The sequence below is a fragment of the Chryseobacterium herbae genome (assembly GCF_025154075.1).
In the GTDB taxonomy this organism is placed as follows: domain Bacteria; phylum Bacteroidota; class Bacteroidia; order Flavobacteriales; family Weeksellaceae; genus Chryseobacterium; species Chryseobacterium herbae.
Window position 1 is genome coordinate 1,209,608 of sequence record NZ_JAOAMU010000001.1, and the last position, 57,671, is coordinate 1,267,278.

Sequence of the window (57,671 nt, forward strand, 5' to 3'; positions counted from 1 at the left end):
ATTCACTATTGACAATTCACTATTCACTATTTATGTCAATGGTTAATTTTGCTTCGCAAGTGAATGGTCAATTTTTCACTGTACATTTAAAAATTCACTATTGACAATTCACTATTCACTATTTATGTCAATGGTTAATTTTGCTTCGCAAGTGAATGGTCAATTTTTCGCTGTTATTTAAAAATTCACGATTGACAATTCACAATTGACTCTTCACTATTCCCATTTTTTAAATCTTCTCCATTTCAGCTTTGATCTTCGCATACAATCCTTCGGAAGCAGGAACTAGCGGAAGTCTGAGATAATTTTTGATGATTCCTTTTTCTGTAAGAATCACTTTAATTCCGCAAGGGTTTCCTTCTGCAAAAATCAGTCTTGTGATGTCTACCAGCTTGTTGCTGATCTCGTAAGCTTCTTTCACTTTTCCTTCAAAAGCAAGCTGAACCATGGTAGAAAACTCTTTCGGATATGCCTGTCCTATTACGGAAATTACTCCGTCTCCACCCGCTAAAGTAACAGCAAGTGCATATTCATCATCTCCGGAAACCAGTGAGAATCCTTCAGGCTTCTTTCTTAAAATATCGAAATACTGAAGAATATTAGGTGCCGCTTCTTTGATCATGAATAAATTCGGGAATTCTTTTGCAAGACGGATGGTGGTATCTGCTTCAACATTCTGACCTGTTCTGGACGGAACGTTGTACATAATGATATTTTTACCGGTAGCAGCAAGCGCTTTATAATGCTGATAAAGTCCTTCCTGATTAGGTTTGTTGTAGTACGGAGCTACGGAAAGTACCGCTTCAAATGCAGAAAGATCCGTTTCTTCTATCTCTTTCTTAACTCCCAGAGTATTATTACCACCAATTCCTAACACTAAAGGAAGACGTTTATTATTAACCTTAATGATATGTTCAATCACCTGTTTCTTCTCCTCTTCAGAAAGCGTGGCAGCTTCCCCGGTAGTACCCAAAACAACTAAATAATTGGCTCCGTTTTCGATATTAAATTCAACAAGTTTCGTTAAACTGTCGAAATCAACGGATAAATCTTCATTAAAGGGTGTTACCAACGCAACACCTACTCCTTTTAAAATGCTCATCTGTTAGAATTATTTTTGTCAAATTTAATAATTTACGATAAGAATTTGTAATAAATAATAATGTTTTATTATACATATAATTATATTTGCATATACTAAAAGATAGTATGACATTGCTATGACCGAAGTTACTTATAAAAGTACTATAAGCACAGGCGATTACATATGACCTTTAAAAAAAATAATTTGCAACATATGAAAAATAAATTCTTGTTACTAGGAATTGCTCTGGCTTCCCTTACTGCCTGCAAGACAGCTTCTACGCTGCAGCTGGCAGAAGCAAAGCCCCAGAAAAATATTTCTATTAATAATGAGCTAAAGAATGATGAGGAGTTTGTAAAAGTTATTGAACCCTATAAGTTGAAGCTGGACAAGGAGATGAATCAGAAGATCTCCCACACCAGTGTAGACCTTACCAAGCAGGGCAATAACAGCAATCTGGGCAATCTTTTGGCCGATTATACCTTCGAAGGCGCAGATGTGTGGACGAAAAAGAATCTTCAGAAAAATGTAGATGCAGCCCTGATCAACATCGGGGGAATCCGTACCACCATCGGGAAAGGAGATATTCTTCTGAAAAGCGTTTTTGAAGTGATGCCTTTCGAAAATGAAGTGATCATTGTAAAAATGAAAGGTTCAGACCTTCAGGGACTTTTTGACTATTATGCAAAAACTCAGGTGAACAATCCTGTTTCCCATTTATACATTGAAACCAATAACGGACAGCTGACCCAATCCAAAATCGATGGAAAGCCTGTAGATCCTTCCAGGGAATATTACATCGCTACTTCCGATTATCTGGCGCTGGGTGGTGACAATATGAAATTCTTTTCCAAAGGAGAATCAATTTCTACGGGGATCAGACTGAGGGATCTTTTCATTGAATATTTCAAGAAAAATTCTGAAGTGGTTCCGAATACAGATGTTCGTTTAAATTTTACCGGTAAGAAATAATGGATAGAAAAAGTTTTTTAAAAGTAATAGGCGGTGGATCTTTAGCAGTAGCTTTAGCTCCCAATATGATGATGGCAGAAGAATTGAAACTCAATCCTTTTAAATCTGCGAATAAACTCACCATTCTTCATACCAACGATCAGCACAGCAGAATAGAACCTTTTGATGCCAGCTATACCAAAAATCCCAATCAGGGAGGATTTGCCAGAAGAGCAAGTCTGATCCAGCAGATCAGAAGTCAGGAAAGCAATGTCCTTCTTCTGGATTCCGGAGATATTTTTCAGGGAACTCCCTATTTCAATTTCTTTGGTGGTGAACTGGAATTTAAGCTGATGTCTATGATGAAATATGATGCTTCCACAATGGGGAATCATGATTTCGACAACAGCCTTGACGGCTTCTTAAAAGTGCTTCCGAATGCGAAGTTTCCTTTCATCTGCTCAAACTATGATTTTAAGAATACAGTTCTGGACGGAAAAACTTCGCCGTACAAGATTTTTAATAAGAACGGAATAAAAGTCGGCATTTTCGGAGTGGGTATCCAGCTGGACGGCCTTGTGGGCAAAAAGCAATATGGCGAAACCGTATACTCGGATCCTGTAGAAGTGGCGCAACATTATTCCAACTTCCTGAAAAACGAACAAAAATGTGATCTTGTGATCTGCCTTTCCCATATCGGCTACGATTATCACGATGATCCTAATAAAATAAGCGACAAAATTCTGGCTGCCAAAACAGAAAATATTGATATTATCTTAGGCGGACACACCCATACTTTTTTATCCGAACCCCAAACTTTTACCAACAGACAGGGTAAAAACGTTCTGGTGAATCAGGTAGGATGGGCCGGTCTTCTTCTGGGCAGAATAGATTTTTACTTTGACGCCAATAAAAACGTTAAGCATATTTCCTGGAACAACCAGGCGATAGACAGCAGTATAACCGTATAATATGAAAAAACTCTCTTTAATCTCTCTGGGTATATTAGCATCTCTGCAATTCATGGATGCACAGGTCATTTCATCAAAAAAATGGACGGATCTTTTTTCCTACAACAATGTCCTGGCCATGAAGGAGGACAATGGGAAAATAATTGCAGCCACAGAAAACGGACTGTTCTACTATACCGTCGCCACCGGAGAAGTGACCAAGCTGTCCAAAGCCAATGGTCTCCATGATATCAGTATCACGGCCTTCGACTATAATCCACAGACTAAAGTAGGAGTTATAGGATATGCGAACGGTTCTCTGGACATCATTACGCCGCAGGAGATTAAATACGTTGTTGATATACCTATCGCTACCGGCTATAGCGGGAGCAAAAGTGTCAACCATATTTCTATTACGGGAGATCAGGCTGTTGTTTCTGTTGGCTACGGACTGTCTGTATTCAATCTGAAAAAACTGGAATTCGGAGATTCTGCCTTCTTTATGAACGGTGGTGTTTATGAAGCCAGTAATGAAGCAACTATTTTTGGAAACAAGGTCTATTCTGTGACCAACAGTGGTCTGAAAAGCCACGAAATGAATATCACATTTCCTGTATTCTCTACATGGACTACGGAAATTCCAGGCTCATTTAAGCATATTGATGCCGAGCCTTCCTCAATGATCTTTTCTTCCGCTACATCTGCATTCATTTACAATAATGGCACCGGTACTCCACTTCCTGCTGCTTTCGGAAATATTAAGGATATCGTTTTAACGGCAAGCAATATTGTAGTAACGGACAGCAGAATTTATACTTTTGGCTTAAACGGAGTATCTTTAAATGCAGTAAGTCTTGGAGAAGACTGTAATACAGCCATAACAGTAAACGGAAAAATATACGGAGGAACTATACTTTCCGGAATAAAAGACGAAGGAAGCAGTACGTTTAAACCGTCCGGTCCTTATGCAAACTCTGCGTATAAACTCAATCTGTATGACAACAACCAGATACTGGTATCGTCAGGATCAAGGCTAAACAGATTTAATCAGCCGGCCATTAATCCCAAGAAACCGGGATTCTATTATTTCAACGGATCTGAATGGCTTCGTCCTTCTTTTTTCTCAACAACAACATCTCCCACGAATGTATTGGATGCTGCATTCAACCCTGCTGACAACAGCGAAGTATTTTTCACCAATTATACCACTACTGCCCAGGGAGTTTATAAAATGAAGTACAATGCCGGAACTAAAGATTTTGATTTTGTAAAACGCTACGACCTTGGGTCTCCGGGAGATTTTTCCCACCGTCCTGTAGGTTTTACTACGGATGCGCAAAATAATCTATTTGTCTCTTTCGGATTTAACTACGGAAGCCCTTCTATTGGTATTTATGATAGAGGAACCGATGATTTTATCATTAAAAAATTCGGATTATCAAGTGAAGCTATCCAAAAACCGGTGTATTATGAAAATATGTTGTGGATTCCTATTCCAAGGACGAACAACTTTATTGTATATGACTATAAAACTGCGGGTAACCTCTCTGATGACAGTGATTATATATTAAAAGATTCAAACGGATTTGCAGGAAACTCAAAAGGAACATTATCTGTTGCTTTTAGTAAATCAGGAGATGCCTGGATAGGAACAGACAGTGGTTTAAGAATACTACCCAATGCTGTGGCAGAAATAAAAACCCCGGATCCACAGGTGGAACCTATCATCATCGAACAGGGCGGACTTGGAGAGGAACTTTTCAGAGACTCTCAGATCCTTCAGGTAGAGGTAGATGCAGGAGATTATAAATGGATCTCTGTAGACGGAGGTGGTGTATATTATCTTTCTTCGGACGGCCAGAAGACCATCAAACATTTTACAAAAGAAAATTCCCCGCTTCCTACCAATTCCGTTACCGACATCAAGGTGGATAAAAAAACAGGAAAAGTATATTTTGCAACATTTAACGGTGTTGTAGCGTATCAGGGAGATGTGGCTGATGTGACTTCCAACTTTGGAGATGTAGTGGTTTATCCTAACCCTGTAGTCTATTCCAACTTTAAAGGAAAGGTGACCATAAAAGGTCTTGCAGAAAAAACAAACATCAGAATTGCTGATGCGGCAGGAAATGTCATACACTCGGCAGTGGCCAGAGGAGGTTATTATGAATGGGATCTTAACAACCAGAAAGGTACCCGTGTAGCGTCAGGTATTTATTTCGTCCTGATGACCAATGAAGACGGATCAGATAAAGCTACCGCAAAAATAGGTGTGGTTAATTAATGAATTCACAAAACGGATTTTTATTATCTTTCATAAAATACGGCGAAAATGATGCAGTTCTGCATTGTTTTACAGAAGAAGATGGCTTTCAGACTTATTTCGTAAAAGGGATCTATTCCAAAAGAAATAAAAAGAAGGCCCTGCTTCAGCCTTTGAGCATGCTCAGCTTTACCATCAATCCCACTAGAGGCAATGGAATTCCTTCCGTTTCAAGATTTGAACTGGTGAAAAGCCATGATATGTATATGGATATCAAAGCCAATACCGTCATATTCTTCATCTCAGATTTCCTGAATCAGGTTTTAAGACACGAAAATAAAAACCCGGGACTCTTTTTCAGCATCGATGAATTTATTAATGAACTGAACGGGAAAAACTATCAGTGCCATCTTCTTTTTTTAATTACAATTTTGAAAATTCAGGGAGTTGCCCCACTGATCAACGACGGGCAATATCTGGATCCGGAAACCGGAACGTTTTCTGTGAATTCTTCCCATCACCTGTTTACCGAAGAAATTTCAGCCATCTGGAAAACAGCTATGTGCTCTGAAAACCTCTACACGACAAAGATTCCCAACTCTTTAAGAAAAGATTTCCTGGACAGTCTTCTCGTCTATTATCATTATCATATTACAGATTTTAAAATCCCGGCATCGCTGGAAGTTATTCAGCAAATCTTTGAGTAGTTTGAGATCCTAAAAGTAACTCCCATCTTCCCTCTTCCAGCTCCCAAACTTTTACCCCTTCACTTCTCCCGGCATTTCCGTTTCAGACTCTGCCATTTCTTTTTTGGAAAATCTCGGTTGCAGGATTTTTGCGATCAGTCCTGTCCATCCCGTTTGGTGCGAAGCTCCTACTCCTCTGCCATTATCACCGTGAAAATATTCGTAGAATAAAATATAATCTTTGAAATCCGGATCGGTTTGAAATCTTTCGTATTGGCCATTCACAGGACGTTTTCCGTTTTCATCCTTTAAAAAGATTTTAGACAGTCTTTTGCTCAATGCATCTGCGATTTGGTCCAGATTGGAATAATTTCCACTTCCGGTAGGATATTCCACCATAAAATCCGGGCTGTAATAGAAAAAAAACCGCTGAAGACTTTCAATGATCAGAAAATTGATTGGAAACCAGATCGGCCCGCGCCAGTTGCTGTTTCCTCCGAAAAGACCACTATCACTTTCTGCAGGGGTATATTTTACACAATAATCCGTTCCGTTTAAGTTTAAAGTATAGGGATTATTTTCATATTCTTTGGATAAAGCCCTGACGCCATAATCGCTTAAGAATTCTTCAGGATTCAGCATTCTTTTCAAAAGTCTCTTTAATCTGTGTCCGCGAAGCAATGACAGAAGGTGTTTGGAATCCTGTCCTTTAACTTCCCATCTCGATACGAGCGAAGCCAGTTCCGGTTTATTGTCAAGAACCCATTTCATTCTCTTTTTGAAATTAGGCAACTTTTCGATCATCTCATCATCAATGACCTCAACGGCAAACATCGGAATCAATCCAACGATGGTCCGTAGTCTCAGATACATATGATCACCGTCGCTGGAAGCAATGGCGTCATAGAAAAATTCATCTTCCTGATCCCAAAGACTGAACTCCTCATCGCCCATATTATCCAGTGAATTGGCAATAGAAAGGAAGTGTTCAAAAAACTTCATCGCCATTTCTTCATACACATTATTGTAAAGAGCCAGCTCGAGAGCAATTCTCATCATATTCAGCGCAAACATAGCCATCCAGCTTGTTCCATCCGACTGTTCCAGCTGCTCACCATTCGGAAGCGTTGTATTCCGGTCAAAAACACCGATATTATCGAGTCCTAAAAATCCGCCTTCAAAGATATTATTGCCGTTGCTGTCTTTTTTATTCACCCACCAGGTAAAATTCATAAGCAGCTTCTGAAAAGCACTTTCCAGGAATTCAATATCTGGTTTTCCTTTGATGTATTCATCGATTTTAAACACTCTGAAAACAGCCCAAGCATGAACCGGAGGATTCACATCGCTGAAATTCCATTCATAGGCAGGAAGCTGTCCGTTGGGATGCATATACCATTCAAACAGGAAAAGTTTCAGCTGGTGTTTCGCAAAATCAGGATCGATCAATGAGAAGCTGATGGTATGAAAAGCCAGATCCCATGTCGCATACCAAGGATATTCCCATTTATCGGGCATTGAAATGATATGCTCGTTATTGAGATGTTTCCACTCATAGTTCCGAATCTTCTCTCGCGATTTGGGAGGCGGTACTTCTGCAGGATCGCCTTTCAGCCATTTTTCTACATTGTAATGATAAAACATTTTATTCCAGAGCATTCCTGCGAAAGCTTGCCGCTGAACCAGTTTTTCATCCTCCGTTTTTATTCCGTCCTGAATTTCAGCGTAAAACTCATCGGCTTCTTTTTTTCTTAGTACAAAAATTTCTTCGAAATCAGCAAACGGTTCCTTCAAATCTTTATCCGTCATCCTGAATTCAAAAGTCCTGGATTCTCCGGCTTTCAGGGTTTCATCAATAAAAAAGGAAGCTTTCGTTCCGGTACCTTTTGGATCGATCGCCTGAGAATTTCCTTTAATCACAAAATCATTGATCCCGTCTTTACAGTATTTTGCTTCATTAGCCGACTGATACAGTCTTTCAATATTGGTTTCATTGTTACAAAACAATGCCTTTGAAGACTTTTTTGCATAGATATTTTTAATGCTAAGATCTTTATGATTAATCTCAATACGTTCCGCATCTTCACTGTTCAATTGTGGTTTGTAATCATCATATCCCCAATTCCACGTATTCCTGAACCAAACCGTTGGTAATATTACAATCGGGGCTTCTTTTTCAGATTTATTGATGACCGTCAGTTTTATCAAAATATCATGCTCGCTTTCTTTAGCATATTCAATAAACAGATCGAAGTATTCATTCTGATCAAAGATTCCGGTATCGATCAGTTCATATTCCGGTTCATCCTTGCTTCTTTCTGCATTGGTTTTTAAAAGATCTTCGTATGGAAAAGCATTCTGTGGATATTTGTACAGCATTTTCATATAAGAATGCGTAGGCGTGGAATCCAGATAATAGAAATATTCCTTCACATCTTCCCCGTGATTTCCCTGTCCGTTGGTGAGGCCAAAGAAACGTTCTTTCACCATTTTATCTTTCTTATTCCAAAACCCTATAGAAAAGACCAGCTTCTGAAGATCATCACAGATCCCACAAATGCCTTCCTCACCCCAACGGTAAGTTTTGGCTTCTGCCGTATCATGATTGGTGTAATTCCAGGCATCCCCGTTTCCGCTGTAATCTTCACGGACGAGCCCCCATTCGCGGTTGCTGACGTAGGGTCCCCATTTTTTCCATGCGAGATCTGAAAGTCTTTGTTTTTCGGACATGTATTTGCTTTTTTGTAAAATTTATTGATGAATAGGGAAAAGACGTGAGATATCAGACATCAGATTTCAGATATTTTAGGCGCTGGTACTGGTGGCTTCGGGAGCCTCAGCCACCGGGTATTAGTCGGTTATTCAATGCTTTCAGACTCACAGCTTTCAACCCTAAAACTCTCAAACTCTTAAACTCTTAAACCCTAAACCCCTCATACTCTCAAACCCCTAAACCCGCCTATCCTCCCGTAGAAAAGCTCTCGAAAGTTGTCATTCCGCCATCTACAAAAATGCTTGTTCCGGTGATGTAGTCAGCGAGGTCACTTGCGATGAAAGCGGCTAAATTTCCAATATCCTTTGGCTGTCCTATTCTATTGTATGGGATAAGGTTCAATAATGAATTCAATGCTTCCGGAGTGCTCCAGGCATCTTTATTGATGGGCGTTTGAATAGCACCGGGACAAATCGAATTAACACGGATCTTATTGGCTCCGTATTCCTGAGCAAGAGTCTGCATCAGCATTCTGACGGCACCTTTGCTGGAGGCATAATTGGCATGACCGGCCCACGGAATAATTTCGTGAACAGAACTGATATGAATGATTTTTCCACAGGCAATGGAACGGGAAGTATCTATACCTCTACGCAGAAATTCTTTAATGGCTTCGCGGGCGCAGAGAAACTGTCCGGTAAGATTCACGCCTATGACCGCATTCCATTGATCGATGGTCATTTCGGTAAATTTTGCGTCTTTCTGAATTCCGGCATTATTGATAAGAATATCTACGGTTCCGAATTGGGAAACGGTATCCTGAAACATTTTGATCACCTGATCTTCTTTGGAAACATCGCACTGGTATGTGATTCCTTTCCCTCCGGCATCTGTAATTTCTTTTAAAACAGCTTTCGCCTCATCTGTTGATCTCTCTGAAGAATGATTGACGATTACTATAGCACCGGCATCTGCCAAAGATTTTGCAATTCCTGAACCTATTCCGCTGGATGCTCCCGTAACGACAGCTACCTGATTGCGAAGTGATATTTCCATATTTTATAATTTGATGTTACTCAAAGTTATGGAAACAATTCACCAGGATGGAATTTTTAAATTTAAAATTTTCTTAAAGTTTTTTATACATCAGGTATTGGGGACCGCTTCTTCCCATTCTACTTTTACCATCGTACAGGTATCCGGTTTTCAGATAAACATGATAAGCCGGAATATTTTTCTGATTGACTGCAAGGACAATTTCATTACAGTCCTGAAAATTTTCCTTTACAAACTCATCAACGATCTGCATCGCTCCTTTTCCAATTCCTCTTCCCTGTAAGCCAGGATTTATGGATAAAGACCTTATCAGAACTGATTTTTTATTATCGGTCAGGTCAAGCTTATCTTCTCCAAAGTCCAAAACGAAAAATCCGGAGGGTTGATCATCTTCAAATACCGTAATGGCAAACGCTTCAGAATCATTTCTCTCACTGATTCTTTTCAAAGCCTGTTCTACGGTTGACGTATACTGCTGCTGATTTTCATCCAAGGCATAATTAAGCCCTGAGAAATCTTCCTGTTTAAAAAAAGCTAAGTTGATCATATTCTTAATGATGATAAATATCCTGATACATTACACCTGCTCTGATTTCTACCGGAAGTCTGTTTTCTTCAGGAACAATCGGGCAGTTGTAATCGTAGGCGTTATAGGCACAATAAGGCTGGTAGGATTGGTTGAAATCCAGAACAATCGTGTTTCCTTTCGGAATTTTCAGATCCATATATTTTCCGCCGCCGTATGTGTCTTTCTCGTTCGTAGCATCGCGGAAGGGAAGAAAAAGATGGTCTTTATACTTTTCCTGTTTGATCAGATCGAGACTTTGGTATAAGGTCAATGTATAAGGTTTCCCGTCCAGTTCAAATGTCGCTTTTCCATATTCACGGTAAGACTTGGTTTTACCGGAAGAAGTAGGAAGATCAAAAGGCTGTGGATTTTCTGTTTTAACAAATTTAGCAGTCACTCTGTATTTTAAATCAACCAGAAAGAAGGGATGTTCTTTAAAATTAGTAAAATTGTCTCCGCGTAAAGGCGTTTCCTTGGGATTAAGATATTCAGCATTAAGTTCTTTTTGAAATTTCTTGATCTCCAAAATTTCTTTTGAAGCCTTTTTCTGGGCAAAAATAAACAGTGGGAACAGCAGAAGTATGATTAGGTATTTTTTCATGAATGCTTCAAATTATAAGTAAAACTATGAATTTTTCATGGCATGAAAAGTTAAAATTGTAATAAAAACACACAATCTGTTTTAAATAATACCTGTTCCATTTTCTTTAGCATATTTTTTGACCCAGTGAGCACATGGACAGAAAGAAATTCATTAAAACAAGCATTCTCGCTGGAGCAGGTTTTTATTTCCTCAACACGGATCTGTTTAAGGCGATGCAGCCCAAAACCGGTCTGCAGGAAAAAGAAATCACCGATGCTCCCATCCTGATTATCGGAAGCGGATATGGAGGTGCTGTTTCTGCCCTGCGTCTCTGTGAAGCCGGAAAAAAAGTAGTGATGCTGGAGATGGGTCTGAACTGGGAAAAATCAGGAATTCCATTTTCCAATATGCTGAAGCCCGGAAAAAGTGCAGCGTGGCTGAAAAAGAAAACGATTGCTCCGTTTATGAATATTTTTTCTTTAACCCCATTTACCGGAACGCTGGACAGAATGGATTTTGAGCATATCAATATCTGGGTCGGAAGAGGTGTTGGCGGCGGTTCTCTTGTCAATGGCGGAATGGCCGTGACTCCCAAGGAAAGCTATTTTAGGGAAGTTTTCCCTGATCTGGATGCTGATAAATTCTACAGTACTTATTTCCCATTAGTCCATAAAGAATTAAAAGTCAATGTCATTGGCGAACAGTTTTTAAAAGACTGTCCTTATTACAAATTTACCCGTGTTGGTGAGGCCGAAGCCCATAAAGCAGGCTTTAAAACAATAAGAGTTCCGAATGTCTACGATTTTCAATACATGGAGAAGGAATATAAAAATGAAGTTCCCCGATCGGCTTTCAATACGGAAGTGATTTATGGAAATAATCATGGCAAAAACAGCCTGGATAAAACCTATCTCAAAAAAGCACTGGAAACCGGAAACCTTGAAATTCTGGATCTTCACTGTGTAGAAAATATAAAGCTTAATGAAGATAAAACCTATACTTTAAACGTTCAGCAAACGGATACTTCGGGAGCTGTGGTTGCTGATAAAGTATTCAACTGTAAAAAACTGATTCTTGCCGCAGGAACTATGGGAACTTTGAGACTGCTGTTAAAATCCAATGCAGTCAATCATTTTCCGATTCATGAACAGATTGGAAAAAGCTGGGGCAACAATGGTAATTTTATGACCGGCAGAAACTGGGTAAAACCTTTGTCAGGTGGAACTGGTGCCAAACAGTCGACAATTCCTGTGGGTGGTATTGATAACTGGGAGGACAAGGAACATCCATTTTTCACAGAGATCGCCCCACTTCCGATGGGCATGGATGTGGCTACCGCTTTATATCTGCTGATCAACCGGGTGGATAAAAAAGGAGAAGTTTCTTATAATGTTAATTCCCAAAAACTCAATCTGAACTGGGACCAGAGCAATACTGCGAAAATGAAGGAGAACGCTGATTATTTCATCAAAAAGATGAACCGGGCCAACGGCGGGACCAGAAGTCATTTTCTGTTTAATAATGGTTTCGGAGCAGATGTGTGCTATCATCCGCTGGGAGGCTGTGTATTGGGTAAAGCGACTAATGAATACGGGAAATTAAAGGATCACAACAATCTGTATGTTTTGGATGGCTCTTTAATTCCGGGAACTATTGGGGTCAATCCGTTTGTAACCATTACGGCTATTGCAGAATACTGTATTGAGAATTTAATCAGACAGAATGAATTTGCCTAAGGTTGAGGCATTGATTTCACCTCATCCAGGTATTTCCTGATATCATTTTCCAGCTTCTGAGGATATTCAAAATGAAGGTTTTCGGCTAAAGCTGTCCCGAGTTCATGAAACAGATCAGCGAAAGCGTACAGTGCACGCCAGTTATCTTCTATATCGCTGGCTGAGAAAGTCGCTTCTACTTTTGTCCAAAGATCTGCAGACAGGTGTTTTTTGAAAAGGCGGCCGTGTTTATTGGTCGTTATATTGTTCCAGTCGTGGAAACTGGCAATATACCATTCAATGAGCGGAACCAGATAATCTGTCCTGATCACATCTTCGGACATGAATTTAGCATAAAAAAGATCACCGCGTTTAAGGCATTTGGCTACATAAGTCGTATCCCACCAGAAATCATTCATCAGTTGCCGGAACTTCTGCTCTGTCGGGCGATGGATCATAATGGATTGATAGGTTGGCGGTTTCAAATCTTTAGTCAATTGGTCTTTGTCCACCAAAACTTTATAACCCACATCCCAATCCTCCGGAAGAGTGTCTGCCTGAACTTCTTGTATAAACTCTGATTTTTGATATAGTTTAAAATCAACCTTCACATGATCGGTGTACAGCACCATTTTCATCGCGTGTTTCCCGTCAAAATAAGTCTCATCTTCTTCCACCATGGAAATGGGTTCGCCAAAAAGGAAGACCCATTGTTTATCTATGACATATTCCTGCACATTTTCAAAGACCAACTCTACATCAAGGTCACTGAAATCATCTACAGGCGCATAAGGATTCACCAGCGAACTGGTCAGCAGCACAGCACGGACATCGGGATTCTTTTCTGCCCAAGTGATGATCTGTTCCAGTTTTTCCTCCCGTGCTTTCATCGTTTTCTGTTAAAAAGATTCTGAGATTTTCACCCGATAAACATCAAGAGAATTTCTTTTAATAGATTCTACAAAAAATCCGCCTTCTTCAGGAATGACTTCTTTCAGATCAAAGCTTTTACAGTCTCTAGGCAACCCGGAAAACACTAGTGTAAACCAGAAATCCCGCATAAACGGTACAGCTGTCCAGTTGGGATAAATCGTAATATTTTCAGCATGAATCAGCTTACTTTTATGCTCAGACTGGTTGTCCAAAAGATAGGTGGAATTCCAGATCCTGATCAGGTTTCCTAAAAACGGTGATGCCGGAAAGCAGCAGTGTACAATGACCTGCTTCTCCTCTTCTATTTTAGTTTGAAGGGATTCCAGCAGTTCTTTAGCGATAATGGGTTTTACGAGTATTTCTTCAACCTCCATAGATAATGAGTAATAGGTAACGAGTGGTTAGTTGTGAATTTTGCTTCGCAAGTCAATTGTCAATGGTGAATTTTTCAATTCTGTTTGTAAAATTCACTATTCACATGACAATCGTGAATTTTGGATTTTGGATTCTGAATTTCTAAACATGAAGTTAAGAATTGACCATTCACTTGCGAAGCAAAATTGACCATTCACTTTATAATAATTAAATGGTGAATGGGTCAATTGTGAATTGTGAATTTTTCAATTCTGTCTAAAAGATTCACATTTCACTTGCGAAGCAAAATTCACAATTGACTTTATAATAATTAATGACCTCGATAGTCTGAAATCTGATATCTGCCATCTGAAGTCTAATTCACTATTTAATATTCCAATTCCAGTTTTTCTTTTGTATAATTTCTCACTTTCTCAGTAAGTTCAGCATTGTGAGCTAATTTCTGACCATATGAAGGGACTATTTCCAACAGTTTGTCTTTCCACTCACCCTGTAGTTTTTCAGGGAAGCATTTTTCAAGAACGTTCAGCATGGCATACACCGCAGTGGATGCACCCGGAGAAGCACCCAGCAATGAAGCGATAGTTCCGTTTTTATTCACAACCACCTCAGTTCCGAATTCCAGTTTTCCACCTTCTTTTTCATCTTTTTTGATGATCTGTACTCTCTGTCCGGCTACTTTCAATTCCCAATCTTCTTCGTTAGCGTCTTTGATGAATTCTCTCAGATGCTGCATTCTCTGGGATTTTGTCATGGCTACCTGCTGAATAAGGTATTTCGTCAGAGGAAGATTATGCCACCAGGCACCAAATAATGATTTTAAATTTTTTGTATTAACGCTTTCCGGTAAATCCAAATAACTTCCTTCTTTCAGGAATTTTGTAGAAAATCCGGCAAAAGGTCCGAAAAGTAGGGCTTTTTTACCATCAATAATTCTAAGGTCCAGGTGAGGAACAGACATTGGCGGAGCATCTACAGTCGCCTGAGTATATACTTTAGCGTGATGCTTTTCTACCAGTTCCTGATTATGACTTACCAGCCACTGCCCGGAAACAGGGAAACCTCCGTAACCTTCACTTTCTTTAATATCTGAACTGTCCAAAAGAGGAAGCGCATATCCGCCGGCACCGATGAATACAAAGTCAGCAACAACTTCCTGCTTGTGATTGTGGATTCTGTCTTTCACCTTCATTTCCCACTTTCCGTTTTCTCTCGGATTAACATCTTTTACCTCGTGATATAGGAAAACCTCAACATTGGAATCTTCCAGCAAATGTCTTCCCATTTTTCTGGTTAGCGTTCCAAAATTGACATCGGTCCCCATATCCATTTTGGTAGCTGCCATCACTTCAGACTGATTTCTTTTGCTCATCACCAATGGAAGCCATTCTCTGAGTTGCTCATGATCCATAGAATATTCCATCCCGGAAAACAGAACGGAATCTGCCATTTTCTCATGACGCTTTCTAAGATATTCAGCATCTTTTTCACCGAACACAAGGCTCATATGCGGACATGAATTGATAAAATCTTTAGGATCCTGAACATATCCTTTAGTCACCAGATACGCCCAGAACTGTTTTGACATTTCAAACTGCTCTGCGATACTTTCCGCTTTGGTAATATCAACGGTTCCGTCTGGTTTTTCAGGAGTATAATTCAGTTCACAAAAAGCCGAATGCCCCGTCCCTGCGTTATTCCAGGCTGCTGTACTTTCTTTCGCAAACCTGCCAAGCCTTTCGAATATGGCGATTTCCAGATTGGGATCAAATTCGTGAAGCAGTGTTGCTAAAGTGGCGCTCATGATTCCGCCGCCTATCAGTACAACGTCATATTTTGGTTTCGGTGTTCTGCTTGTAAGCGAGTGTGGCATAATTCTAAAATTTACATCAAATTTCGGGAAAAGTTTTATAAGTATGGATGGGTTTAACGATTTTAACACGTTAATTTTTATTGTTAAAACAGTTTCCGAACAGGCAAAAAATTTCTATGGATACGGTCTATGATTTTCTATCGAAACAAGCAATCAAATCGTTCGTTGATTTCCTGAAATGACCATTTACAGCCAATCCTAAAATTTTACAAAAATTAAGTAAGATCAATTAAAATATATGCTAACTTTAATATCTTAGCTTATAATTTGCCTATACCACCCATATTTTAACCATTCACCTTTATAGGGTTTAATGAATAATCATTTTTGGGGATATTTGCTTAATACTTAATGATATGTTTGAAAAAAAGGTGTACCTCCAAAGACGTGCTGCGTTACAGTCGAAATTAAATTCCGGGATATTGCTCTTTTTGGGTAATGAAGACAGCCCGATGAATTTTAAAGATAATATCTATCATTTCAGACAGGACAGTACCTTTTTGTATTATTTTGGAATCAATGAGCCTTCACTAGCCGCTATCATTGATCTTGACGAAGATGTAACCATTCTCTTCGGAAATGAAATGAGTATTGATGATATTGTATGGATGGGCAGGCAGAAAACATTAGCCGAAAAAAGTGCTGATTCCGGTCTATCAAAAATTCTTCCGTTGGATCAGCTCGGGAACTATCTCAAAAAATATCAGGAGAAAAACCGTTCCGTTCATTTTTTACCGCCTTACCGCCCGGAAAATATAATTAAACTGACGAACTGGTTTAATATCCCTACAGATCAGCTGAAAGAGCGCGCATCATTAAGCTTCATAAAAGCCGTTGTCGCACAGCGTTCAATTAAATCAACTGAGGAAATTGCAGAATTAGACCGTGCAGCAGCAATCTCGGCTGATATCCATTTAATGGTCATGCAACATACAAAACCAGGAATGTACGAACGTGAACTTGCCGCTAAGATACAAAGTGAAGCACTGGCTTCAGGAGGGAATCTGGCTTATCCTGTTATTTTAACGGTTCAGGGGGAAATTCTTCATAATCATTATTATGGCAATCAGCTTAAGGAAGGACAATTGGTTTTAAATGATTCCGGAGTGGAAACCGCTTTAGGATATGCCGGCGACCTTACGCGTACTTTTCCTGTGGGTAAGACATTCAGTGCTGAACAAAAGGATGTGTATGATATTGTACTGAATGCCTATCATCATGCTAAAGACTTATTAGCACCCGGTGTAAGATATCTGGATGTACACCTGGCTTCGTGCAAAATTCTGGCACAGGGATTAAAAGATATCGGTCTGATGAATGGAAATATTGATGATGCCGTACAAGCTGGTGCTCATGCGATGTTTTTTCAATGCGGTACAGGTCATATGATGGGTCTGGATGTTCATGATATGGAAGATTTAGGCGAACAGTACGTAGGTTATACGGATGATCTTATTAAAAATACAACCCAGTTTGGTCTTAAATCTTTAAGATTAGGCAAAGAACTAGAAGCAGGTTATGTACTAACCGTTGAGCCGGGTATTTATATCATTCCTGAACTCATCGACCGTTGGAAAGCATCCAATCAGTTTGCTGAGTATATCAATTACGATAAACTGGAAACATTCAGAAATTTCAGCGGCATCAGAGTGGAAGATGACTTTATGATTACTGACAGTGGAAGCAGAATGTTGGGTAAACATTTGGCCGTAACTACTGAAGAAATCGAATCGATCAGAAGTGAGGCTTACTAAAAAATCTTTTATCGGAGGTATTATTATCATTAGAACTTTCTTCTAAAGGTTTTTTCAAATATTACCAAACTATAGCAGGATTTTAACCCAATTAAATATTCGTTCTGTATTTTTAGGTTAATATTATTAATTTCGCCTAAGTTAATTAGTCAAATTAATATGAAAGTATTGCCATTTACGATCCTTGTACCTCAGGACAAAAGTGTGATATCGGAGTATATCGAACTTCCTTATTTTTACCAGTATCTTCACAGGCACGATGAATGGCAGATTACCTATATAGAAAGCGGTGAAGGAACTTTGATTGCTGGTAATGATATGCACGCTTTCCGTCCCGGAGATGTCTTTGTGATCGGTGCTAAGCTTCCCCATTTATTTAAAAGCAATGCCGAATATTTTGCCGATGACAAAGAAAAGGTGATCAAAGCCTGTTCCGTCTACTTCAACCCCAATGGTATTCTCGCTCCTTTGTTCGGCCTGCCAGAAATGAAGATGGCCTGTGCTTTTTTGAACAAGAATAAGCACGGTTTTAAAGTTCCCTCCGGCGTTGCAGAAGATATAATTCCACAAATATTTACGGTTCATCAGGCAACAGGTGTGGATGTATTATTAAGTTTTGTGAAACTGATTAATACATTACAGGATCTGAATGAAAATATAGAATTGCTCTGTTCCGATCTGTATTCATCCAATTTCAGTGAGAATGAAGGGATGCGGCTGAGTAAAATCATTAATTTCATTACGGACAATTATAGTAATCCTATCTCCCTGGAAGATGTCGCCAACACTGCTTTTATGACGCCACAGGCTTTTTGCAGGTATTTCAAGAAACATACAGGCCATACCTTTATTTCTTTTCTGAATGAAGTAAGGATTAATGCTGCATGTAAAAACCTTATTACCGGAGAAAATGCAGACTGCATTTCAGAAGCGGCCTATAAAGCCGGTTTTAATAGCATTACCAATTTCAACAGGGTATTTAAAAGTATTATTGGTCAGTCTCCAAGAATGTACATCAATACGTACCATAACGTGAGCAAGGTAAACCATATGGATTATTAACAGACAAAAAAACCGCCATTATACTAAATGACGGTTAATTATTTTTAAGTTGTATTAAATTTAATTCAGTTTTGCCGTTAATTTTTTAAACTGCTTTTCCGCATTCTTGCCTTCATAAAGAATGGCGTAAACGGTATCAATGATCGGAAGTTTAAGATGTTTCTGCTTGGCTGTTTTATAGATAGAATCTGCTGCATAATACCCTTCTGCCACCATGTTCATAGACTGGATTGCAGATTTTACGGTATATCCTTTTCCGATAAGGTTTCCTAAGCTTCGGTTTCTGGAGAAAAGAGAATATGCCGTTACCAGAAGATCCCCCAGATAAGCACTTTCGTTCACATCTCTTGGCGCTTCGTATACCGCTTCCAGGAAGATTTCCATTTCACGGATCGCATTAGAAACAAAAACGGCAGTGAAGTTATCCCCATAACCAAGTCCACTTGCTATTCCCGCTCCGATGGCGAAAATATTTTTAAGAATCGCACTGTATTCATTTCCTAAAATATCTTTACTGGAATGTACTTTGATAAAATCTGAACCGAAAATTCCTGCCAGTTTATCAGCTGTCTCATCCTCCACGGCAGCAACGGTAAGGTAAGAAAGTCTTTCCATAGCGACTTCTTCCGCGTGACATGGTCCTGCAATAACAGCCTGGTTTCTGAAGCCGATTTTAAATTCGTCTCTTAAATAATGCGCTACCACATCATTTACTTTAGGAATAATCCCTTTAATTGCAGAAACAAAAATTTTGTCCCCATATTCACAGGTCATTTTATCCATCGTATCCGACAGGTAAATGGAAGGTGTGGCCAATACGATGACATCGCAGGCGCTCACCAACTCGTTGATATCTGTGGTAAGTTTTAGACTTTTAAGATTAAAATTAACGGCTGTAAGATAAGATGGGTTGTGTCCGCGGAGTTCAATAGCTCCTTTTACGAATTCACTTCTTACGCACCAGTGTACCGTTTTACAGTTTTCAACCAGCATTTTTACGATAGCGGTAGCAAAACTTCCGCTTCCTACTACTCCTACAGAAACGTCGTTCTTATTCTTTTTTGGATTAGAAGATTCTGAAATTATTTTCTTTTTAGCCATAATTGGAATGTGAACTGCAAATATATTAAAACAAAGGCGGAACAAGGACTTTGGGACTATGATAAAAACTACTTTCTGAAAAAATTAACACTTCAACACAATTAAATATCTAATTAGACGTTAAATACAAAAAAAACTAACTTTTATTTAAAAATATGCCTCAAATAGTATTTTTAATTAAATTTGCAGGCTTAAAACCGTTTTGTAATTTACTAAGAGAAGAAATATGAAGAAATTTCTAAACAGCAGGAAGAACGTGAATATTCTCCTTGGAGGACTTTTGCTAGTAGTTTTTGCACAGGCTATCTTTATCGCAAGGTTATTTTCTGGAAAGGATGACAAGATGTATGAAGTGAACCTCGTCAAAATAAACACTGAAAAAGACAGTGTAGATTATTTAAAAATGAAAACTGATCTTACCATGGTAGATCAGACTGTAGCTGAGCTGAATTCATTCCTGAAATCCAAAAACATCACAGATCAGAAGCTGATGATCCTCGCCAAAGACAGTATCTCCAATTCTGTATATCTGGCAAAACAGGCCAACCGCTACAGCCAGTACTTAATGAATCTCCAAAAAAAGCTGATGGAAGTTCCCCTGGGAATGCCTACCGATGGATATATCTCCTCTAATTTCGGCATCAGAAAAAATCCAATTCCTTTTAAAACTGTATATGCCTCTGTAAAACCTGGTGCCGCAGAATCCAAGCCCATGGCTGCTGCCGCACCAAAACCGGAAGTAAAAGCTGAACCTGTTGAAAGAATTATTGAATTAACGGACAGCTACGGTAATAAAAGAGAAGTAAAAGTAATGGTCACTCCGAAAGCGGCACCTGCTGCTCCGGCGCCATCTCCAGCAGCTGCTTCAACGAAAGCTGTAGCAGGAAACACCTCAGCGAAAGCGCCGATGGAAAAAAACAATCCACCTGCTGAAGCAGATCAGATGCAGTTCCACAAAGGACTGGACATTGCAGTGGCTTACGGATCAGACGTGAGAGCTGCTGCTGCAGGAACCATTATTTTCTCAGGCCAGAAAGGCGGTTATGGAAACTGTGTCATTGTTTCTCATGGAAATGGACTGGCTACCCTTTACGGTCACCTTTCACAACTGGTTTCAAAAGTAAATGAGAAAGTAAAAGTAGGACAGGTTATCGCCAAATCCGGTAACTCCGGACGTTCTACAGGCCCACACCTTCACTACGAAGTACACAAAAATAACACCCCGGTCAATCCGAAACTGTTTATGAATTTATAAAAAAAATGGCTGTCTGTTGGACGGCCATTTTTTATGTAATAACATCAAAATAAAATCTGTGTATTCTGAGAAATGTGTGGGAGATTCTATGGAGAATTATTTTATAAGACAATTTTTTTAAACCATTAAGATCCTATTAAGCTTTTAAGAATATTAAGTTGAGCTACGCCTTAAGCAGTGCTGATTTAAAAATCTATTTGATTTTTCTTAATGGAACTTAACCTCTTCAATATTCTTAATGGTTCAAATTAAAATCGGTGCCTTTTGTGGTTTAAATAATTGAAGTGCATGGGGGCTTCGGGAGCCTCAGCCCCCAGAAATGCTTGTCACCAATGATCTTGTTGTCGGAAAGTATCCTGTATTATTAATAAAAAAAACTGCTATCATTAGACAGCAGTTTCTATAATTATTTCAGAATTTTAAGCGTTCCTTTCAGATGCGTAAAAGATCCGTTCGGTTCTGCAATATTGGTATAAATAATATTCTTGTTATAATCCTGAATGTGGGTAACATTAGAACCCAGTTTAGGTTCATGCCAGTACACCATAAAGACATTTCTGGATAATTCTGTCGCCGTATACTGTACGGTATCCGTATTTCCCTTTACATTTCCGGAAACTCCTGTGAAGGACATTTCTTTATTGTTTTTGAAATCCAGAACGAATTTAAATGTTCCGAAATCTACTTCCACTTTGTTGCCTATTGCCGGATAAGGTGACTTCAGGTCCCAGTTGATTTCTCCAAAGAAAACTTTCGCTCCCATTTCCAGTTCATCTTTTCCGTGAAGATCAGGATATTGTTTCACCATAAAATCTACAACACCTGAAGATGTTTTGTTTTCAGTGACTGCCTTTTTATAATTTTCCAGATAGTTTTTAACGAAATCCAGAGCCTGTGGAGACAGAGATAATTTTGCAAAATGGGAAGGAACTACCTGTTCAGGCTTTAATGCCTTCATCGCATCAATCTGTCCGATCCACTGATCAATGGCTTTGACATTCTGTGTATCTGCCATCCATATATGGGAATCTACGGAAACAGAAATACCGCCGGCCACTGTTTTTAAAGATGGAATCCATACAAAACTATGTGCAGGATCTTCAGCATTCTGTCTGATCTCAATTTTATTTCCTTCCAGATCAGGAATAGCACTGGAAGCTTCCGGAACAATGATCCCTGAGGGAGCATCTTCTTTCAACTGTGGTTTCCATACCGCCATCTTATCATCTTTTGAAGCAGATATAAGATACGCGGTTTGTGCTGTGGAAATGATTTTTACATTGGGAAATGCTTTTTTGATCACATCAAGTCCAAAATAAAAATCCGGGTCGCTGTGGGAAATAAAAACGGTCTTCAGATTTTTTCCTGTTGCTTTAATTTCCTTCACCAACTGTTCTGCATACTGCTTCTGAAACTGGGCATCGATGAGCATAGCATCTTTATCTCCGTAAATAATGGTCGAAGTAATAGGAAAAATAGCTTTGGAACCTGGATTGTATACTTTGATCTTCAAATTTCCTGCGAACATCATACTTATCAATCCCAGCACTGCTGCCAGTGATAATAATTTCTTTTTTAACATTGTCTCTTTTTTTATGAATTAATAAGCTGCTGTAAAACGCTCGCGGATATGGTTGTTCTGTTCCAGTTCGTCTACCAATACGGCTGCGACATCTTCTACAGAAAGACGGCTTCTTCCGTTTTCGTCAAAAACAGGTGTTTCCAGAGAGGTTCTGTATTTTCCGGTTCTTTCCCCTACATTCGCCTGACTCATTTCGATAGCCGGGCTGAAGAATGTCCAGTCAAGCGTATTATTTTCTTTGATTTTGTTTAAATAATCTCTTGCTGCCGTTGCACCCGGTTTGTAAGCTTCAGGGAAATCGGGCGTATCTACGATTTGTATATTGTCCGGTGTATAAAGACTTCCGGCTCCTCCTACTACGATCAGTCTTTTTACGCCTGACTGTTCAACTGCTTTTTCAATATTTACGGAACCGTTCAGGAAATCGTTATATAGATTTGGGTTCGTCCAGCCTGCGTTGAATGCACTGATTACCGCATCACTTCCTTTCAAAGCTTCCGCAAGTTCTTCCGTATTGTTTACATCGACACTTTTTGCTGTTACATTTTCTTTGGATTCTACTTTAGAAGCGTCTCTTACCAAAGCTTCTACCGCATATCCTCTTGATGTTAATTCGTTTACTACTTTTGTTCCTACAAAACCGGTCGCACCGATTACTGATACTTTTTTCATACTATTTTATTTTAAATTAATTGTAATAACTTTTGTTACATTTACGGGTAAAAAATTTTTATTCAAACTGATCGCTGAATTCCTGCAATGACTTATCTCCTAAAAAGTTAATTACCAACTGATCTGTTTCTTCAAACAGTGTATTTAAATGAACATTGACTTCTTTTCCTACGCTGCATGCCGGATTGGGATTCTGATTCTTTTTCCCCAAAACATCCGTATTTTTCACTGATCTGTAAATCTCCGAAATGCTGATTTGATCTGCATTTCTCGCCAACTGAGTTCCTCCGTCTTTTCCCTGTCTGCTTATAATCAAACCAGCTTCTCTCAATACGCTTAACTCCTTTCTTACAATCACCGGATTTACATTCACGCTGCCCGCAATCCATTCAGAAGTGAGCCACTCCTGAGGACTTTTAGCCAACAAGGTCAAAATATGTATCGCCGTAGCAAATCTTGTATTGTTCATTTTAATTACAGGGCAAAGATAGACAAATTTTTAACTGTAACAAATTTTATTACAGTTAAATTTTTCTTAAAGAATTAATTTGTCCAGATCCAACAGCAGATAATTGATATTCTGATTGATCGTTCTCGTGGCCGATTGCATCTGATTGAGCATCGCTGCCCGGTTGTGAAGATCATCGGCCCTGTAAAAACCTCCGTCGCTGAAAATCACAGACTGATCAGCTTCCGTTGTGCTGTCGTCAAACTGGTAATGAAGCCATCTCTCCTTCATGCTGCTGATAATGGAATGTTTTTCTTTATTGGAAAACTTTTTCTCCGTATACATATACCAGATGAATGGCGGAAAATTCGGAGACTCCAGTTTTTCTCTCCAGATATCTCTCAAAAGATTTCGTTGGTGAATAAACTCTACTTTTTTCCCTTTCGGATTCAGCGTGGCAAGACCGAAACCGGCTCCCACAACACCCCCACTGATATCAATCGCGTTGCTCCATCCTCCATCGGATACAATACCGCCGGCAATGGATGCTGCAGCACCCGTTACAATGGAATAAAGGATCATTTTATTGTTTCTGGAATCATTGAGGTTATCTACATAATTTCCGATCTGCGCTACCCTTTCTCCCTCACAGTCAAATTCTGCGGCTACGGCATCCAATTCTGTCAACGCAATTGTGATTTTACTGTTGATCTTGCTTTTAAGCTGTAAAACTTTGACCTGGGCGGCTATGGAAGAGTCTTTTTTCAAATCAATGATCTTATGAACTTCATCAAGGTTATCGAGGGCATTCAGGATAAGAATACTCTGATCAGAAAACATTTCCTGCAGTTCTTTATTAGCCGCTAAAATAGAATCCGAATTATAGGACGGAACCCTGTTACTGTAGTTATACTGAAAAGGTGCTTTGCAGTAGCTGTCTTTCAGCGTAAGGATGTTCTGCCTGATGACCTGGTTCTTTTTTGAAACACAGGAAGTCAATAAGCTGAATACGGCCAAAAGGTAAAAGAGTTTTTTCATTCAGTTTATATTTTTTCTTTGTGTGGTGTGGTGGTTGGATAATCGCAAAGGACGCAAGTCTTTTAAACAAATTCGAACGCTTTAAGGCGCGAGGATTTTATTTTCTATAAAATTTAATCTGCCTATTTTGTACAATGTTCTTTGATTCGCAAAAATCCTTTAAAAAAATTTACAGCCATCTTCGTTCTTTGAAATTGATCCATACGAATATAGTACAAATAAAAAAATTTACCTGAATTCAGGTAAATTTTTAAGCTATTTTTAAGCAGGATTATTTAATATCCAGCAATTCCACTTCGAAAACCAATGTAGAATTCGGTCCGATTTCTTTGCTGATCTGCTGATCTCCATAGGCTAAGTGCGGAGGAATAATTAATCTCCATTTGCTTCCAACAGACATTAGCTGAAGTGCTTCCGTCCATCCTTTAATCACCTTGTTTAAAGGGAAAGATGCCGGCGTTCCTCTTTTTACAGAGCTGTCGAAAATCTTACCGGAAATCGTAGTTCCGTGGTAATGGCATTTTACTGTGGATTTAGGTCCCGGCTGTGCACCATCGCCTTCGGTAATGATCTCGTATTGTAAACCGCTTGGCAATTGTACAACACTTTCTCTTTTACCGTATTCCACCATGTATTCCTTACCGTCATTAAGGTTCTTCTCTGCCTGTTCTTTTTTCTTTTTAAATAACATATCTGCTACTCCCATTGTTGATATTTTTTACAAAGATAGGGGTTTTTGAGAAGATGGAAGGATGGGAGTTATGGTGGTGGGTGGTAGGATACGAGTTACGGGATACGAGGTTTTAGTTGCGGGTTTAATGTATAATTAAGAAAATAAATTTAAAAGCCTTTTGGTTAAAGGCTAAACCAGGAGTCCTTCCCTCTTCCGGCTCCAGTCTTCCATCTTTTCAGTTAAAATACAGATTAGCAACAACTTCTGCCCCAACCTCCCTGTCTGCTGCAAAATTCAAATAATTTTAACATTAGGTTAACGCGGATTCAGAAACTTGGCGTTATAATTGAATTTAAAAACTAAATGCCAGAACCACTAAAATATAATAAGAAATTTGACGAGCTCACCGAAGAGGAAAAAAAGCTTTTCGAAATCAATAAAAAGACCATTGCTGATTTCGTTGAACAGTCTTCTTCCATAAGTGATGTCGACTATGCCACCAGAAATGCCCATGCAAAAACTTATGCCGCAGCTGATGGTACATTTTTAATTGATAAAAACATTCCTGAAGAACTTCTTCCTTTTTTTGACATTGAAAAATTTGATTTAACCATCAGACTTTCCAATGCCAATCTGAAAATTAAGAACTCAGAAAAAGATATTCCTGCTTACGGATTTGCCGTCAAAATAAAGGACGAGAAAGGCGGACTGATCGCGAATTTCCCTTTGGTTAATTTTCCTCTATTTCCCACCAATTCAGTTTCCCATTTTCTGAAATTGTTTACTGCGGTAAACCGGTTTTACATGAAAAAATGGAGCAGTTTCTTTTCACTGGCCACTCAGATGCTCAAAGTAATTCCTTCCGTTTGTACGTTGTCGTTTGCTAGAAATATTTTAAAACTGCTGGGAAAAAGAAATGATTTTATTCTGTCTTTTGATTATCATTCTGTAGGCGCGTACCGTTTTGGTGACCACATGATCAAAATAAAGCTGGTTCCAAAATCTGTAGATAAAAATTTTGGTAAGAAATTAAAAATGAAGGAAGCCCTGAAAAATTATTTCCAGGATCATGATTATACCACCGATGTTCTTATTCAGTTTTGTTATAACCTGAAAGACCAGCCGATCAACAGATTGAATGTAGAATGGAAAAATTCTCCCTTTATTAAAATCGGGGAAGTAAAAATAAACAAAGGTCAGCTTCTGGATCCTCCTAACTGCACCACTGAGCTCCTTTCATTCAATCCATTTGAAAGCAAGATCTTTTTCCAGCCTGTAGGAAAAATTCAGAAACTGCGTGATGAAGCGTATAAAGTCTCTGTGCAGACCAGGAGGAAAATTAATAAGCTGCTGCACAAACATCAATGATGATTGATGTGAATGGTGAAGGGTCAATTGTGAATGGTGAATTTCTAAAAACACAGTTAAGAATTGACAATTCACTTGCGAAGCAAAATTGACCATTGACGTGATCATCATGAATTCTGGTGTTTTTTTTTGAAATAAAAAAAGGCTTTACAGATTGTAAAGCCTTTTACTATAATAAGGTTTTGTTGTTTTTATTTTTCTGATTTCTCTTTTTCCTCATCTTCCTTTTCAGGGAACATAATGGATATAAGAACAGAAAGCACCAATACTCCTCCTACGATTCCCAACGAAACCGGAGACGGAATATGAATCCATGGTGCGATCAGCATTTTTACCCCGATAAATGACAGGATAATCGCCAGTCCATAAGGAAGCTTGCTGAACATATGGATAAAGTTCGCCAATAGGAAATATAAAGATCTTAATCCTAAGATCGCGAAAATATTCGATGTATACAGGATGAACGGGTCATTGGAGATCGCAAAAATCGCCGGAATAGAGTCTACCGCGAAAAGAACGTCGGTAAATTCAATAACCCCAACCACTACTAGAAGCGGTGTTGCCATTTTGATTCCGTTTTGGATCGTGAAGAATTTATCACCATCATAATTATCGGAAACTTTCCAGAAGCTTTTGATCAGTCTTGCACCGGCAGTGTTGCTGTAATCTTCGTCGTCATCGTCGCCTCCGTCACCCCAGGATTTGATCCCGGCATAGACAAGGAACAGACCGAATAGGGCCATTACCACGTTGATCTGTACTGCTTTTCCGAAAACATTCATTTCAGGAAGATACGTCAGGTTAATCAATCCAACTCCAGCAAAGATAAATATCGCTCTGAATACCAATGCTCCAATAATTCCCCAGAAGAGCACTTTGTGGTGAAGATATTTCGGAACTTTAAAGAACCCGAAAACAAGGATAAATACGAATAAGTTATCCACAGAGAGGGCCTTTTCAATCCAGTAGGCAGCCTGATACTGCGTAAATTTCTCTACGGCTATAGCATGACTTCCTGCAGTTCCGTCTGTATTGAAAACCCAATACACTACTCCGGAGAATATCATGGATAGTGAAATCCATACGATAGACCAGATGGTAGCTTCTTTGGATGATACTTCATGGCTTTTTTTGTTGAATACTCCTAAATCCAGGAGCAGCATGATAACTACCGTTATCGCAAATCCCCACACCAAGCCCGGGTGCAATTCTAAAATACTTTGATGTTCCACTTCAGTTTATGTTATTATATGATAAAAGCAATAGATGTACAGTATGCACAAATATTGCTAATTTTTAATGTTTTTTATTTGATATCAATAGGGTCAATAATTTTGAGCTCAAGCCTGTAAAACTATTCATTTTTTTTGAATGAACCAAAGCTCATTCTTACTGATGATCTACTGATTATAAATAATTGGCCTGAACCGTCTGGATCGTCTGTTCCAGCTTTCTGTCTGAAGTAGGATCTCCGATCGCGTTGAATTTCCATTCTCCGTTTCTTTTGTAGAAAACGCCCATTACCATGGCAACGTGTCCTTTGAAAGAAGCATCATTAGCGATATCATATTTAGCGAAAACCTCTCTTACATTGGTAGGCGTTCCTTCATAGATACGGATAGAAGCGAAAGGAATTGTTCCGAAATCCTGTCCCTGGTAGCTGTTCAGTACCAATGCCACATATTCTACATTCGGTTCCAGCTGGCTGAAATCTACCGTGATCACTTCATTATCCAATCCGTCATCTCCATTTACGTCTCCGGTAAGGTCATCACCGCTATGTTTTACAGAACCGTTTCTTGATTTCAGGTTTCCGAAATAAATCACTTCCGTAAGCGTTTTGGTTGAATCAAATAAGATACAGCTTCCATCTAAGTCTACTGCTTCTTTTTTAGTTCCGAAAAGTCCTTTTTTCTCAATTGCTCCCCAGTTGATTCCCACACAGGCTTGGGTAAGCTCGGCACCGTTTTCCTTTTTCAGGTTGATTCTTTGACCTTTTTGTAAGTTAATAGCCATCTTTTTATGTTTAATATTGTTATGTATTCTAAGGCGAAATGATTGGTTTTTCTTTCGCTTTAATTATTATTCAAATTTAAATTAAGCATTGCGCGCAGGATATTCGTTTCTTCGTCGAAATCAAATATTTTGCTCATAATATCTATATTTTCCAGGTTTTTGAGATAGTCTTTCAGCACATTTCCCACTTCTGCAGGAATCGTTCTTTTCCTTTCAGTAATGGTGTTTTCCAGCAGATCATTTTTACTTTTCAGCTGATTGATAATTGAACTCTGATTCGACTGGTTCTCGGAAACATCCAGTTTTTCAAGATCCCCGTCAAACAGGTAGAGTTTTTTATCATCGATGCCGAAAATAAAATAATCATCGGACTGAAATATCTTGAAGAGCTCATACTCATAAGTCCCGATCAGATAACCGCAGACAAAACGTACTTTAAAACTCTGGATATTCAGTCTTCCCAAAAGCTTCCTTTCTATCGTATAATCTTTGTACTGATAGGCCGGAAAAGGCTGGGGCTTGAGCTGTTCTTCATCTGCATTGTTCCTGTAGAATTCCTGTCCGTATTTTTTATGGAAATACAGGACATTGTTCCAGTCTGCCGTAAAAATATCTTCGGTAAGGTCTTTATAAAGCATTTTCAGATGCTGGGAAAATATACCGCTGTACATCTTCCGGTCGGTCTGAAAACTGTCTACCCTTCTTTCCTCGAACCCTTCAATATATTTATTATTAACGTCTATTTCATTAATTACAGCCAGCATATCATTTTCCTTCTGCCGCTTTATTTTGGTGAGAAGTTCTATGAGGCTGTCGGTATACTGCAGGTGGAAAAGTTCCAGCTTATTGTAGTCCAGCGCTGTATTTTCCTGAAACAAATTGTGGATGATATCCGTTTTAATGTAAATAGATATGATATCAATATGTTCAAAAAAATTAGCAAGAAGTTTAAGCTTTGTTAATCTTCTTTTGCTCTGAGACATTATGGTTGCTGCATCATCCCCCACCTTGGTATCCTGTTAATTAACCTCTGACGTTTGCTTTTAATTCATGCTCCAGTGTCTGAAGATCCTGATCCAGTTTTCTTCTTCCTTCGGCACCCTGTTTTTGGATCTGTTTCACTTCATTCAATGTATTAATAAGCATTGAAGTCGTTTCTCTCAATGTTTCTACAGATACGATCGTCTGCTCGTTGGCTCTCGCTACATTCACTGAATTCTGACCCAGACGTTCTGCATTTTTCTTCAGAATCGCTTCCGTAGTAGAAGATACCTTCTGCTGGATCTCGATATTCTGCTGCTGTCTGTACATCGCTACTGCCAGTGAAAGCTGGTTTTTCCAAACCGGAAGTGTTGTGGTAAGGATCGTCTGTGCTTTTTCAGCGATAGAAACGTTGTTATTCTGTACCAGTCTGATCTGTGGAAGGGATTGCATCATGATGATACGCACCACTTTAAGATCAGCCATTCTTCGGTCTAATCTCGCGATAAAATCTCTCTTATCCGCGATCTGGTAATCCTGGTAGGTCTGCGGATCCGCTTCCATTTGCGCTAATTCTGCAGCAGCTCTTTCCATTCTTACATTTCCTGCGATCACCAATTCTTCAATAGCCTTAATGGAATTCACATTGCTCTCAAAAATAGTCTGAAGAACAGCGTTATCTTTGGTAGAAGTGATGATTCCTGCATTTACTTTATGAGCAATTTGCTCGATATTGTTGATGATCTTATCATATTTCGTGAACAGATTTTCCACCTGCGTGATCACCTTTTTCATGAACGGGATCTTGCTCAGAAAGCTTTTCACTTTATTCTGCTGAAGCTCATCAACATCTACGTAGTTTAATTCTACCAATAGGTCATTGATAAGTACGCCCACTTCCCCTGAGTTGGATCTTCTTACATTTCCTAAGAAGCTATCACTCTGATTGGATAAAGTTTTCTGAAGCTCAGCTCCGTAATTCACGATGGAACCAGGATTGGTCTCATCAATAGAATTGGCAAGAACTTCATATTTCTTACGCTCTTCTATCTGCAACTGAGTCAGATTTACATTCCCTTCTCTGTCCACAAGAACTGCCGGTGCTATATTTTGTACAGGCTGGCTCGGTGGAGTCGGAGCAGGTTCGAATGTTTTAAGAGGTTCAATGGATCCCATTGGATCTATAGGTTGATTTTCCTGATTGTCCATAATTACTTTTGATAAATTGATACGAATTTGTCAAGGCCGTCTCTCTGTCCTGCCCCAACAGCTTCAAATTTCCATTCTCCGTTCTTGTTGTAGATTCTTCCGAATTCTACAGCCGTTTCAATAGAGAAATCTTCATCTAATTCATATTTCAGAATTTCTTCGTTCGTCTCTGAGTTGAAAATTCTGATGAAAGAATTTCTCACCTGTCCGAAGTTCTGCTTTCTTGCATCAGCATCGTGGATGGTTACCACTACTGTAATTTCCTGAATAGCTGCATCTATTTTTGTAAGATCGATCTTGATCTGCTCATCATCTCCTGAACCTTCACCGGTAAGGTTGTCTCCTGTGTGGATCACAGATTTGTCTGGAGATTCTAAATTATTATAGAAAATAAAGTGACTGTCTGAAACCAGTTTTTTGTCCTCGCCCAACAAAAATAATGAAGCGTCAAGGTCAAAACCTGTTCCTGTAGAAGTATTATTGATATCCCATCCTAAACCTACTGTGAATTTAGGTGCGTTAATGTTTTCTCTCTGTCCTTTTTGTAAGTTAATAGCCATAATATAGTTCCGTTTGTGTTAAAGTATTGATGTTATTTTCGTATTCTTTTATTAAATGATAATTGTTGCTGATCGCCAGCTCCAGAAGCAGGTCCATCTGCTCCTTTTTTACTTTAGACGTAAGATAGTCAAAATTACTTGAATCCAGGCCTAAAATATATTTCACGATCCTTGTGTTAAATTCAAAACTCGGCTTTATCATTACTTCTGCCACGTGTTTGATATTTTTCACAGCATAATAATTAAAGTGGTTTTCAATTTTCGGATCGATGTCAAAATTCATCAGTTCCGCATAATAGAGGAACATAAAATCTGCCTCTACCTGATATTCGTTCAAAATCCTGTTCACCGTAAACTCATGGCTTCCCGTGATTTTTATATCGTCTATAAAAATACAAAGTTTTCCGCGTAAAAAATCCTTATCGATATAATAAGTATCATTCGCGATCAGATTTTTACGGTCTTCAAAATTAAGATTCCCATAATCCGTGATATATGTGTGATTACGGTTGATTTTTGAGATAATACTGGATCTCATTCCTTTCTGAAACAGGTACAGATCCAGATGCTTTTTAAAGAAAAAACATAAAAAATTGGAAGCCGTAGGAATGGCCATATACGGACTTGGAAGAACCACGATCTCTTTTTCTGTATTTAAAAGTTCCGCATGTTCTGCAATAAATCCGTCGAATAATTCTTTAGCAAACTTTTCAGCATACGACTTATCGCCATATTTGAAATAGCTGTATTCTGCGGGTGAAAAAGTGAACTCATCCGCCGAATGAATGTGGTGTAAGCTGTATCTTTTATTCATATCAATTTAGTGTTTAAGTAAATGGGCACTGAAGCCGAAATCTTTCGCTCCCTTATAATCTGCCACGGGATTGTCTCCAATATGCAGGATACGGTGCATCGGGAGATCCCGGTCTTTAAGATTGTTTTTCACTTCCTGAAAAATAAGAGGATTCGGTTTTGAAATATTGATTTCATCCGAATAAATATGGAAGTCTATATACTGATCCAACTCTTCCTGAATCAGAAATTTCCTCATCGTTCTCCCTTTGATAAATCCTGTATTGCTCAGAATATTTACCGTCTTCCCCTGATTTTTGATCTGATCAAAAAATTCTTTAATATTTTCGAAAATAACAACTGGTTTATATTCTAAAAACAGTTCTTCACTTTTCAGATAAAACCCATCCAGTTTTTCCTTATCCAATTGTTTTACATCTACATCCAGCGAACCCAGAATCAGTAAATACATTTCAAAAGTATCAATATTCCCTCCTGTAACCTCATTGATCGTATTGCAGAGATCATCGTAATATTTTACAGTTTTCGCAACCTCAGCAATCGTTTTGTCAATATTAAAAAACGAGGAGAACAGCTCAACTCTTTTTGTTTTAAATTCAGGGTGAGATTTGATTAGGGTGAGCCACAGATCAAAAGAAAAATGACAGTGGTTGTGAATGTCGATATCCGTTTTCAATAGTTTTAAGTTAAAAGTTTTATTTAGCTTTCTTGAAAAAGATTTAAAATTGTTTAATCATCAACAAGTGTTTAATTAGGTATTCTTCCCAAAGATAAAATTTTTCTCATAAAAGCATTACGTACTTCTCTGTTTTAAGAAATTTTTATGAATTTTCACCTACTTTTCTATTGATGACAGTCGGGCTTAACAATTTGTTTAAATTCATAGACCAAAAAATTTTCCTAAAAAATTTTGGACAATTAAAAAATTTATCTAATTTCGCAACCGATTAAAAATCAACAATGTCAACAACAATGATAAATATAATAACTTTAAGTAACCCTGTGAGAGCTGTGTACTCTGGCAGCACTCAATATTTATCTGAATAGTCCTTAGATCTTTTATTACTAAAAATATATTGAAGACCTATCTGTTCAGATGGGTCTTTTTTGCTGCCTTATTTTCAGACCTCAAAACGAGGAGAATACCTATCCGTATTCTCAAAATCAACAATTTAAATTCAGCAAAATGAAATATAACACAAGAAATATAGGAATTATAGCACACGTAGATGCAGGAAAAACCACTTTAACAGAAAGGCTTCTCTATTACACAGGTCTCATTCATAAGATCGGAAATGTAGACGATGGAAATACCACCATGGATAAAGACATTCAGGAGAAAAACAGAGGAATCACCATTTCATCTGCGGCAGTTTCCACCCAATGGGAAAAAGGAGAAACAGTTTATAACATCAATATCATCGATACACCCGGACACATCGATTTCGCAGTAGAAGTCGAACGTTCGTTAAGAGTTCTGGATAGCGTTGTTGCTGTTTTCTGTGCCTCATCAGGGGTTCAGCCACAGACCGAGAATGTTTGGTTCCAGGCTGAGAAACATGGAATTTCCAAGATCTGTTTCATCAATAAAATGGACAGGATCGGAGCCGATTTCTTCGCCGTTCTTAAGGAAATTGAAACGAAACTTAATACAGTTCCTATGGCACTTCAAATTCCTATCGGAGCCGAAGTCCAATTTGAAGGAGTGATTGATTTAATCAGACAGAAAGCTTTATACTGGACCGATGAAAACGGGGAAACCATTATTGAGAAGGAAATTCCTGAGGATCACAAAGCGGATGCCGATGAGTACAGAATGAAATTAATGGAAACCCTCGCGGAATATGATGAAACATTCTTTGAGATGTTCATGGATCCGGACAATAAGATCACAGAACAAATGATCATGGATGCTTTACAAAAAGTTTGCATATCAGGAGCTGCGGTTCCGGTTCTCTGTGGTTCTGCCTTTAAAAACAAAGGAGTACAGCCTCTTTTGGATGCGGTCGTCACTTATTTTCCGGCACCGGATCAGCTTCCAGCCGTCCAGGGGAAAGATCCCGATACGGAAGAAGCTGTAGAACTGGTAAGAAACGAAACGGAAACTTTTTCAGGACTTGTTTTTAAAGTCGTGATCGATAAACATATGGGAAGACTTGCCATGCTCCGTCTGTATTCCGGTTCGATAAAATCCGGCGATACGGTTCTGAATGTAAGAACAGGAGAAAGTTTCAGGATATCGAGAATTCTGAAGATGCAGTCTGATAAAACCTTATCGATAGAGGAAGGAAAAGCAGGTGATATTGTGGCTTTAACAGGAATTAAGGATGCTAAAACCGGAGATTCTTTATCAGCGGTTGAAAAACCTGTCCTTCTGGAAGCCATTACCATTCCTGCTCCTGTAATCAGGGTTTCGATAGAGCCTAAAACGAACAGTGATGAGAAATCTTTCGGTTTGGTTCTGGCTAAAATTCAGGAAGAAGATCCTTCTTTAGTGGTTGAAAGAGACCAGCAAACCGGAGAAACTTTGTTGAGTGGCTTGGGTGAGCTTCATCTTGAGGTCACTCTTGAAAAGATTCGTTTGAATCACGGGATAGAAGTCAATCAGGGGAAACCTAAAGTGTCTTACCGTGAGGTTTTAACGGAAACCAGAACCCACAGGGAAAAGCTTTCGAAGCAGAATGGTGGAAGCGGGCAGTTTGCCGATATCACTTTTGAAATCGGGCCAAGGGAAAATAATGAACCCGGACTGGAATTCATTAATCTGATCAAAGGAGGTGTGATTCCCGGTGAATTCATTCCTTCTGTAGAAAAAGGTTTCAGAGAAGCCATGGAAAACGGACCACTGAAAGGTTATCCTTTGGAAAGTATGAAGATCAGACTTCTGGACGGTTCTTTCCATGATCAGGATTCTGGTGCATTTGATTTTGAAAATGCCGCGAGAGACGGATTCAGAGCGGCTGCTTTATCATGCAGTCCTAAGCTTCTGGAACCGGTCATGCAGGTGGAAATCCAGAGTATTGAAGAATACACAGGCGCTGTAACGGCTGATATCAACCGGAGAAGAGGTATTATTTCGTCCATCGATGAAAGATCAGGAAGAAAGATTTTCACGGCTGAAGTTCCGTTGGCTTCAACGTTCGGATATATTTCCGATCTGAGAACGCTGACGAGCGGAAGAGCTTCGATCAGTATGAAACTGTCGCACTATGCTTTGGTGCCTGATTTCATTGCAAATACATTAATAACCTAAAAAAACGAGGGCTGTAAAGTGATTTTACAGTCCTTGTTTGGTTATTGTCGGTGAATAGTGAATGGTCAATTGTGAATTTTACATTCCACAGATTTTCCATCTCTACCTCTTCATGAGATCATTTTTAATTTCACGCTGATTGAGCAGATCATACAGATTTCCTTTTGCGACCTCTTCCAGCTCCCAGCTCCCCTCTTCCTTTCCCTAATAATTGACTGTTATTTTTCATTTACAACAAATATTACATATGACGCAGACTTTTAAATTTTTAAATGATTAAATCTTTCAATCTTTCAATCCTCTACCTCTCCGGCATCACCTTATACGTAGGATCCTCCTGAATATTCACCTCAATAACAGCTTCTGCATTTTTCAGCATGGCACGGCAATCTTCACTGAGGTGGCGCAGATAGAGTTTTTTATTTTGCTGGCTGTAGCGTTTGGACAATTTATCCAAAGCATCAATGGCACTCATATCTACGATGCGGCTTTCCCTGAAATCTACGACTACTTCATCCGGATCATCCATCAAATCAAATTTATCTATGAATGCTGTTACCGAACCGAAAAACAAGGGACCATATATTTCATAATGTTTTACTCCTTTTTCATCAATGGATTTTCTTGCACGAATTCTTTTCGCATTATCCCACGCAAAGACCAGAGCGGCGATCACCACTCCTACGAGAACGGCCAATGCCAGATTATGAAGGATTACTGTTATTAAAGCCACTGTAACTCCAACCACGATGTCAGATTTCGGCATTTTGTTGACGATCCGGATGGACACCCACTGAAATGTTCCTATAGCAACCATCATCATCACCCCAACCAGTGCAGCCATCGGTATTCTTTCAATAAACGGGGCTCCGAATAAAATAATGAGCAAGATCATTACTGATCCGATAATTCCGGAAAGTCTGGCTCTTGAACCTGCATTGAGATTGACTAATGTTTGTGCTACCATAGCACAGCCTCCCATTCCTCCGAAAAAACCATTCGTGATATTTGCAATACCCTGAGCTACTGATTCTTTATTGGCATTTCCTTTTGAATTGGTAATTTCGTCTACCATGGACAGGGTCAGAAGGGATTCGATAAGCCCGACTCCTGCCATCACCATGGCATACGGAAATATGATCTGCAATGTTTCAAAAGTAAAAGGAATATGAGGAATATGAAAACTGGGAAGACTTCCGCTGATGTGTGCGATATCCGCTACGGTTTTAGTAGGAATATTAAAACCAAAAACCACCGCAAAAACTACGATAATGGCAACTAATGATGCAGGAACTGCTTTTGTGATCTTTGGAAAAAAGTATACGATAGCAATTGTCAAAGCTGTCAATCCCGTCATAATATACAAAGGCATTCCCTGAAGCCAGCCGGAAGTTCCGGTACTGTCTGTCATTTTAAACTGCTCGACCTGAGCCATAAAAATAATGATCGCGAGACCATTTAAAAAACCGTACATCACGGGCTGCGGAATGAGCCTGACAAATTTCCCAAGTTTGAAAATCCCTACCAGCATCTGAAAGATTCCGGCAAGGGCAACGGCGGCGAAAAGGTATTCTATGCCGTGAGATTTTATTAAAGCAATCAGTACAACAATGGTAGCGCCTGCACCTCCTGAAACCATTCCGGGACGACCACCCAAAACGGCGGTCACAATCCCCATCATAAAGGCTGCATAAAGCCCGGTAAGCGGAGAAATTCCGGCCAGAATTGCAAACGAGAGCGATTCCGGAATCATGGTCATGGCTACTGTAAAGCCGGCCAACAGTTCATTTTTATAATTTATTTTTTTCGAAAAATCGAATAAGCTTATGGTATTTTTCATTGAACTGCAAAGGTATATACTTGAAGGATGGAATACAATGAGTATTTTTTTGTTTTTTCAAATCATTAAAGGATTATAAAAATAATTCACACATACGTGTATTTAATTTGTTAATTTTAATTAAATTTCGCCTTTAAGTAGATTTTTTATGCGTTTTTAAGAATTAGGTTCTATTTTTTATTTAAATTTGAAAACGAACAAACAGATTATTTACTTATTAATTAAAAATTTACAGGCACAATAATCTATTTACACTAAGGTCAATAGTTAAAAATATTACGAATAAAACTGCATGAAAGAGCGTTAATGGGTTATATATATTCTTACAAAAAAGAAGTCTGAAACATGAAAGAGGTCTTCCCTGCACCAATTGAATAAGGATATTACAGAAGAAAATGGAAGATAAAAAGTATTCTTAAGACACATAACCTGAAAACTAATTTATCGGCAGACTGCCGGCTGTACGCATATCAAGTATAGTACAGAGCTTAAAATTCCCCTTTTTGCCGCTGAGATTTTCTTAGCGTAATTTTATTTTTCAGACAGTCCATTCATTCACCGTAAGTGTGAAATATATGATCTGTTGATTTTAATTCGTGAATTAACAAGAAATAGTACTCAAAACATGTTATATAAAGAAATTCATATAGGAAAGTTTATCAAGGAGATGGTTGATGAAAATGAGGTACCCATGGAGAGGATCTGTAATTTTCTCAATAAGGATGATGAGTTTATTGAAAACGTTTACAAAAGCAAATCCATTGATGCGGAACTGCTTTTAAGATGGAGCAAACTGCTGGAATATGATTTTTTCAGGCTGTACAGTTCACATCTTATCCTCTATGCACCGCCATCTGCCGTGAAGAAAAACCAGGACCAGAAGAAATCTGATAAAATCCCTTATTTCAGGAAAAATATTTATACCCAAGAGATTAAAGATTTTATCATGAAAAGGATTTTGTCCGGGGAAATGACGTATAGCGAAGTGATCAAAGAATACTCTATTCCGAAAAGTACGCTTCACCGATGGCTTCAGAAAAATAATGATAATACTAACGGATAAACAGAACTCACTATGCGTCCCAATTACAAGAAGATCTACTACGATATGCTGAGGCTGGAACATCCGGAAAAGCTGAAAGACCCGAAAATCAAGGAGCTCCTCGGAAAACTCAACACGACTGAAGATATACTGAATTTCAATGACAAGATTTTTGCACAGTCGAAAGAGAGCCAGATCAACAATCAAAAGCTTAAAACCTATGATAAAAAAACAATGTTCAAGCTTTTGCAGTATCAAAACAAACATGGTTTTTCTACCAGTTATATGTCCAGGACCTATAAGATCAGCAGAACAACGATCATGAACTGGAAAAAAACTTTCGAAGAAGAAATAGAACAAGTAATCAATGCCGGCGAATAATTCACCGGCATTTTGATTGTAAAAGGTAATGGACCAGGAAAACCGGGGCTGTCGTTTGCCGGATTCGAACCGGATAACCTTGCCGGATTGACCGACTTCGCTATTCCTCCCCAAGAGATGGTACGATGTATTTTTCCTGTACGACACTTTAATTTTTTAAAACAAGGCAACAGCTGAGCGTGTATAGTCGTGCTCTAACCAACTGAGCTACTCTTCCTATTGACAGATTGTGTTTTTTTGTGGAAGAGACGGGACTCGAACCCGTGACCCCGTCGTGATGAGCGAAGTAACACTGTTCTACGGCACTTGTTTATTTTTTTAAACTAAAACAGAGGCAAAAGGCGAAAAGACAGACATGCACCTTTTTCCTTACTGTTATTCGGGGATATTGCATTTTTCTTAGATTTTGAGGTCTAATTTCCTACTCGAAGTAAGCCTTTTCTACGGCACTCTTTTATTGAAGTCAAGGTTATAATGAAAGAATCTTTTCTGCGTTTTGCTCTACCTGCTGAGCTACAATCCCGTTTACAACAGGGAAGGCAGGGATCGAACCTGCGACCTAAACGTTTAACAATCGAAGTATGATTCTAAAACGACACCTGACTTTTTCTATTTTACTTTAATGACTCGTTTTACATTGAGCCTGTTTTATCTAAATGATACCTTTTATTTTTAAATCAAGGTAATACTGAAAGGATCTTCCGTGCATGCGCTCTACCTGCTGAGCTACCTCTCCTTTTCGAGGGAAAGGGCAGGAATCGAACCTGCGACCCAATGTTTCTAAATCCCGAAGTATGATCCTAAAACGACACTTGATTATTTGTAAGCAAGGCATTTGGCCAAACAGAAACTTACGACAGAGTGATACCCTTACACCATCTGTTTCCAGAACAGGAGTCGAACCTGTATTGCTGCCTCCCAACGAAGCAATTCTGTTTTACGGCACCTGCTTTATATTTTTCCAACGGGTCTTTCTGTATTTTTTCCAGTTTCTCTGGTAATTTTCCTGATGGGAATTCACCGTTTCAATACCGTGCGGAAAGCAATACGAACAGCCCATTTCATTTCCATACTTTAATCTTGAGATCTGTATTCCGGAAATTTTCTTTGGAAAATCTATGAGTCCGTATTCATTGATCCCGAAAGAGTGTTTTAATGTCTTGAATTTTTTCATGTCTATTGAGAATTAACCTCAATACACCGTTCCTTTAAGACATGGTTTATACATTTTCATGGTTACTATTTTTTATATGGTAAAATCTACCTAAATAATGAAATGAAAAGTTCAAAAAGCTTAACAAGTCCCAAAACCGGCAGTACGATTACCATTCCTATTAATAAGCAGATTCCCACTTTACTTAGGAAGCTTTGTTTACTTTTTGGCTCTGCTAGTCCCTGTTTATATTTCTGTTTATATTCAGGAATATGATTGGTCTTTTTCAAACTATCTATTTCGAGATCTTTTAAAACATTCAGGGCATATTCATTAAGAATATTTTTATTGCCTCTGAAAACAATGTCTTTTAAAATAGCGTTTCCAGAATAGCTTAAAGAACTTTTATAAATTTCCACAGCATTTTCCATTTCTTTATCTTGCGGTTCAGATAAAATCCAAAACTTTCCTGCTTCATCTAAAAATCCTGCTTCATAATAAATCCGTCCCAGTTTTTTTCTTAAAGAAAGGTCATCAGGATATTGATTAATCGCATTTCTGAGCCTGTCACATGCTTTTTTCTTTCTTCCTTCTTCAAGATCCTTCTCAATTTTGTAAAAGATATTTTCCATAGTGATAATTAAAAAACCAAGCAATAAGTCATAAACATTTTTGAATGTATTCAAATTCGAAGTTTGACGATGAAACGTTTATTGTACGGCATTGGTCTGTTTTTACCGGACATCTGGCGAAAAGACTCTGTTCAATGAAAAGTCGAAGAAGTTCTTTTCTTACGGCACCGGATGAATAACAATGCAAAGTTATTTTAGAAGTGCGCATTCTTTTTACGCAGTTTATTTTTATTTGTATTTTTTTAAATATCGATATAGAGTTTCTGTCCTTTTTCCATGGCCTCTTCTGCAAATTTTTTCAAAACAGGATAATAATAGTTTTCAAAATCATCATACAGATATTCTTTCCTATTACAATTTTTTATAGATTCTAAAGTCAGCAGAAAATCGTCTGCATCGATCTCAGTACATTGAGCACTGATATCCTGCCAGCCGGTGCATTCATTGTTTTGTCTCACAAATTCGGGCAGTCTGTTGTATTCTTCCGGCGCAATCCCTTCATAAAACCAATAATTTAAATATCCTCTGAAAGTTCCGCCTCCAAAAAGTACCGCTTCCTGCTTGCCTTCCGATTTTGTCAGAAGCATATATTCTTCACCACAATCGGGCGCTCCGCAGCAAGGACACAAGCATAGATGTGTTAAATCTTCTTTTATAAAAGGGTTTCCTTGATATTGATAGGTTTCGGGCATAGGTTTATGGTTTTTGTCATTGCGAGGAACGACGAAATAATTTTAAAATTAAGATATTTGTTCGTTTTGCCTTGAAGCAAAAGAACCAAAAATTCAAGACTTGCAAACTCCGGCTAAAAATAATCTCTACTCTCTAAAAATTGTAAAACTCGTGCGAATTATATAGTGTTATCTTCGTTCAGAATGGGTCTCGCACTCAGACAGTAGAATTTTCTTAACGTTCGCATAGTTTATTTTTTTAACGCCTCCCTTTCCTAGGTCGCTTTGTTTACGCCAGCCAATATTTCTGAGATTACATCAAAATTTTTAATCTCCATCTTTTCCAAAATTTTTGAAATTCTATTTTTAAAATTGATTTGTTGTTTTTCTGCTTTCTCCAATTCAGTTTTCAATTCCAATTCATCAACTTCGATATGCGCTTGTATATTTTTTGCATCTTTAAGATTTACATCAGAATAATCAGACAACTGAATCTTTCCGTTCACTTTTTTATAAAAAATCCATGGATGACCGATCCACAGCTCATTCCATTCTTCGGTTTTATCTTCAAGAATTTTTTTCCACTCTTTGATATTCCCAATATCTCCACAGCATGTAGGCAAAACCCATGCTTTATTATCTTCCATCAAAGCTATTCCTCCATCAAAAGCTGTAAGCATATCTTCTTCAAGCTCTGTTGGTTTAATTCCTTTAAAATCCGTTCCTAAAATAATTTCTAAATTACCGTCATCAATCATTTCAATATCAATAAGATAAGAATCTTCATCTATCGGACTAAAATTAAAATTCAGACTAGACACAGACTTTACCCATTCCTTATACCAAATTTCAGAATCTGGAAAATCAGAACTATCTGGTAATTCAGAATCTTCTTTTGAATATTTTAATGGGTAGATTTCAATTACATTAATAAGTTTCATACTCTGGAGAATTCAAGTTTGAGTTTTATTTATATTTATTCGCTCATTTTGTAATGAAGATGGATCATCATTCATCAATCATCATTCATAATTCATCATTTATAAAAGCAGTGCCTTTTACAGCACCACTTTTTTAATTAATTGCACGGCAGACGTTCTATCTTCCACTGCATTCAATACATCGAAAATCTTATCTGACCAACCCGCAATTAGATATACATCATTTTTTCTGACATCCAATGGCTGGTTTCCATAACCTGCTAAATCAAAAATATATAATTTCGCGTCCGGAGCTATCTTCTTATAACGATTCCAGGAATCTTCAAAAGAATGTTTGGTATTTTTGCTGTTCCACAACTGTGTGTCGGTAAACAACATCACCTTATCTGTTTTTTCTCGACTTCTAATAAGATCCTCGATCACCAGATAACCGTTGGTAGAATAACCTACTTCACCCTCACGTTTGTAAAACTCATTGACGTTTCTCAAAATACCGCTTTTAGGCATAGGAACTCTCAGCCATCTGTCACCGAAAATACCCGTGATCACATTTTTGCATTGTGACTGTAAAATCATAGACATCAATAATCCGATATCATAAAGCAATACTTTACTTTTAGGAGAAACCGACTTCTGCATAGAACCTGAAACATCCGCCGCGATTACCACCGAAGTGTCAAAACCAAAACCTTTGATATTTTTCGCACTCAACATTACCGCATCTTCCAATGCTTCTAAAACAGATGAAAGATAAGGTGATTTCATAATTTTCAATTCTCTGTAGGCCGCCAAAAATCTGAACGGAAGCTGCTTTGAATTGATGACAGCCTTTTCATTGGATAGATAGCTGCAAACTTTAGCCATCACATCAGAAGAAACTTCTGATTCCAAAATATTTCTCATGTTTCTCAGCGTAGCCATATAACCCAGTTTATTGCTAAGGATCAATTCTTCCCACTTATTTTTAAAAGCCAGTTTTTTTTCCGCCTCATCTGCAAATTTCGTCTGACCCAACACTGAAAGTTCAACTTCCCATGTGTAAGGAGTTTCCAAAGTATCACCCACAATTTTATTAAAAACAGCCTGCTGATTTTCATCTTTTGCTTTCGGGTGAACCAGGAACAATGCATCTCTAAGTGTTACTTCTGCTTTTCTGTTGTATTTTGCAAACTGGTATTCATCAAATTTATTGAAAGACTTCGCAAGACCTTTCTGGATCTGTTTTGAAAGTCTGTTCAGTTTTTTCATTTCCGTTCTCTCATTGGTCGTCTGGTAATACGCCAGAAGTTCAGTGATCTCATCCGCTCTCTGGATTACACCATCAACCGTTCTGCTTATTAAGTCTGTACCGGAGGTTTGTTTTGCCAATTCAGCAGTCAATACCAATGGAATGGAACGTAAGTACATATCTTTCCTTGCATACACGGCTAACTTCGCTACGAATTCCGGATCGTTTTTTTTGATCAGAGACTGAATTCTCACCAATCTGTCGCTCCCTTTTTCATAAGAAGTTCTGGATAATCCTGTTGTAACAACAGCACTGTATAATTCTTCAGCAGGTGTCATGGTAAATGCCTTGGCACCTTCGTAGTTCATTACGGTATTTTTCTCTTTGTTTAAAAAATTAAATTTCATGAGTTACTGTTTTTGGTTAAACATTTTTGGAGGATCGCCTTTTCCTCTCTGATTTCTGATGCAAAGTAAAAACAGTATTGCGCATTCTTTTTGCGTAGTTAATTTTTAATCATATTTTTTATTTTTTTAGAAAATTAGGGGATATTTAATCGTTGGTTGATATTTTATCAGTATTGAAAGGCTGTGGTTCGTGTTTCTTTATTAACCACAGATTTCGCAGATGAACACAGATGATTGTGTTTATTTGTGGAAAGGATTTGTGACATTTGTGTTTAAATTTAGATTTTGGCTAAAGCCAGATGAATAACATTCTTTCACAAGCGGGCTAAAGCCCGCTTCTATTGATGTATAGATCATTTTTTATTAACCGTAGATTTCGCAGATGTACACAGATGATTGTGTTATTTGTGAAAAGGATTTGTGACATTTGGGTTTAAATTTGGAATTTGGCTAAAGCCAGATGAATATGCCTATTTTTTAAGCGGGCTAAAGCCCGCTCCTATTGATGTTTAACGACAAAATCTGTTATCTGTTATCTGTTATCTGTTATCTGTTATCCTTTAAATAAAATTTTTCTATCACTTAATTCAAATAAAGGAATCAGTTGCTTTCTATTTTTGAAAATGCATTGTCTAGCTTTGTGTACATTAAAATTCAGGCTATGATAAAAGGATTATATGAAACCCATGTTCAGGTAAGCAGTTTGGAAAATTCCATCCGGTTTTATACTGAGGTATTGGGATTGAAACTGGCTCATATGGATAAAACGCGTCCCATTGCATTTTTATGGGTCGGTGAAGGCAAAGAATTTATGCTGGGATTATGGGAACAGAAAGAAAATCTGCAGCCAAGACATTTTGCGTTCTCCACCAGCCAAGAAGATATTTTAAATTATTCCGTAGACTTTTTGAAAAATAAAGATCTGAAGCCTTACAACTTTCTGAAAGACGGCATCGATGAACCTATGGTTTTTGCATGGATGCCCGCGCTGGCCATTTATTTCAATGATCCGGACGGCAATCAACTTGAGTTTATTTCTATCCTTGAAGGTGAAGGAAAGCCCGAGCTGGGTGTCATTTCTTACGAAGAATGGATGAAACATCAATAAATAAAAAGGACAGTCTTCATTTCACAAGCTGTCCTTTTTTTCTTAAGTATGTACTAATTTCTTTACGGCAAGAACATGTTTGCATGGTCCTCTTTCGCCTTGGTATTTACTGAACCATTCACAGGTACAGCGTTCTTTACCATTATCGATAATAACCGTATGATGTACTCCGGTTCCTTCTACTCTGGCTTCGGTTCTTGCTACACTTTTATTTAAAATTTCCACCTTCCCTTCTGCAATGAGCTTTTCTGCATTTTTCATCCTTGGATTCAACCCGATGATCCGGTTGAGTTTAAATGGCAATCTGCGGTAGAAAAATCCGTTATCATCAAGGTCGTAGCCTAAAAGTCCCATGGCAGCCAATCTTCCCGTCAGGTTATCCGTTGTTTTCAGACTTATGTTTTCCTCCAAAGCAAACGCGGAAGGATTAAAAGACTGGTTCGCATAAGCATATTTATCCAGTGCATCGATCCATTCATCGGAAATATCATCGATCAGGCTGTCCAAAACGGCTCCTTCTCCCGAAAATCCTCTCCAGCTCTCTCTTGACAATGAAAAACTAAACCTGATGTTCCCCATATACAACTGCCAAGTGGTAGACTGCATATCTGCATGCGGAAATACCTTCATTTGATCGATATAAGGCAGGAGCGGTTCCAGTAAACGTAATCTATTCAGTCCGCCGATACATACAGCATCTGCTGATTTCACAGGAGAAAACATAGGTTTATTTCCTCTGATGATCAGGTAATAATCTGATTTTACCGGACCTTTCGGTATTCCTCTGAACAACTGCTGGGTTTGGATTTTATTGAAAGTATGAAGCTTTTCCGACTCGGAAAGATAGATTTGAACCGTACTGAGTCCTTTGATCCATTTTACAGGCAGCGGAACTTTTCTTTCCACTACTTTTTCTTCTTCTTTGTACAATCCTACTTCTTTTTCCCCTACCGAAAGCATTATTTTTTCATTCGGGCGAATGCTTCCCAGCGCAGTGATCATGGGTTGATTAAAATCCACATTGGTAGTTCCGTTTTCCAGAAACTCACCGTGGAGTCCGTCCGGCAAGACATCTACCCTGGCGTAAACACCAGCACAGTGTGAAAATCCTTCAAACCTTAACCTCTCGTTTCCGGCAGTAACGATGGGATCTTTAAGCAGCGCCATCTGAAACGGCGACAGATTAAAGCTGGATTTCACAATATTGGAAAGTGTGATGAGGCATCTCGCCAGTATAAACGGCTGACTAACATCTCCCCAGAAAAAGCAGGGAGCATCCGTATTCTTCTGAATTTCGCTGTACTTGGACAGAAATAATTCTTCAGATGCATCTTTTTTTATCAAAGACGATGGTCTCTGATAATTGTAAACAAGCGTATCTTCCATATCTATTTTTTTAGAAGAAGATTGCAGATTTTTTTCAGACTGGAATTCTCTTTCCAGCTATTCAGTTTTTCTTTTAAGTTTTTATCGGCTTCAGATTGGTTTAAAGCCAGAACCTCGTGGTAAATATCCAATATTTTTTTAAGATTGGTAACAGGTGTTTCCATCTGCAGCAAAATATGGGTAAGAAGCTGTTCCAGCGCCAGATTGTGGTCTTTGCTGACATTGAGCATCTGATGCTGTACCAGATCTGTAAATCTCTTCACAGGTGCCCATTCCAGTTTCTCGTGCAGACCGGTCACACGGCCCAGCTGTACATTATCCAGTACTTTATGGGAAACATGTTCCAGCCAGATCTCAGCAGCAGTTCCACGAATGACTTTGTCTCCGTCCAGGAAAATGGTTCCCAAAAACAGATATCCCATCGCATCCAGAGGCTTTTTCATCTGATGAAGGGCCTGTGCTGTATTCAGAACAAGACCTCTTTCGTAAACCTCTGCTATTCCGGAATAAAACAGGCAGTCTTTGATGATCTTCGCAAAAACATTTCCAAGGGTATTCGGGAAACTCCACATGAATGAAGGGGTTTCAGAGAAATGTTTCTGTTCTGCAATAAAATATTCCAGAAAAAGCGGATGTTCTCTTTTTTTCAGGTGATATTTAGGAACGTTGATATTAAGTTCAACCGGATAATAGGAGTTCTTTTTACTGTCAATAGTTTTCCATTCATATGAACCGGTAAGAAATTCTTTTGGAATATCATCATAACCGAAATCTTTGAATTCTTTAAAAACGGTTCCGGGAGAACGGGTAATTCCAGCAGTCATCCACCATGACGGATGTTCAAATTTTCCTTTCGGTGCTGCATTTGGATTAAAAAAGAAAAGAAGCAAGTCTTTATATTCTCCTTTCAGTTTTTCTTCAACCCGTTTTAATCTGTCTGATGTTCTTTCAAGGGAACAACGTTGTAATGCCAACTGTACATCCAGATCATCAGGCTTTTTATTTTCGTTCTGATAGATTTCAAATCTTTCTACCAATGCGTCCGGGCTTACCCAACATGGCTCATGGGTTACCGTAGATAACAACGGAGTTTTATCTCCTGATTTTATCTTATTGAAAACCTGTACCGCAATATGTTTGAAGGGCTTCATAGCCAGACCTCCGGCATAGATATCCTGAATTGGTCCTAACTTTTTATGGTAGGTGGAATATACCTCTCTTGTAGCTTCGTCCTCCTGCGTCCTTTTGTATATTTTTTCTAGATTCTTAAGCTGAACCGGAAATTTTTCCAATAAAGAAAGTCCGTAATTAATGATTAGATTACACAGCAGTACATTAAAATGATGTACTTCCCATTTAGCAATGGTTTTACACGCTTTCTGAAACACGGGTTCAAAAAGTTTTACGGAGGCGTCGTCTGCGTCATCTGCAAACTTGACAAGTCCACCGAGCGCTAAATCATAATAATACGTCCCCGGCTTTTCTATCGCCTGCGGAAGGAAAAACATCAGGTCTTCAAAACTTGCAGGCTCCTTAGCCAGGCTTTCTTCGCTGATTAGCTCCAGCTTTTCCTGCTGTACAGCATCCAGTTCTAACTGTTTATTGTCAATGTATTGAGCAAGTCCTGGTCTTACATTAGCCAAAACATTATCAGCATAATGCGATAACGCTTCCTTGATATCTTCGGAAACGGGGATGTATTTCTGGATGATCTTTGCGGCTTTGGTCTGTATGCTTTCATCTTTGCTTACAAACGCAGCACTCAAAGCCATTCCAAGGTTTTCAGTATCGGTTTTCTTTTTCTGAAAGATATTTTCTGTCACAACAAGACTGGCTGCCACAACGGTTTTGACCTCTGAACTTAACAGGTTCGGAAGGAAATGAGAAAACTCACTGGTTTTAAATTCCGGCTCTGTAACTATTTTTTTCAGATGAGCCAGCATGGTATTCACCGCCTTCGACTGTACAGAGGCTAATCCGGCCATCAGTTCGTCCTGAAGCATGATTAGTTCTTCGTTTGAAGGTTTCAGGATATTGAATGCATCCATGAACCATCCGGTCACGTTTTTATTAAAATTTCTATTGGCTGCCAAAAGGCATTCTTTGAGAAATCTTTTTCTTTCAATTTTATTTTCGGCAATCAGCTTTTGAACTAAAGGAAGCCATTCTCTTGTAAAAGGAAGTGATTTCGATGGAAATTCGCATAAATACCAAAAGTGGGTATTCAGCGTCTCCGGAGATTTATCCAGGTCATAAGGCTGAAGGCTTAAATGGTATCCCAGTAGCTCAGGTCTGGGTTTTACATAGCCTTTTTCTGCCCATTCCAGAATATCCTGATAATTAAATGCTGTAAATTCAGCTTCTATAGAATCATTGATAAATTCTGAAAACCACGGTGGGCATCCCCATTCCAGTATTTTACGGGTCTGTTCTTTGTCTCTGAAAAGGCTCCAGTAGTTTTTCCCGTAATGCTTCTGATCCATGCAGACAAATGATGCGATATCAATGATAGAATGCTGATCTGCAGAACCGGCAGTGTGGTAGGAGTTTTTCGTCATTACAATCTTACTGATCTCCCGGTCCAGCTTTTTTATCGTGGGTACCAGGGTTTTTCTTTCTTCTGTGCTTAGCTGCTTCAGAAACGGAATAATCTCATGTGCTTTTTCCTCATTAAGGATCTCATAAAGTCTTTCTTTCATTTGTTTTTAATTTGATGATAATTTTTTTCAGGTTATTTTCGTTTTTCCATTCTTTCAGCTTGACAGCCACCACATCATCAACTTCGGACTGATTAAGGTGCAGCAGTTCGTAGTACATCTCTAAAATCTTTTTGAGATTAAAAACGGGATGATCTATCGCTATAAGAATGGGTATCAATAGTTTTTCAAGAGCGCGGTTATGACTGGGATTCAATCCTATAAGGCCGGAAAGTCCATCCGTAAGTCTTTTCACCGTAGCCAGTCCGTGACTGATCTTTTCGCCGATCATTATTCCTAATATTCCGGGGTCAAAATCCTCTGAAACTATCTTGTGAATTATCGCTTCAAAAGCCGTACCAGAGAAGGTTTTATCCTTACTGAACATGGCCGCGGACAGGAATAAATAATGCGCCTTCTGGCATGGAAGATCCAGCTTCATCCATGCATCTAAAAATTCGGTATTGGTCCGGCTGTCATATTGATAAACGGCATTGGACAATGTTTCGTTGTATTTTTTAGCAAAAACAGACCCCGAAAAGCACGGAGCTGTGTATAAAATCCTGATCAGATCCTGATCATAAATACCGTGATAAGAGTTAAATAAATGATCCAGCAGAGGGGCATCACCAGGAATTTCTTTATTTTCAATCGTTACCGTAAGCTCCGGAATTTCTTCTGTTACGTAGCCTTTATATATTTTTCTGATGCCTAATTTTCTATCAAAACTGCCCTCCAGATGAGATTCCTCATAAAGGTTTTTATAATATTCCGGATTAAAAACAGGATCCAGCAATTGTACATATTCTTCGGTAAGCTGTTTTTGAGCGTACTTTTGGGCTTCTCCGAAATTCTCTTTTCGTACCCGAAGCACCGCTCTCTGTAGATCGAAAGGAACCGGAAATTCTTTCTGATCCTGGTATATTTTTAATTTATCGATTAGTAGACGGATATCAATCCAGCAAGGTGTATGATCCGCGATTGAGAGTAACGGAAGGATTTTCTCTTGTTTTAAAAGATCAAATATTCCCAATAGGAACTGATGATAGGCTTTAAAGATCAAAGGTGTGCGTTTTCCAATCCAGTTTTCAAGGGCTGGAAATTCTTTTTTTGCTTCATTGAGTACCGGAGCTCCTTTTTTCAGTTTTAAAAGTCCATAGGCAATAAAAAATGTAGCATACAAATGGTGCATCCCTACACTTCCTTTTACTTTAAGAGCTGCTTTGAAAGCCGGTTCCAGCTGTGTAAAGTGTTCTTCACTGATCTCTGTATTGAACCTCAGCAGAGCATCCAGGAAAAGATCAAAATCATTGGGTTCGTTTTTACTGAAAACCTGTGGTGCAAAGAATATAAAATCACTGATGTTTTCAATAGGAGAAATCGGTTGAGATACATGCCAAGAATCTAGTTCTTCAGTTTCTACAAGTTCAGTAGCTTCATTATTATTGCTGATAAGGAATTTTTCAAGCGCTATTTTTGTGTCCGAAAGCAAAGATTCTGTGTAAGCCTGTAATTCATTCTTAAACTTTTCAGAATTGGAATCGCCATATTTCAAAATAATCTTTACGGCCTTAGTCTGTATAGAAGCGTCTTTGCTCATAAAAACAGGCAGTACAAAAAGACAGATTTCTTCCCTGTATTTTTTATTATTCTTCGCTATTTTCTCAACAGTCTGAAGCCATGTATTCAAAATATTTTTGATCTGAAGACCAGGTAACGTCGATGAAGCATTAAGAAAATCGTTTTCCTTGAAATCAGAATCTGTAATGACAGAATTTAAAATTTTAAGTACCGGAACAAAAAGCGACTGTTGTGGAGCATGGAAAACTGAAAAGAGACTGTCCTGGAGTGCTAAAACCTCCTTTGAGGAAGGTTCTAAGTAAGAAAAAAGTTCCAGAAACCACATATTATGATCTTTGGAAAAATTGAGACTCACTGCATCCAGACAGGATTGTAAAACTTTTAAACGGTCAATTTTATTTTTATGGATCAGATCTTTAAAGAAAACTTTCCAGTTTTTTTCGTTTTTATAATGGTAAGTGATATTGGAGTTATACTGAAAAAGGAGCCAGATATGAGCATCCAGTGTTTCAGGATAGGTAAAAAGAATTTCGTCAGCGGTATGGTTTGAAACCAGTGATTCCGAAAGAAGATGGGCAGCGATTTCATCATTCAGGGTAAGATAACCTGTGTGTTGCCATTCCATGACTTTCAGATAGTCTATATTCCTGAGAAACTGATAGCTGTTTCCGAGCCATTCCGGAGTATAAGATTCGAATAATTCATCAGCGAGATGTATTGGTACAGCGTAATAACCGGGTGACAGTTTTGCGTATTCGTCCCGGTGAGTGCTGCAGGCCAGAGCGGCAAGCATAGAAACGTGATTGTGCCCCCAGTCTTTATTTAAAAATTTCTTTAAAACAACTGCAGTTTCTTTCTTTTCTTTTGGGGTCAGCTTTATGAGAAAAGGAACAATTTCCTTGATTCTATAATTTAAATAAATCGACTTCAATTCATCTTCAATAAGCATAATTCCAATCTTGGGGACTAAAATAACAAAAAATGCCTGACAGACATTGAAATATCCCAGTAAAGTGATTTTTTTAACAAAAAATTATGCTTTCAGCAGCAGTTCTGCAAGCATTTCTGAATAAAAGTTAAATGGAATTCTTCTTTCATCCTTGAAAAAACCATAGATATCGGTTTTCTCGTTGGACGTTGTTTTTCTGAAGGTTATGTGATCGCCGTGACCGTCGTGAAACTGGCAATTGATTTCTTTATCTTCGAGGTCAATTGAAAAATGGGCAGTGATTCCATATCCAAAAAAGTCGGATTCCACGGTATGCTTTTCTTTCTTTATATTATGAAAAAAAATGTTAAAAAATCCGTCTGGAAATATTCTCAGATAATCATTTAAGGATTGATTAGCACCCAGGAAATAATAAGTGTCAAATTTATTGACGGCAATGGTAACTCCTGAATCACCTCTCAAAACTGTCATCTCGCTTTCTGACGCGATTTCATCCCCAAATTTCAATTTTCTACTTGTAAAATTCATAAACGGGAACGCCGGATTTTCAGGAACCAGGCTGTCCAGATTTCTATAATAATTCATAAAAAACGGATTTCTTCCCGAATTGTTAGCCATAAATTTTTCCTTGGAATTCGTATGTGGAATATCGTAACGGCTGTCCATATAACTTTCCACATCTCCTTCCTTGTTGAAATTTACTCTGACAAAATTTTGTCCCAATAAAGGAGAAACCTGCATATAGATCACTTTGAAAGCTTCTATCAACTTTTTCGAAAGACGGTCACAGGTGATTCTGGAAACGACTCTGTAATAGTTGTCATACACCACTGTTCCTGATAACTCAGCTGCTTTCATGGTCCAGTCATTCCGGATGATAAAATCGTAAACCATATAATTATTGATCCTCCTTTTGTTGTAGTATATTTCCTCATCATAGTTTGGCGACTTTTCCAGATCGGAACTGTCTTGTATGTGATCATGATAGGAAGCAGTGATAGCAAAATATTTTCTTTTTCTAAGATCTTCTTTTGAATGAGCTTTGTAGGTTTTCCTTTTAACGAGGTTGCCATTTTGATAGATTTCCTCGGAATATTCATAAAGTGATTGGGTATCTTTTTTCGAAATTACCTCATCCAGATGATTTTTGTAAATGGTTTCATGTATTTTTACGGGGTCTGAAATTTCAGGAATTTCGGGTAAAGCGGACAGGAAATATTTTCCATATTCAGAATTAAAAAAACCATTTTCATACATTTCTTCAACTGTATACGATTCACCATCCCAATCGTCATATACGATTCTACAGTCCGGATCCAGCTGCCCGTCTTCCTTATATCTGAAATCTTCTAAGTTTGAATATCCTGAATCATAATAATAAGCATCTTTTTCAAACGCTACGGTTTTTCCGGTAGTGACGTCAATGTATTGTGCAAAGATTTTTTTTTCCAGTACATCAGTGACCCATATTTTCTTTTCGCACAGTATATTTTTTCTGTATAAATCAGATTCCCATTGGGTAAAACCATTTCTTTTTTCCTTTACATACTGCACTTCAACTTCAATAGAAAAGTCTCCCTCTTTTGGTTCAAAACTCGTATCGTCATAGATGAAATAGGTCTTTTTGATCCTTTGAAGATTCTCAAAATGTTCAATATGGGTAAGCTTCTGATCTCTGTATACTTTTTTGTCAAAATTCCGTTTAAAGAAAGCTTCTCTAAGCGTCATTTCCTGATCTTCATAGTCCGTTGAAAAATAACGGACGGTTTCAATTTCTAAGCTTTCATCTGAAAAAGGGAATGGGTAAAACTGCAGATAAAGATTCCATGAAGGATCTACACTGTTCATTTCGGATGCCTCCATAAGGGACTGGAGAATTTCTTGCTTTTTCAGGTAAGGTCTTCCGTCTTCGAAATATTTAAATTCCCTTGAATCTCCATTATTCAGATAGAAAAATTTCTTCAGAAATACATTACCGTTTGCATCGTATATACTATAAGAAGCCACCACTCTATCCTGCTGGTCATACACAGAAAAATTTTCAATATCAAGTTCAAAACTTTTATACCTTCTCTCATGGACGAATTGACCTTCTCTATGGTTTTTAGTCCTTATAATTTTCACTCCGCCGGCCAATACATGCTCCATCAGGATGTCTTCATCAGGCGTTTCTTCATCTGTAAGATACACCTTAACGGAATGGATAGTCTGAAAATAAAACTGTTCGGTCTTTTTCAGCACATCATTAATATAGGTATGCTTCAAATATGCTTTTTGTTCATGAAGATGACTTTCTTCAAGTATTGTTTTATCTCTCTTTGTATATACTATCCGTGTTTTCATAATCTTTTCTAAATAATAAAATCCTTATCCTAAGCCAATGCTAAAAATATGGATTTATCTCTTTTCCTTAGGTGTCTTTATATCTTTTCTCTTCTTTTCATGATTTGGAAATAAAAAGGGCAGACTGTTTTTACACTAGCCTACCCCATATAGTAACAGTTATTAGTTTTTATTTTGTGAAAATTTCTTTCAGCTGGGAAACGATGTTGCTGTTTCCTGAAACGGTAATATCACCAATCTTTTCTGCGATTTTTTCCATATACTCCATTTCTTTCAGCTTCCATAAAACTTCATTTTCTTCCATCAGTTTTGCGGTGTTCAGCAAACTTCTTGTGGAAGCCGTTTCTTCACGGCGCATGATGCTGTTGGCCTGAGCTTTTTTCTCAGCGATCAAAACCTGGTTCATAATTTCCTTCATTTCACCGGTTAAGATCACGTCACGGATACCCGCATCAAAAGCTCTGATACCTAAATCTCCGGCTTTTTCACCCAGATTTTCAAGAATTTCTTTACCTACCGAATCTTTTTTCAGCAACAGTTCATCCAATGTTAAAGCGCCTACAAACTCACGCAATGCCAGCTGCATCAGAATATACAATTGCTTATCATATTCTTTATTTTCCATTAATGCTTTTTCGATACTCTGTACCTGAAAACTCACATAAAAATTGATTCTTAGCATCGCTTTATCCTTAGTCAAAAGCTCCTGACCTGCAATTTCCATTTGCTGCATTCGCATATCAACCGTGTTGACATCGATGGAAATTTCATTATTCCAAAAACTGTAGGTTCCCGCTTCCAGAGTGTTCACCAATTTACCACCAATGATCAATAGTCCTTTATATTGATTCGGTACAATAAATTTTCTTACGTAATGTCTCAGCCTTGAATTTTCCAGGATGGTATTCGGGATATCCTCTGTGATTTCAACTTTCGTTAAATCCACTTTCTGGAAAGCCCTTTCTGTAATATCTGTCCAGAATGCATATTGTCCTACGTTCAGAACATCCTTTAAAGTACCGTTTTCATACATCAAAAGGATTTCACCATCTTTTACCTCTACGATTTCCAAAAGGTTTTTCAGGGTTTCATTTTTTAATAAAGCAGCTACATTTTCATGCGTTCCAAACTGGGATTTTATCTCATAATTGGGATCGATTAGCTTAACTTCAACTGAAATTTCATTGTTCCAGAAGGAGTAAGTACCGCTTTCCAACACCTGAGTCAGTTTTCCGTCAATTAACAATAATCCTTTATAGTGATGAGGCACAACAAACTTTCTTACAAAGCTTTTCACCTTTATATTTTCCAGAATTGGTTTAGAAATTTCTTCCGGGATCTCAATCTTTGTTAAGTCTATTTTTTGAAATTCTCTGTTGACCATTCCTTTCCAGAATGCATACTGTCCAACAGTCAAAACATCTTTAAGAGTTCCGTTTTCATGCACTAAAATGATTTCTCCGTCTTTTACTTCTACCGTTTCCAAAAGGCTTTTCAGCGTTTCATTTTTCAACAGAATCGGTAAATCTTCACCAGCTTCAAACCGGGATTTCATTTCATAGATTGTGACCGATTTATTTCCGAAGACATAATGATTACCTTCTTTGAGAACTTCAATTAAGTTTCGGTTTTTGAAGACCAAACCCATTTGGTATGCTTTAATGTGTACATTTTTTATCATTTTATTATATTTTTAAGGGTTATTATTTCAATTAAAAAGAGAAAACCGAGTTTCTTTCTTCCAAAAAATGGCGGAAGCAAAGGAGTTTCAAAAAGCTCCAATCGTTTCAAAATACTGTTCTTAAACTTCTTTTTCCAATCCGTAAGATCTTGGGCGTGTCCCTGGCCACCGCTGAAAGCAACAACCTGGGTCGCTACGTTCACTGCTATCTTTTTTGCGTACAAAAAAGGATATCCGTTACCATCGCTCACGCGGAAAACCGTCCTCATTAGAAAATTCCGTTCAATTGGGGTATTCATCAACTGAATTTCACTTTCAGAAAAAATCTTTCTTACTGGCTTTTTCAAAAATGTTGATTCAACAACTGAAAAAACTCAGATTTTCTCTAAAGGAATGTTTTTAAAGAAAAACATTGAAAACTTTGTAAAAAATAGATTTTCAGTCTATTTTCAACTACATGGGAAATGTAGTGCTCTAACCAACTGAGCTATCTCAAACTTGTTGAGAGAAGGAGTCGAACCTTCGCAAAAAAAACTATTTACTCTAACCTCCTGAGTTATATTTCCCCTTAAGGAAACAGAAGGATTCGAACCTCCGTACAATAGCTAATGGTAGAAGTTTTTTGGTCAACTCCTCAAACCTTCGGGCCAAGTTGAACAGAACGAAAACAATGTTTTTCAACAAATTCTTCTGCAATGGTGTTATACAGAAACACACAACCTGACTTGCCTGATATGGTAACTGAAACCTGTTTTTCAAAATTTCAGTGTTGTTTCATTTTGATAATGCAAAGTAAGAATATAATTACGCAATGTTTTTGCGCAGTTTATTTTATACCCGTTTTTATTTATATTCTTTCGTACATCTATTCTAGAAATTACATAAAATTGAAAATAAAAGTTCCTGTTAAAAACATTAACTCATTAAATTTTATATATTTGCATTAAATAAATAGTTGATAACTCAAATATAAATCAATGATAAGTACCGAATTATTATTTTTAATAAACATTAATAAGCTGCAGTCGGTGATAGCAAGGAAATTTGATTCTTTGAGTGTACATGGGCTGGGAATGAATGATTTTGTGATTCTTTATATTCTTTATCATTCTTCTGAGAGTAAAATGCGAAGAATAGATCTTGCCGAAAAAACAGGCCTTACTGCTTCCGGAATTACAAGGTTGCTTAATCCTTTAGAAAAAATCGGACTCGTATCCAGGGAAGCTAATGAAAGGGATGCAAGGGTAAGTTATGTTGTCATAACAGAGATTGGAAAAAAGGTCTTTGGAGAAGCTCTTAAAACCGCTGAAAACATCAGTCAGGAAATCCTTTCACCCAAGAAAAGCAAAGCGCTTCAGGCTGCCTCCGAATTTATTCATCAACTTGGAGGCAATATTCAATAATAAATTACTGAAACTTGTGTCTGAATTCTTCAATTTTGAACAGAATAAAGGCTATATGAAAATCACGGGACATCGTACTGCAGCGATTGAAGATTCAAGACTGCTGCCTCTTGAAGGAGTCATATTTAATTATTTAAGATCATGAAAAAGACAGCAAGCATTAATAATATAAACCTGTGCTATGAGATTTTCGGAACGAATGATGACCAGAACATTATTCTCATTTCAGGATTGGGAAGCCAAATGATCCGGTGGGATGATGCCTTCTGCAACCTGCTCGTTGAAAAAGGATTCCGTGTAATCCGCTTTGACAACAGAGATTCAGGATCTTCAGTTTTTAATCCCGAAAAGAAGTTGAATTTTGATAATGATGTTCAGCAAACATTTGCGAACCTCAAAAAAGAAGATATTCCCTATTCTCTGAGGAATATGGCTGAGGATGTGATTGGGCTTCTGGATTACCTGCATATTGAAAAAGCTCATATTGCAGGCCGTTCTATGGGTGGTATCATTGCTCAACTGTTGGGATCTTATTTTCCGGAAAGAGTCTTGACACTGACTATCATCATGTCGACTACTTTACGTCCTTCCCTACCTTCTTCAGATCCTGAAGTAATGGCTATGATGCTCCGTCCAAAAATGAATCCTGTGATGGATAAAGAAGGTTACATTAAAGAAAAATTGTTTTTTGCCG

48 protein-coding genes (1 of these 48 cut by a window edge) are annotated in these 57,671 nt (G+C 38.2%); 15 read left to right on the forward strand and 33 right to left on the reverse strand.

Annotated elements, in window-relative coordinates; translation table 11 throughout:
* Positions 1-229: 229 nt before the first annotated feature.
* Positions 230-1,102 carry a 4-hydroxy-tetrahydrodipicolinate synthase gene (dapA, locus tag N0B48_RS05220; protein ID WP_259837241.1) on the reverse strand — a complete coding sequence of 291 codons (873 nt, stop codon included), beginning with the start codon at positions 1,100-1,102 and terminating at the stop codon, positions 230-232.
* Between the two features lie 195 nt (positions 1,103-1,297).
* On the opposite strand from dapA, the gene N0B48_RS05225 reads away from it, so the two are divergent.
* The 4 genes from N0B48_RS05225 to recO are packed head-to-tail and all read left to right on the forward strand — an operon-like array spanning position 1,298 to position 5,955.
* Positions 1,298-2,056: a 5'-nucleotidase C-terminal domain-containing protein gene (locus N0B48_RS05225; protein WP_259837243.1), complete on the forward strand. Its 759-nt coding sequence runs from the start codon at positions 1,298-1,300 to the stop codon at positions 2,054-2,056.
* Complete coding sequence (locus tag N0B48_RS05230) at positions 2,056-3,006, forward strand: bifunctional metallophosphatase/5'-nucleotidase (protein WP_259837245.1); 951 nt, start codon at positions 2,056-2,058, stop codon at positions 3,004-3,006. The genes N0B48_RS05225 and N0B48_RS05230 overlap by 1 nt, the downstream gene beginning before the upstream one ends.
* Position 3,007: 1 nt before the next feature.
* The gene (gene porZ / locus N0B48_RS05235; RefSeq protein WP_259837246.1) at positions 3,008-5,269 is read left to right on the forward strand and encodes a type IX secretion system anionic LPS delivery protein PorZ; all 2,262 of its coding nucleotides are present in this window, start codon (positions 3,008-3,010) and stop codon (positions 5,267-5,269) included.
* Positions 5,269-5,955, forward strand: coding sequence for a DNA repair protein RecO (gene recO, locus N0B48_RS05240; RefSeq protein WP_259837248.1), 687 nt, complete (start codon positions 5,269-5,271; stop codon positions 5,953-5,955). Before porZ ends, recO begins: the two co-directional genes overlap by 1 nt.
* Before the next feature lie 51 nt (positions 5,956-6,006).
* Here the strand turns inward: recO and N0B48_RS05245 are convergent, their stop codons facing one another.
* From N0B48_RS05245 to N0B48_RS05260, 4 genes are all read right to left on the reverse strand, one after another.
* Positions 6,007-8,664 (reverse strand): MGH1-like glycoside hydrolase domain-containing protein, encoded by a 2,658-nt coding sequence (locus N0B48_RS05245; RefSeq protein WP_259837250.1) that lies wholly within the window; start codon positions 8,662-8,664, stop codon positions 6,007-6,009.
* A gap of 229 nt (positions 8,665-8,893) precedes the next feature.
* Positions 8,894-9,703: a glucose 1-dehydrogenase gene (locus N0B48_RS05250; RefSeq protein WP_259837252.1), complete on the reverse strand. Its 810-nt coding sequence runs from the start codon at positions 9,701-9,703 to the stop codon at positions 8,894-8,896.
* 73 nt (positions 9,704-9,776) lie between these two features.
* The gene (locus N0B48_RS05255) at positions 9,777-10,250 is read right to left on the reverse strand and encodes a GNAT family N-acetyltransferase (protein ID WP_259837253.1); all 474 of its coding nucleotides are present in this window, start codon (positions 10,248-10,250) and stop codon (positions 9,777-9,779) included.
* Between the two features lie 4 nt (positions 10,251-10,254).
* Positions 10,255-10,872, reverse strand: a complete 618-nt coding sequence (locus N0B48_RS05260) for a DUF1684 domain-containing protein (protein WP_259837254.1) — start codon at positions 10,870-10,872, stop codon at positions 10,255-10,257.
* A 134-nt stretch (positions 10,873-11,006) separates the two neighbouring features.
* On the opposite strand from N0B48_RS05260, the gene N0B48_RS05265 reads away from it, so the two are divergent.
* The gene (locus N0B48_RS05265) at positions 11,007-12,590 is read left to right on the forward strand and encodes a GMC family oxidoreductase N-terminal domain-containing protein (RefSeq protein ID WP_259837256.1); all 1,584 of its coding nucleotides are present in this window, start codon (positions 11,007-11,009) and stop codon (positions 12,588-12,590) included.
* On the opposite strand, the gene N0B48_RS05270 is transcribed toward N0B48_RS05265, so the two are convergent.
* The 3 genes from N0B48_RS05270 to mqo all read right to left on the reverse strand — a co-directional run bounded on the left by N0B48_RS05270 (position 12,587) and on the right by mqo (position 15,750).
* Positions 12,587-13,459 carry an AadS family aminoglycoside 6-adenylyltransferase gene (locus N0B48_RS05270; protein ID WP_259837258.1) on the reverse strand — a complete coding sequence of 291 codons (873 nt, stop codon included), beginning with the start codon at positions 13,457-13,459 and terminating at the stop codon, positions 12,587-12,589. The two genes, N0B48_RS05265 and N0B48_RS05270, sit on opposite strands and share 4 nt — an antisense overlap.
* A 9-nt stretch (positions 13,460-13,468) precedes the next feature.
* On the reverse strand, positions 13,469-13,876 hold the full coding sequence (locus tag N0B48_RS05275) for a hypothetical protein (RefSeq protein ID WP_259837260.1): 408 nt from the start codon (positions 13,874-13,876) through the stop codon (positions 13,469-13,471).
* A 368-nt stretch (positions 13,877-14,244) separates the two neighbouring features.
* The gene (gene mqo, locus N0B48_RS05280) at positions 14,245-15,750 is read right to left on the reverse strand and encodes a malate dehydrogenase (quinone) (protein WP_259837262.1); all 1,506 of its coding nucleotides are present in this window, start codon (positions 15,748-15,750) and stop codon (positions 14,245-14,247) included.
* A gap of 356 nt (positions 15,751-16,106) precedes the next feature.
* On the opposite strand from mqo, the gene N0B48_RS05285 reads away from it, so the two are divergent.
* Positions 16,107-17,504 carry an aminopeptidase P family protein gene (locus tag N0B48_RS05285; protein ID WP_259837263.1) on the forward strand — a complete coding sequence of 466 codons (1,398 nt, stop codon included), beginning with the start codon at positions 16,107-16,109 and terminating at the stop codon, positions 17,502-17,504.
* A gap of 159 nt (positions 17,505-17,663) precedes the next feature.
* Complete coding sequence (locus N0B48_RS05290) at positions 17,664-18,566, forward strand: AraC family transcriptional regulator (RefSeq protein ID WP_259837264.1); 903 nt, start codon at positions 17,664-17,666, stop codon at positions 18,564-18,566.
* Positions 18,567-18,626: 60 nt separating this feature from the next.
* Here N0B48_RS05290 and N0B48_RS05295 read toward each other — a convergent pair whose 3' ends face one another.
* Positions 18,627-19,667 (reverse strand): NAD(P)H-dependent glycerol-3-phosphate dehydrogenase, encoded by a 1,041-nt coding sequence (locus tag N0B48_RS05295; RefSeq protein WP_259837265.1) that lies wholly within the window; start codon positions 19,665-19,667, stop codon positions 18,627-18,629.
* Between the two features lie 226 nt (positions 19,668-19,893).
* On the opposite strand from N0B48_RS05295, the gene N0B48_RS05300 reads away from it, so the two are divergent.
* Entirely contained in the window at positions 19,894-20,922 is a 1,029-nt protein-coding gene (locus N0B48_RS05300) for a M23 family metallopeptidase (RefSeq protein WP_259837266.1), read from the forward strand.
* A gap of 406 nt (positions 20,923-21,328) precedes the next feature.
* Here the strand turns inward: N0B48_RS05300 and N0B48_RS05305 are convergent, their stop codons facing one another.
* The 5 genes from N0B48_RS05305 to bamJ all read right to left on the reverse strand — a co-directional run bounded on the left by N0B48_RS05305 (position 21,329) and on the right by bamJ (position 25,368).
* Positions 21,329-22,504, reverse strand: coding sequence for an MBL fold metallo-hydrolase (locus N0B48_RS05305; RefSeq protein WP_259837267.1), 1,176 nt, complete (start codon positions 22,502-22,504; stop codon positions 21,329-21,331).
* 18 nt (positions 22,505-22,522) lie between these two features.
* Complete coding sequence (locus tag N0B48_RS05310) at positions 22,523-23,176, reverse strand: NAD(P)-dependent oxidoreductase (RefSeq protein ID WP_259837269.1); 654 nt, start codon at positions 23,174-23,176, stop codon at positions 22,523-22,525.
* A 58-nt stretch (positions 23,177-23,234) separates the two neighbouring features.
* On the reverse strand, positions 23,235-23,645 hold the full coding sequence (locus N0B48_RS05315; protein ID WP_259837272.1) for an Rrf2 family transcriptional regulator: 411 nt from the start codon (positions 23,643-23,645) through the stop codon (positions 23,235-23,237).
* 66 nt (positions 23,646-23,711) lie between these two features.
* Entirely contained in the window at positions 23,712-24,662 is a 951-nt protein-coding gene (locus tag N0B48_RS05320) for a hypothetical protein (RefSeq protein ID WP_259837274.1), read from the reverse strand.
* Positions 24,663-24,933: 271 nt separating this feature from the next.
* Positions 24,934-25,368, reverse strand: a complete 435-nt coding sequence (gene bamJ, locus N0B48_RS05325) for a BamJ family beta-barrel-assembly machinery protein (protein ID WP_259837275.1) — start codon at positions 25,366-25,368, stop codon at positions 24,934-24,936.
* A gap of 330 nt (positions 25,369-25,698) precedes the next feature.
* Between bamJ and N0B48_RS05330 the strand changes: the two genes are divergently transcribed.
* Positions 25,699-26,703 carry a catalase family protein gene (locus N0B48_RS05330; RefSeq protein WP_259837276.1) on the forward strand — a complete coding sequence of 335 codons (1,005 nt, stop codon included), beginning with the start codon at positions 25,699-25,701 and terminating at the stop codon, positions 26,701-26,703.
* Positions 26,704-26,894: 191 nt separating this feature from the next.
* Here the strand turns inward: N0B48_RS05330 and N0B48_RS05335 are convergent, their stop codons facing one another.
* The 7 genes from N0B48_RS05335 to N0B48_RS05365 all read right to left on the reverse strand — a co-directional run bounded on the left by N0B48_RS05335 (position 26,895) and on the right by N0B48_RS05365 (position 32,958).
* Positions 26,895-27,935 (reverse strand): TerC/Alx family metal homeostasis membrane protein, encoded by a 1,041-nt coding sequence (locus N0B48_RS05335; protein WP_259837277.1) that lies wholly within the window; start codon positions 27,933-27,935, stop codon positions 26,895-26,897.
* 175 nt (positions 27,936-28,110) lie between these two features.
* Complete coding sequence (locus N0B48_RS05340; protein ID WP_259837278.1) at positions 28,111-28,719, reverse strand: TerD family protein; 609 nt, start codon at positions 28,717-28,719, stop codon at positions 28,111-28,113.
* A gap of 59 nt (positions 28,720-28,778) precedes the next feature.
* Positions 28,779-29,702 (reverse strand): hypothetical protein, encoded by a 924-nt coding sequence (locus N0B48_RS05345; protein WP_259837279.1) that lies wholly within the window; start codon positions 29,700-29,702, stop codon positions 28,779-28,781.
* A gap of 40 nt (positions 29,703-29,742) precedes the next feature.
* Positions 29,743-30,909 carry a toxic anion resistance protein gene (locus N0B48_RS05350; protein WP_259837282.1) on the reverse strand — a complete coding sequence of 389 codons (1,167 nt, stop codon included), beginning with the start codon at positions 30,907-30,909 and terminating at the stop codon, positions 29,743-29,745.
* Positions 30,910-30,911: 2 nt separating this feature from the next.
* Positions 30,912-31,469, reverse strand: a complete 558-nt coding sequence (locus N0B48_RS05355) for a TerD family protein (RefSeq protein WP_169236566.1) — start codon at positions 31,467-31,469, stop codon at positions 30,912-30,914.
* Positions 31,459-32,283, reverse strand: a complete 825-nt coding sequence (locus N0B48_RS05360; RefSeq protein ID WP_259837284.1) for a phosphoribosyltransferase family protein — start codon at positions 32,281-32,283, stop codon at positions 31,459-31,461. The genes N0B48_RS05355 and N0B48_RS05360 overlap by 11 nt, the downstream gene beginning before the upstream one ends.
* A 6-nt stretch (positions 32,284-32,289) precedes the next feature.
* Positions 32,290-32,958, reverse strand: a complete 669-nt coding sequence (locus N0B48_RS05365) for an HAD family hydrolase (protein ID WP_259837286.1) — start codon at positions 32,956-32,958, stop codon at positions 32,290-32,292.
* 510 nt (positions 32,959-33,468) lie between these two features.
* On the opposite strand from N0B48_RS05365, the gene fusA reads away from it, so the two are divergent.
* Positions 33,469-35,535 (forward strand): elongation factor G, encoded by a 2,067-nt coding sequence (fusA, locus tag N0B48_RS05370; RefSeq protein WP_259837288.1) that lies wholly within the window; start codon positions 33,469-33,471, stop codon positions 35,533-35,535.
* A gap of 301 nt (positions 35,536-35,836) precedes the next feature.
* Here fusA and N0B48_RS05375 read toward each other — a convergent pair whose 3' ends face one another.
* Entirely contained in the window at positions 35,837-37,375 is a 1,539-nt protein-coding gene (locus N0B48_RS05375) for a SulP family inorganic anion transporter (protein WP_259837290.1), read from the reverse strand.
* A 625-nt stretch (positions 37,376-38,000) separates the two neighbouring features.
* Between N0B48_RS05375 and N0B48_RS05380 the strand changes: the two genes are divergently transcribed.
* Both N0B48_RS05380 and N0B48_RS05385 read left to right on the forward strand, forming a co-directional pair.
* Entirely contained in the window at positions 38,001-38,438 is a 438-nt protein-coding gene (locus N0B48_RS05380; RefSeq protein WP_259837292.1) for a transposase, read from the forward strand.
* 12 nt (positions 38,439-38,450) lie between these two features.
* A complete protein-coding gene (locus N0B48_RS05385) occupies positions 38,451-38,798 on the forward strand; it encodes a helix-turn-helix domain-containing protein (protein WP_259837293.1) in 348 nt (115 codons plus the stop codon).
* A 937-nt stretch (positions 38,799-39,735) separates the two neighbouring features.
* Here the strand turns inward: N0B48_RS05385 and N0B48_RS05390 are convergent.
* From N0B48_RS05390 to N0B48_RS05410, 5 genes are all read right to left on the reverse strand, one after another.
* Positions 39,736-39,972, reverse strand: coding sequence for a phosphate ABC transporter substrate-binding protein (locus tag N0B48_RS05390; protein ID WP_259837295.1), 237 nt, complete (start codon positions 39,970-39,972; stop codon positions 39,736-39,738).
* An 86-nt stretch (positions 39,973-40,058) separates the two neighbouring features.
* Positions 40,059-40,637 carry a DUF6584 family protein gene (locus N0B48_RS05395; protein WP_259837297.1) on the reverse strand — a complete coding sequence of 193 codons (579 nt, stop codon included), beginning with the start codon at positions 40,635-40,637 and terminating at the stop codon, positions 40,059-40,061.
* A 188-nt stretch (positions 40,638-40,825) separates the two neighbouring features.
* Positions 40,826-41,275 (reverse strand): hypothetical protein, encoded by a 450-nt coding sequence (locus N0B48_RS05400; RefSeq protein ID WP_259837299.1) that lies wholly within the window; start codon positions 41,273-41,275, stop codon positions 40,826-40,828.
* 254 nt (positions 41,276-41,529) lie between these two features.
* The gene (locus N0B48_RS05405; protein WP_259837300.1) at positions 41,530-42,195 is read right to left on the reverse strand and encodes a hypothetical protein; all 666 of its coding nucleotides are present in this window, start codon (positions 42,193-42,195) and stop codon (positions 41,530-41,532) included.
* A 117-nt stretch (positions 42,196-42,312) separates the two neighbouring features.
* Positions 42,313-43,830, reverse strand: coding sequence for a TROVE domain-containing protein (locus tag N0B48_RS05410; protein ID WP_259837302.1), 1,518 nt, complete (start codon positions 43,828-43,830; stop codon positions 42,313-42,315).
* Positions 43,831-44,491: 661 nt separating this feature from the next.
* Between N0B48_RS05410 and N0B48_RS05415 the strand changes: the two genes are divergently transcribed.
* Positions 44,492-44,938 carry a VOC family protein gene (locus tag N0B48_RS05415; RefSeq protein WP_259837304.1) on the forward strand — a complete coding sequence of 149 codons (447 nt, stop codon included), beginning with the start codon at positions 44,492-44,494 and terminating at the stop codon, positions 44,936-44,938.
* Positions 44,939-44,980: 42 nt separating this feature from the next.
* Here the strand turns inward: N0B48_RS05415 and N0B48_RS05420 are convergent, their stop codons facing one another.
* The 6 genes from N0B48_RS05420 to N0B48_RS05445 all read right to left on the reverse strand — a co-directional run bounded on the left by N0B48_RS05420 (position 44,981) and on the right by N0B48_RS05445 (position 55,873).
* Positions 44,981-46,324: an SWIM zinc finger family protein gene (locus N0B48_RS05420; RefSeq protein WP_259837306.1), complete on the reverse strand. Its 1,344-nt coding sequence runs from the start codon at positions 46,322-46,324 to the stop codon at positions 44,981-44,983.
* Between the two features lie 2 nt (positions 46,325-46,326).
* On the reverse strand, positions 46,327-49,023 hold the full coding sequence (locus N0B48_RS05425) for a DUF6493 family protein (RefSeq protein ID WP_259837308.1): 2,697 nt from the start codon (positions 49,021-49,023) through the stop codon (positions 46,327-46,329).
* The gene (locus N0B48_RS05430; RefSeq protein WP_259837309.1) at positions 49,004-51,550 is read right to left on the reverse strand and encodes a DUF6493 family protein; all 2,547 of its coding nucleotides are present in this window, start codon (positions 51,548-51,550) and stop codon (positions 49,004-49,006) included. Before N0B48_RS05430 ends, N0B48_RS05425 begins: the two co-directional genes overlap by 20 nt.
* Positions 51,551-51,634: 84 nt before the next feature.
* Positions 51,635-53,893 carry a hypothetical protein gene (locus tag N0B48_RS05435; protein WP_259837310.1) on the reverse strand — a complete coding sequence of 753 codons (2,259 nt, stop codon included), beginning with the start codon at positions 53,891-53,893 and terminating at the stop codon, positions 51,635-51,637.
* A 169-nt stretch (positions 53,894-54,062) separates the two neighbouring features.
* Positions 54,063-55,574 carry a slipin family protein gene (locus tag N0B48_RS05440; RefSeq protein WP_259837311.1) on the reverse strand — a complete coding sequence of 504 codons (1,512 nt, stop codon included), beginning with the start codon at positions 55,572-55,574 and terminating at the stop codon, positions 54,063-54,065.
* Positions 55,571-55,873 carry a hypothetical protein gene (locus tag N0B48_RS05445; RefSeq protein WP_259837312.1) on the reverse strand — a complete coding sequence of 101 codons (303 nt, stop codon included), beginning with the start codon at positions 55,871-55,873 and terminating at the stop codon, positions 55,571-55,573. The genes N0B48_RS05440 and N0B48_RS05445 overlap by 4 nt, the downstream gene beginning before the upstream one ends.
* A 678-nt stretch (positions 55,874-56,551) precedes the next feature.
* Here N0B48_RS05445 and N0B48_RS05450 point away from each other — a divergent pair.
* On the forward strand, positions 56,552-56,977 hold the full coding sequence (locus N0B48_RS05450; protein ID WP_259837313.1) for a MarR family winged helix-turn-helix transcriptional regulator: 426 nt from the start codon (positions 56,552-56,554) through the stop codon (positions 56,975-56,977).
* 141 nt (positions 56,978-57,118) lie between these two features.
* Positions 57,119-57,671, forward strand: the 5' portion of a protein-coding gene (locus N0B48_RS05455; protein WP_259837314.1) for an alpha/beta fold hydrolase. Its footprint extends 344 nt past the window's final position; the window shows 553 of its 897 coding nt (coding positions 1-553); the start codon lies at positions 57,119-57,121; its stop codon lies off the right edge, out of view.

Excerpts from the sequence above, each read along its gene's own strand:
- dapA (WP_259837241.1), bottom strand. The coding sequence starts at position 1,102 with ATGAGCATTTTAAAAGGAGTAGGTGTTGCGTTGGTAACACCCTTTAAT.
- N0B48_RS05225 (WP_259837243.1), top strand. The coding sequence starts at position 1,298 with ATGAAAAATAAATTCTTGTTACTAGGAATTGCTCTGGCTTCCCTTACT.
- N0B48_RS05230 (WP_259837245.1), top strand. The coding sequence starts at position 2,056 with ATGGATAGAAAAAGTTTTTTAAAAGTAATAGGCGGTGGATCTTTAGCA.
- porZ (WP_259837246.1), top strand. The coding sequence starts at position 3,008 with ATGAAAAAACTCTCTTTAATCTCTCTGGGTATATTAGCATCTCTGCAA.
- recO (WP_259837248.1), top strand. The coding sequence starts at position 5,269 with ATGAATTCACAAAACGGATTTTTATTATCTTTCATAAAATACGGCGAA.
- N0B48_RS05245 (WP_259837250.1), bottom strand. The coding sequence starts at position 8,664 with ATGTCCGAAAAACAAAGACTTTCAGATCTCGCATGGAAAAAATGGGGA.
- N0B48_RS05250 (WP_259837252.1), bottom strand. The coding sequence starts at position 9,703 with ATGGAAATATCACTTCGCAATCAGGTAGCTGTCGTTACGGGAGCATCC.
- N0B48_RS05255 (WP_259837253.1), bottom strand. The coding sequence starts at position 10,250 with ATGATCAACTTAGCTTTTTTTAAACAGGAAGATTTCTCAGGGCTTAAT.
- N0B48_RS05260 (WP_259837254.1), bottom strand. The coding sequence starts at position 10,872 with ATGAAAAAATACCTAATCATACTTCTGCTGTTCCCACTGTTTATTTTT.
- N0B48_RS05265 (WP_259837256.1), top strand. The coding sequence starts at position 11,007 with ATGGACAGAAAGAAATTCATTAAAACAAGCATTCTCGCTGGAGCAGGT.
- N0B48_RS05270 (WP_259837258.1), bottom strand. The coding sequence starts at position 13,459 with ATGAAAGCACGGGAGGAAAAACTGGAACAGATCATCACTTGGGCAGAA.
- N0B48_RS05275 (WP_259837260.1), bottom strand. The coding sequence starts at position 13,876 with ATGGAGGTTGAAGAAATACTCGTAAAACCCATTATCGCTAAAGAACTG.
- mqo (WP_259837262.1), bottom strand. The coding sequence starts at position 15,750 with ATGCCACACTCGCTTACAAGCAGAACACCGAAACCAAAATATGACGTT.
- N0B48_RS05285 (WP_259837263.1), top strand. The coding sequence starts at position 16,107 with ATGTTTGAAAAAAAGGTGTACCTCCAAAGACGTGCTGCGTTACAGTCG.
- N0B48_RS05290 (WP_259837264.1), top strand. The coding sequence starts at position 17,664 with ATGAAAGTATTGCCATTTACGATCCTTGTACCTCAGGACAAAAGTGTG.
- N0B48_RS05295 (WP_259837265.1), bottom strand. The coding sequence starts at position 19,667 with ATGGCTAAAAAGAAAATAATTTCAGAATCTTCTAATCCAAAAAAGAAT.
- N0B48_RS05300 (WP_259837266.1), top strand. The coding sequence starts at position 19,894 with ATGAAGAAATTTCTAAACAGCAGGAAGAACGTGAATATTCTCCTTGGA.
- N0B48_RS05305 (WP_259837267.1), bottom strand. The coding sequence starts at position 22,504 with ATGTTAAAAAAGAAATTATTATCACTGGCAGCAGTGCTGGGATTGATA.
- N0B48_RS05310 (WP_259837269.1), bottom strand. The coding sequence starts at position 23,176 with ATGAAAAAAGTATCAGTAATCGGTGCGACCGGTTTTGTAGGAACAAAA.
- N0B48_RS05315 (WP_259837272.1), bottom strand. The coding sequence starts at position 23,645 with ATGAACAATACAAGATTTGCTACGGCGATACATATTTTGACCTTGTTG.
- N0B48_RS05320 (WP_259837274.1), bottom strand. The coding sequence starts at position 24,662 with ATGAAAAAACTCTTTTACCTTTTGGCCGTATTCAGCTTATTGACTTCC.
- bamJ (WP_259837275.1), bottom strand. The coding sequence starts at position 25,368 with ATGGGAGTAGCAGATATGTTATTTAAAAAGAAAAAAGAACAGGCAGAG.
- N0B48_RS05330 (WP_259837276.1), top strand. The coding sequence starts at position 25,699 with ATGCCAGAACCACTAAAATATAATAAGAAATTTGACGAGCTCACCGAA.
- N0B48_RS05340 (WP_259837278.1), bottom strand. The coding sequence starts at position 28,719 with ATGGCTATTAACTTACAAAAAGGTCAAAGAATCAACCTGAAAAAGGAA.
- N0B48_RS05345 (WP_259837279.1), bottom strand. The coding sequence starts at position 29,702 with ATGTCTCAGAGCAAAAGAAGATTAACAAAGCTTAAACTTCTTGCTAAT.
- N0B48_RS05350 (WP_259837282.1), bottom strand. The coding sequence starts at position 30,909 with ATGGACAATCAGGAAAATCAACCTATAGATCCAATGGGATCCATTGAA.
- N0B48_RS05355 (WP_169236566.1), bottom strand. The coding sequence starts at position 31,469 with ATGGCTATTAACTTACAAAAAGGACAGAGAGAAAACATTAACGCACCT.
- N0B48_RS05360 (WP_259837284.1), bottom strand. The coding sequence starts at position 32,283 with ATGAATAAAAGATACAGCTTACACCACATTCATTCGGCGGATGAGTTC.
- fusA (WP_259837288.1), top strand. The coding sequence starts at position 33,469 with ATGAAATATAACACAAGAAATATAGGAATTATAGCACACGTAGATGCA.
- N0B48_RS05375 (WP_259837290.1), bottom strand. The coding sequence starts at position 37,375 with ATGAAAAATACCATAAGCTTATTCGATTTTTCGAAAAAAATAAATTAT.
- N0B48_RS05380 (WP_259837292.1), top strand. The coding sequence starts at position 38,001 with ATGTTATATAAAGAAATTCATATAGGAAAGTTTATCAAGGAGATGGTT.
- N0B48_RS05385 (WP_259837293.1), top strand. The coding sequence starts at position 38,451 with ATGCGTCCCAATTACAAGAAGATCTACTACGATATGCTGAGGCTGGAA.
- N0B48_RS05390 (WP_259837295.1), bottom strand. The coding sequence starts at position 39,972 with ATGAAAAAATTCAAGACATTAAAACACTCTTTCGGGATCAATGAATAC.
- N0B48_RS05400 (WP_259837299.1), bottom strand. The coding sequence starts at position 41,275 with ATGCCCGAAACCTATCAATATCAAGGAAACCCTTTTATAAAAGAAGAT.
- N0B48_RS05405 (WP_259837300.1), bottom strand. The coding sequence starts at position 42,195 with ATGAAACTTATTAATGTAATTGAAATCTACCCATTAAAATATTCAAAA.
- N0B48_RS05410 (WP_259837302.1), bottom strand. The coding sequence starts at position 43,830 with ATGAAATTTAATTTTTTAAACAAAGAGAAAAATACCGTAATGAACTAC.
- N0B48_RS05415 (WP_259837304.1), top strand. The coding sequence starts at position 44,492 with ATGATAAAAGGATTATATGAAACCCATGTTCAGGTAAGCAGTTTGGAA.
- N0B48_RS05420 (WP_259837306.1), bottom strand. The coding sequence starts at position 46,324 with ATGGAAGATACGCTTGTTTACAATTATCAGAGACCATCGTCTTTGATA.
- N0B48_RS05425 (WP_259837308.1), bottom strand. The coding sequence starts at position 49,023 with ATGAAAGAAAGACTTTATGAGATCCTTAATGAGGAAAAAGCACATGAG.
- N0B48_RS05430 (WP_259837309.1), bottom strand. The coding sequence starts at position 51,550 with ATGCTTATTGAAGATGAATTGAAGTCGATTTATTTAAATTATAGAATC.
- N0B48_RS05435 (WP_259837310.1), bottom strand. The coding sequence starts at position 53,893 with ATGAAAACACGGATAGTATATACAAAGAGAGATAAAACAATACTTGAA.
- N0B48_RS05440 (WP_259837311.1), bottom strand. The coding sequence starts at position 55,574 with ATGATAAAAAATGTACACATTAAAGCATACCAAATGGGTTTGGTCTTC.
- N0B48_RS05445 (WP_259837312.1), bottom strand. The coding sequence starts at position 55,873 with ATGAATACCCCAATTGAACGGAATTTTCTAATGAGGACGGTTTTCCGC.
- N0B48_RS05450 (WP_259837313.1), top strand. The coding sequence starts at position 56,552 with ATGATAAGTACCGAATTATTATTTTTAATAAACATTAATAAGCTGCAG.